The organism is Thauera butanivorans NBRC 103042 (assembly GCF_001591165.1).
Classification (GTDB): Bacteria; Pseudomonadota; Gammaproteobacteria; order Burkholderiales; family Rhodocyclaceae; genus Thauera; species Thauera butanivorans.
The window spans coordinates 1-56,409 of sequence record NZ_BCUG01000033.1; the positions used below are offsets into that span (position 1 = coordinate 1).

Annotated in this window: 55 protein-coding genes, 1 tRNA gene and 1 pseudogene (1 of these 57 only partly in view); 10 read left to right on the plus strand and 47 right to left on the minus strand. The window is 65.2% G+C overall.

The annotated features are described in order from the left end of the window. From TBU01S_RS13975 to TBU01S_RS13990, 4 genes are all read right to left on the minus strand, one after another. Positions 1–349, minus strand: a 349-nt coding sequence (locus TBU01S_RS13975; protein ID WP_217999625.1) for a hypothetical protein, incomplete at its 3' end; no start/stop codon positions are given. A 45-nt stretch (positions 350–394) separates the two neighbouring features. After that, positions 395–934: an STY4526/YPO1902 family pathogenicity island replication protein gene (locus TBU01S_RS13980; RefSeq protein WP_068637244.1), complete on the minus strand. Its 540-nt coding sequence runs from the start codon at positions 932–934 to the stop codon at positions 395–397. A 14-nt stretch (positions 935–948) separates the two neighbouring features. Beyond that, positions 949–2,601, minus strand: a complete 1,653-nt coding sequence (locus TBU01S_RS13985; RefSeq protein ID WP_157659150.1) for a ParB family protein — start codon at positions 2,599–2,601, stop codon at positions 949–951. 55 nt (positions 2,602–2,656) lie between these two features. After that, positions 2,657–3,511 (minus strand): ParA family protein, encoded by an 855-nt coding sequence (locus tag TBU01S_RS13990; protein ID WP_068637246.1) that lies wholly within the window; start codon positions 3,509–3,511, stop codon positions 2,657–2,659. Positions 3,512–3,733: 222 nt separating this feature from the next. Between TBU01S_RS13990 and TBU01S_RS13995 the strand changes: the two genes are divergently transcribed. Together TBU01S_RS13995 and TBU01S_RS23940 are read left to right on the plus strand one after the other, a co-directional pair. Further along, positions 3,734–4,069: a hypothetical protein gene (locus TBU01S_RS13995; protein ID WP_068637247.1), complete on the plus strand. Its 336-nt coding sequence runs from the start codon at positions 3,734–3,736 to the stop codon at positions 4,067–4,069. 72 nt (positions 4,070–4,141) lie between these two features. Next, positions 4,142–4,705 (plus strand): hypothetical protein, encoded by a 564-nt coding sequence (locus tag TBU01S_RS23940; protein WP_157659151.1) that lies wholly within the window; start codon positions 4,142–4,144, stop codon positions 4,703–4,705. A gap of 602 nt (positions 4,706–5,307) precedes the next feature. Here TBU01S_RS23940 and TBU01S_RS14000 read toward each other — a convergent pair. The 10 genes from TBU01S_RS14000 to TBU01S_RS14040 form a co-directional block, all read right to left on the minus strand. Continuing rightward, positions 5,308–5,751 (minus strand): DUF29 domain-containing protein, encoded by a 444-nt coding sequence (locus TBU01S_RS14000; RefSeq protein ID WP_068637248.1) that lies wholly within the window; start codon positions 5,749–5,751, stop codon positions 5,308–5,310. A 10-nt stretch (positions 5,752–5,761) separates the two neighbouring features. Then, positions 5,762–6,073: a hypothetical protein gene (locus TBU01S_RS23945; protein ID WP_157659152.1), complete on the minus strand. Its 312-nt coding sequence runs from the start codon at positions 6,071–6,073 to the stop codon at positions 5,762–5,764. 185 nt (positions 6,074–6,258) lie between these two features. Further along, the gene (locus TBU01S_RS14005; RefSeq protein WP_068637249.1) at positions 6,259–7,359 is read right to left on the minus strand and encodes a zonular occludens toxin domain-containing protein; all 1,101 of its coding nucleotides are present in this window, start codon (positions 7,357–7,359) and stop codon (positions 6,259–6,261) included. Positions 7,360–7,365: 6 nt separating this feature from the next. Then, positions 7,366–7,680: a hypothetical protein gene (locus TBU01S_RS14010; protein ID WP_068637250.1), complete on the minus strand. Its 315-nt coding sequence runs from the start codon at positions 7,678–7,680 to the stop codon at positions 7,366–7,368. Then, positions 7,677–9,098, minus strand: coding sequence for a hypothetical protein (locus TBU01S_RS23950; protein WP_157659153.1), 1,422 nt, complete (start codon positions 9,096–9,098; stop codon positions 7,677–7,679). Before TBU01S_RS23950 ends, TBU01S_RS14010 begins: the two co-directional genes overlap by 4 nt. A 51-nt stretch (positions 9,099–9,149) precedes the next feature. After that, complete coding sequence (locus tag TBU01S_RS24985; protein WP_281178452.1) at positions 9,150–9,284, minus strand: hypothetical protein; 135 nt, start codon at positions 9,282–9,284, stop codon at positions 9,150–9,152. A 432-nt stretch (positions 9,285–9,716) separates the two neighbouring features. Further along, positions 9,717–10,772: a phage/plasmid replication protein, II/X family gene (locus TBU01S_RS14025; RefSeq protein ID WP_068637253.1), complete on the minus strand. Its 1,056-nt coding sequence runs from the start codon at positions 10,770–10,772 to the stop codon at positions 9,717–9,719. Beyond that, positions 10,759–11,052 (minus strand): hypothetical protein, encoded by a 294-nt coding sequence (locus TBU01S_RS14030; RefSeq protein ID WP_068637254.1) that lies wholly within the window; start codon positions 11,050–11,052, stop codon positions 10,759–10,761. Before TBU01S_RS14030 ends, TBU01S_RS14025 begins: the two co-directional genes overlap by 14 nt. 145 nt (positions 11,053–11,197) lie before the next feature. Continuing rightward, entirely contained in the window at positions 11,198–11,377 is a 180-nt protein-coding gene (locus TBU01S_RS14035; protein ID WP_068637255.1) for a hypothetical protein, read from the minus strand. Beyond that, positions 11,377–11,682, minus strand: coding sequence for a single-stranded DNA-binding protein (locus TBU01S_RS14040; RefSeq protein ID WP_068637256.1), 306 nt, complete (start codon positions 11,680–11,682; stop codon positions 11,377–11,379). Before TBU01S_RS14040 ends, TBU01S_RS14035 begins: the two co-directional genes overlap by 1 nt. A 44-nt stretch (positions 11,683–11,726) precedes the next feature. Here TBU01S_RS14040 and TBU01S_RS23955 point away from each other — a divergent pair, with 44 nt between their 5' ends. After that, positions 11,727–12,299 (plus strand): helix-turn-helix domain-containing protein, encoded by a 573-nt coding sequence (locus TBU01S_RS23955; protein WP_157659154.1) that lies wholly within the window; start codon positions 11,727–11,729, stop codon positions 12,297–12,299. A 340-nt stretch (positions 12,300–12,639) separates the two neighbouring features. Here the strand turns inward: TBU01S_RS23955 and TBU01S_RS14045 are convergent, their stop codons facing one another. The 9 genes from TBU01S_RS14045 to TBU01S_RS14085 form a co-directional block, all read right to left on the minus strand. Then, positions 12,640–13,200: a flavin reductase family protein gene (locus tag TBU01S_RS14045; protein ID WP_245650925.1), complete on the minus strand. Its 561-nt coding sequence runs from the start codon at positions 13,198–13,200 to the stop codon at positions 12,640–12,642. Further along, positions 13,182–14,405: a class I SAM-dependent methyltransferase gene (locus tag TBU01S_RS14050; RefSeq protein ID WP_068637307.1), complete on the minus strand. Its 1,224-nt coding sequence runs from the start codon at positions 14,403–14,405 to the stop codon at positions 13,182–13,184. Before TBU01S_RS14050 ends, TBU01S_RS14045 begins: the two co-directional genes overlap by 19 nt. 224 nt (positions 14,406–14,629) lie before the next feature. Next, a tRNA-Leu gene (locus TBU01S_RS14055) sits at positions 14,630–14,714 on the minus strand. A gap of 107 nt (positions 14,715–14,821) precedes the next feature. Further along, positions 14,822–16,261, minus strand: a complete 1,440-nt coding sequence (locus TBU01S_RS14060; RefSeq protein WP_068637257.1) for a mannose-1-phosphate guanylyltransferase/mannose-6-phosphate isomerase — start codon at positions 16,259–16,261, stop codon at positions 14,822–14,824. Between the two features lie 52 nt (positions 16,262–16,313). Continuing rightward, the gene (rfbD, locus tag TBU01S_RS14065) at positions 16,314–17,201 is read right to left on the minus strand and encodes a dTDP-4-dehydrorhamnose reductase (protein ID WP_068637258.1); all 888 of its coding nucleotides are present in this window, start codon (positions 17,199–17,201) and stop codon (positions 16,314–16,316) included. Continuing rightward, positions 17,198–18,280, minus strand: coding sequence for a dTDP-glucose 4,6-dehydratase (gene rfbB / locus TBU01S_RS14070; RefSeq protein WP_068637259.1), 1,083 nt, complete (start codon positions 18,278–18,280; stop codon positions 17,198–17,200). The genes rfbD and rfbB overlap by 4 nt, the downstream gene beginning before the upstream one ends. Before the next feature lie 54 nt (positions 18,281–18,334). Beyond that, positions 18,335–19,549, minus strand: coding sequence for a lipocalin-like domain-containing protein (locus TBU01S_RS14075; protein WP_083953616.1), 1,215 nt, complete (start codon positions 19,547–19,549; stop codon positions 18,335–18,337). Positions 19,550–19,621: 72 nt separating this feature from the next. Next, positions 19,622–22,201 (minus strand): FtsX-like permease family protein, encoded by a 2,580-nt coding sequence (locus TBU01S_RS14080; RefSeq protein ID WP_245650926.1) that lies wholly within the window; start codon positions 22,199–22,201, stop codon positions 19,622–19,624. A gap of 79 nt (positions 22,202–22,280) precedes the next feature. Then, a complete protein-coding gene (locus TBU01S_RS14085; protein WP_068637260.1) occupies positions 22,281–22,958 on the minus strand; it encodes an ABC transporter ATP-binding protein in 678 nt (225 codons plus the stop codon). Positions 22,959–23,218: 260 nt separating this feature from the next. On the opposite strand from TBU01S_RS14085, the gene hpnC reads away from it, so the two are divergent. The 3 genes from hpnC to hpnE are packed head-to-tail and all read left to right on the plus strand — an operon-like array spanning position 23,219 to position 26,227. After that, positions 23,219–24,052, plus strand: coding sequence for a squalene synthase HpnC (hpnC, locus tag TBU01S_RS14090; protein ID WP_068637261.1), 834 nt, complete (start codon positions 23,219–23,221; stop codon positions 24,050–24,052). After that, a complete protein-coding gene (gene hpnD, locus TBU01S_RS14095; RefSeq protein ID WP_068637262.1) occupies positions 24,049–24,882 on the plus strand; it encodes a presqualene diphosphate synthase HpnD in 834 nt (277 codons plus the stop codon). Before hpnC ends, hpnD begins: the two co-directional genes overlap by 4 nt. A 4-nt stretch (positions 24,883–24,886) precedes the next feature. Further along, positions 24,887–26,227, plus strand: a complete 1,341-nt coding sequence (gene hpnE / locus TBU01S_RS14100) for a hydroxysqualene dehydroxylase HpnE (RefSeq protein WP_068637263.1) — start codon at positions 24,887–24,889, stop codon at positions 26,225–26,227. A gap of 74 nt (positions 26,228–26,301) precedes the next feature. On the opposite strand, the pseudogene TBU01S_RS14105 reads toward hpnE, so the two are convergent. The 19 genes and pseudogenes from TBU01S_RS14105 to rpsB all read right to left on the minus strand — a co-directional run. After that, positions 26,302–26,796: pseudogene (locus TBU01S_RS14105) on the minus strand (M14-type cytosolic carboxypeptidase); the annotation flags it as partial. 23 nt (positions 26,797–26,819) lie between these two features. Then, positions 26,820–27,605, minus strand: a complete 786-nt coding sequence (yaaA, locus tag TBU01S_RS14110) for a peroxide stress protein YaaA (protein ID WP_068637265.1) — start codon at positions 27,603–27,605, stop codon at positions 26,820–26,822. 51 nt (positions 27,606–27,656) lie between these two features. Continuing rightward, complete coding sequence (locus tag TBU01S_RS14115; protein ID WP_068637266.1) at positions 27,657–28,130, minus strand: hypothetical protein; 474 nt, start codon at positions 28,128–28,130, stop codon at positions 27,657–27,659. A gap of 110 nt (positions 28,131–28,240) precedes the next feature. Next, positions 28,241–29,059: a TrmH family RNA methyltransferase gene (locus TBU01S_RS14120; protein WP_083953617.1), complete on the minus strand. Its 819-nt coding sequence runs from the start codon at positions 29,057–29,059 to the stop codon at positions 28,241–28,243. Next, positions 29,059–29,655, minus strand: coding sequence for a ribonuclease HII (gene rnhB, locus TBU01S_RS14125; protein ID WP_088178885.1), 597 nt, complete (start codon positions 29,653–29,655; stop codon positions 29,059–29,061). Before rnhB ends, TBU01S_RS14120 begins: the two co-directional genes overlap by 1 nt. A 17-nt stretch (positions 29,656–29,672) precedes the next feature. After that, on the minus strand, positions 29,673–30,824 hold the full coding sequence (lpxB, locus tag TBU01S_RS14130) for a lipid-A-disaccharide synthase (RefSeq protein WP_068637269.1): 1,152 nt from the start codon (positions 30,822–30,824) through the stop codon (positions 29,673–29,675). Positions 30,825–30,829: 5 nt separating this feature from the next. Next, the gene (gene lpxA, locus TBU01S_RS14135; protein WP_068637270.1) at positions 30,830–31,600 is read right to left on the minus strand and encodes an acyl-ACP--UDP-N-acetylglucosamine O-acyltransferase; all 771 of its coding nucleotides are present in this window, start codon (positions 31,598–31,600) and stop codon (positions 30,830–30,832) included. Beyond that, a complete protein-coding gene (gene fabZ, locus TBU01S_RS14140; protein ID WP_068637312.1) occupies positions 31,597–32,031 on the minus strand; it encodes a 3-hydroxyacyl-ACP dehydratase FabZ in 435 nt (144 codons plus the stop codon). The genes lpxA and fabZ overlap by 4 nt, the downstream gene beginning before the upstream one ends. A 38-nt stretch (positions 32,032–32,069) precedes the next feature. Next, positions 32,070–33,074, minus strand: a complete 1,005-nt coding sequence (gene lpxD / locus TBU01S_RS14145; RefSeq protein ID WP_068637271.1) for a UDP-3-O-(3-hydroxymyristoyl)glucosamine N-acyltransferase — start codon at positions 33,072–33,074, stop codon at positions 32,070–32,072. 13 nt (positions 33,075–33,087) lie between these two features. Beyond that, positions 33,088–33,588, minus strand: coding sequence for an OmpH/Skp family outer membrane protein (locus TBU01S_RS14150; protein WP_068637272.1), 501 nt, complete (start codon positions 33,586–33,588; stop codon positions 33,088–33,090). Between the two features lie 35 nt (positions 33,589–33,623). Next, the gene (gene bamA, locus TBU01S_RS14155; protein ID WP_068637273.1) at positions 33,624–35,972 is read right to left on the minus strand and encodes an outer membrane protein assembly factor BamA; all 2,349 of its coding nucleotides are present in this window, start codon (positions 35,970–35,972) and stop codon (positions 33,624–33,626) included. 8 nt (positions 35,973–35,980) lie between these two features. Next, entirely contained in the window at positions 35,981–37,345 is a 1,365-nt protein-coding gene (rseP, locus tag TBU01S_RS14160; RefSeq protein WP_068637274.1) for an RIP metalloprotease RseP, read from the minus strand. Further along, positions 37,342–38,544: a 1-deoxy-D-xylulose-5-phosphate reductoisomerase gene (ispC, locus tag TBU01S_RS14165; protein WP_068637275.1), complete on the minus strand. Its 1,203-nt coding sequence runs from the start codon at positions 38,542–38,544 to the stop codon at positions 37,342–37,344. Before ispC ends, rseP begins: the two co-directional genes overlap by 4 nt. 38 nt (positions 38,545–38,582) lie before the next feature. Then, positions 38,583–39,407 carry a phosphatidate cytidylyltransferase gene (locus tag TBU01S_RS14170; protein WP_068637276.1) on the minus strand — a complete coding sequence of 275 codons (825 nt, stop codon included), beginning with the start codon at positions 39,405–39,407 and terminating at the stop codon, positions 38,583–38,585. Next, a complete protein-coding gene (gene uppS, locus TBU01S_RS14175; RefSeq protein ID WP_068637277.1) occupies positions 39,400–40,188 on the minus strand; it encodes a polyprenyl diphosphate synthase in 789 nt (262 codons plus the stop codon). The genes TBU01S_RS14170 and uppS overlap by 8 nt, the downstream gene beginning before the upstream one ends. Positions 40,189–40,234: 46 nt before the next feature. Continuing rightward, a complete protein-coding gene (frr, locus tag TBU01S_RS14180; RefSeq protein ID WP_068637315.1) occupies positions 40,235–40,792 on the minus strand; it encodes a ribosome recycling factor in 558 nt (185 codons plus the stop codon). A gap of 20 nt (positions 40,793–40,812) precedes the next feature. After that, on the minus strand, positions 40,813–41,526 hold the full coding sequence (pyrH, locus tag TBU01S_RS14185; RefSeq protein WP_068637278.1) for a UMP kinase: 714 nt from the start codon (positions 41,524–41,526) through the stop codon (positions 40,813–40,815). Positions 41,527–41,536: 10 nt separating this feature from the next. Next, positions 41,537–42,442: a translation elongation factor Ts gene (tsf, locus tag TBU01S_RS14190; RefSeq protein ID WP_068637279.1), complete on the minus strand. Its 906-nt coding sequence runs from the start codon at positions 42,440–42,442 to the stop codon at positions 41,537–41,539. 106 nt (positions 42,443–42,548) lie between these two features. Next, the gene (gene rpsB / locus TBU01S_RS14195) at positions 42,549–43,304 is read right to left on the minus strand and encodes a 30S ribosomal protein S2 (RefSeq protein ID WP_068637280.1); all 756 of its coding nucleotides are present in this window, start codon (positions 43,302–43,304) and stop codon (positions 42,549–42,551) included. A 297-nt stretch (positions 43,305–43,601) separates the two neighbouring features. Here rpsB and map point away from each other — a divergent pair, with 297 nt between their 5' ends. Together map and TBU01S_RS14205 are read left to right on the plus strand one after the other, a co-directional pair. Then, positions 43,602–44,423, plus strand: a complete 822-nt coding sequence (gene map / locus TBU01S_RS14200) for a type I methionyl aminopeptidase (RefSeq protein ID WP_068637281.1) — start codon at positions 43,602–43,604, stop codon at positions 44,421–44,423. Positions 44,424–44,453: 30 nt separating this feature from the next. After that, entirely contained in the window at positions 44,454–47,030 is a 2,577-nt protein-coding gene (locus TBU01S_RS14205; protein WP_068637282.1) for a [protein-PII] uridylyltransferase, read from the plus strand. Between the two features lie 37 nt (positions 47,031–47,067). Here TBU01S_RS14205 and TBU01S_RS14210 read toward each other — a convergent pair whose 3' ends face one another. Both TBU01S_RS14210 and TBU01S_RS14215 read right to left on the minus strand, forming a co-directional pair. After that, on the minus strand, positions 47,068–47,574 hold the full coding sequence (locus TBU01S_RS14210; protein ID WP_068637283.1) for a TIGR00645 family protein: 507 nt from the start codon (positions 47,572–47,574) through the stop codon (positions 47,068–47,070). A 32-nt stretch (positions 47,575–47,606) separates the two neighbouring features. Further along, complete coding sequence (locus TBU01S_RS14215; RefSeq protein WP_068637284.1) at positions 47,607–48,344, minus strand: S-methyl-5'-thioinosine phosphorylase; 738 nt, start codon at positions 48,342–48,344, stop codon at positions 47,607–47,609. A 115-nt stretch (positions 48,345–48,459) separates the two neighbouring features. On the opposite strand from TBU01S_RS14215, the gene typA reads away from it, so the two are divergent. Then, the gene (gene typA / locus TBU01S_RS14220) at positions 48,460–50,277 is read left to right on the plus strand and encodes a translational GTPase TypA (RefSeq protein ID WP_068637285.1); all 1,818 of its coding nucleotides are present in this window, start codon (positions 48,460–48,462) and stop codon (positions 50,275–50,277) included. A gap of 155 nt (positions 50,278–50,432) precedes the next feature. Next, complete coding sequence (locus TBU01S_RS14225) at positions 50,433–53,177, plus strand: cation-transporting P-type ATPase (protein WP_169802975.1); 2,745 nt, start codon at positions 50,433–50,435, stop codon at positions 53,175–53,177. A gap of 84 nt (positions 53,178–53,261) precedes the next feature. On the opposite strand, the gene galU is transcribed toward TBU01S_RS14225, so the two are convergent. From galU to TBU01S_RS14240, 3 genes are all read right to left on the minus strand, one after another. Continuing rightward, on the minus strand, positions 53,262–54,167 hold the full coding sequence (gene galU, locus TBU01S_RS14230; RefSeq protein ID WP_068637286.1) for a UTP--glucose-1-phosphate uridylyltransferase GalU: 906 nt from the start codon (positions 54,165–54,167) through the stop codon (positions 53,262–53,264). Positions 54,168–54,263: 96 nt separating this feature from the next. After that, a complete protein-coding gene (ligA, locus tag TBU01S_RS14235; protein WP_068637287.1) occupies positions 54,264–56,318 on the minus strand; it encodes an NAD-dependent DNA ligase LigA in 2,055 nt (684 codons plus the stop codon). Next, positions 56,318–56,409, minus strand: partial view of a cell division protein ZipA gene (locus TBU01S_RS14240; protein WP_068637288.1) — the 3' portion only. The gene runs 1,012 nt beyond the window's last position; 92 of the gene's 1,104 nt are visible here — the last part of the coding sequence; the start codon falls outside the window, past its right edge; the stop codon is at positions 56,318–56,320. Before TBU01S_RS14240 ends, ligA begins: the two co-directional genes overlap by 1 nt.

Below are 56,409 nucleotides of genomic sequence, written 5' to 3' on the forward strand. Positions count from 1 at the left end.
CATCAAGGTAGGCGCCGTAGCGTTGCCGCCCCTGTTCACGCAGGGCCTCGGCCACGACCTGCGCACGGACACGCATCTCGAGCCGCGCCGGCATGCCACTGCGACGCTCCTCGATGAGTCCTCGGGTACGCAAGGCCTTGCGTGCCGCTTCCTGCTCATACCGCGACAACCCGGTCTCGGCTGCCCAATCGGCTTGAGTCAAGCAGAGCCAGCCATCGGCACCGACACCTTCCTGCTCACGGGTGAGCGTGATCATCCAGGTCAACAACAGCGCCGCATTCACACTGCCGGCGAGGGGCAGAAAGCTGCGGTGGATCACGATCGGTTCGTCGAAGGACTCGAGCAGCATGGCCGAGTCCACGACGGCGAATGCGGGTCGTTCATGGTGATCTCCTTATCGGTCATGGACCGCTGCGTAGAGCGAGGCCAGTGACAGTTCGGGGAAGGCGTCGCCCAGCACGCGGTAGCGAGCGATGAGCGGCATCCGGGGATTGATGGCCTGCCAGTGGTTTCGAACCTGTTGGGCCGTAACGGGCTTGAGCGCCTGGGGGCGTCCGCGCTCGGTGATGCCGGCGTGTCGGCGCAGCTCCCTGAATTCACGTTCGCTGAGACCAAAAAGCTCGGTCATCAGGAACTGCTGCGCTCCACGGCGGATGAACCACAACTGGTCGGCCTCATCCTCACTGCGGTTGCGCAGCCGTGACATGCAGCCCCGGAGCTGGCGGGTGTCGATCGAGATCTTCACGATCTCGCGCCCCTGGTCAGTGATACCCAGCAGGTCGCGCACCGTCATCGTGCGCAACTGGTCGAGTTCTGCGGCGTCCAACGGGCCCAGCAGCCCGGTGAGATCGCCACGGTCCACGCGATCGATCAGGTAAGTCAGCACCGTCATCGTGAGTGTATGGGCCGTGATGGGAACGGTGGCGTGATGCATGGTTGATCTCCTCATCACTGCACAACGCTGCGGCGCAGCTCACGCACCAGGCGCTCATGAGCGTCGATCACATGATCCGGGCACCTCAGCAGCCATTGCCCCAGCTCGAGCAGTCCAGGCGGATTGCCAAGCGTCGTCTCGATGTGCCATTGCAAGGCGGTGTCGTCGTGGCCGTTCTCCATCCGCTGCAGCTGGCGCCAGAGCGAATCCTTGGGCATCAGATGGCTGAGGGCACCATCGATCTGGCCGGAATACATGGCGGCGATCCACCAGCCACCATGTCGGAGCGGCTCGACTTCACCATCCCCGAAGCCGTCGATGAACATGCCGTCGGGCGGCACTTCCATGAAGTAGCCATGGGGCAGGGCGCGGCATTGCCGGAACAGGTCCGCAACCCCGCAGGCGCGGACGAAGGTGATGATGGCTGCCTCGGCCGGTTCATCGTCCGGCGTTGGCCCGGCCTCAGCCGTGTGCGGGGATGAGGACGGAACAGTAGCTGCCGGCGTGACCGTGGAGGGTTCGACTGCGCCAGTTCCCGTGCGGATCGCTTCATGAGCCGTGCCAACTCCGTGCGAGTCGCACGGTGGTGATGCAGCAGCAGTTGTGTTCGTGGAAACTGGGGCAGAGGAGGGGGGCAGAATGCGTGTTGTCGTTGCTGCCGGCGCTGCCGGTGGAAGCGCATCGGCAGGCGCATCGAGATGGCGCCGAAGCTCTTCCAGGGATGCCTTCGGATGGCGCTTGATCGCATCGCACATCGTCCGAACTTCGGCTGCCGTCTGCCCGAGGTGCGCTGCAACCGCATGCTGAAGTACGGCGACGAGGAGCTCGGGATCGAGCGGATTGATCCGGCGTACGCCTTCGATGAGATCATCCGTGAATGCCTCTTCCGCCAGGACATGGGCCTGAGTCTTCAAAACCATGGCGCGCAGCAGAGGCCACTCGGCCTCTTGTCGGTGCAGCTTTAGGTACAGTTCGAGTTGATTGAAGGCAGGCTGCAGTTCTTGAGCCGCGTTTTTGGTTAGCCTGACCGTTGCCGCCCCCAGATCAGCAAGTTGCTCGACGGCAAATCCAAAGGCCGACAGTAGTCCGATGGATACCTTGAGGCCCCGTTTGGCCAACTCATCATGCAATTTGCGCAACGAAAGCGTTTCACCGGCCTCAGCCTCGATCTCACGCTTCAGCGCCCAGATACCATTGGCTCGATCCCAGAAGCTGAGCCCGCCACGCAACTCGTTCTCTGCCATGTGCGCGACCATCGTGGACAGTTCGCTGTTCCAGGGGCGATAGATGCCCAGCAGGTACTCGAAGCGGGCATCGCCGGTTTCCGACCAGAGCTCCTGCTGTGCCTTCAGACGGGTGTTCCCGCCAGCCGCTACCATGTGCCGGCTGTTGCCCGGACGACGGGTGACCACGATCGGCGCCAGGACACTGGCCACCCGAATCGATTCCTTGATGTCGCTGTAGCGTTCGTTCTCGTGCTGGCGCGGGTTCCGGTCGTAGGGCATCACATCGGTGATGCGCAACTGGATCAGGCCTTCGAGTTCGGTCGCCAGGGTGTGGGACTTGTCCGGCGGATTCGGGACATTCAGGCTGGCGCGCATATGGGCCTGGAGTTCGGCTTCGCTCATGGTTTTGGGCGAGGGGCCGCGGCCGCGCTGTTCCTTCATCAGATTTGCGTGCGCCAGGTCAGCCACGCGTGCATCACCCGGCAAACGTTTGGGCCTACTCATTGCTCTCGATCCCATCGGTGGTGGCGCCGGCATAGACGCCTTCCAGGTTGGGCAGAAGCTCCCAGACCAGTTGATGCATCGTCTCGAATGCCTGTATCGAGCGCATGCGATGCACGGGGGTGCGGTGAGTGGCTGCCTCCTTGTAGATGACCGCTGCGGGAATCACGGCGCTGGCCACGCGGACGTTGCCGCCGAACTCCAAATAGCCCTGGCGGATCTCGGCCATCACCAGCTTGGCGTCGTTGGTTCGGTCTGCGCGATTGATGACTGCGGTGACAGGGCCGGGCCGAATCCCGAGCACGGCCGCCTCGGAGAGCTTGCCGAGCAGCTCGAGCGTGCCGGTGCGAAACTCACGCGCGGAAGGCGTTTCCGGGAGGACAGGCGTGACCAGTTGATCGGCTGCAAGCGCGGCGGTGAACAGCAACGGCCCTTGAGCACCTGGAGTGTCGATAACCACGACGTCGTAGTTTTCGTCGATGTAGGGTGCCCGCAAGGCGCGCCGCAGGATCATCGGCATATCCATCCGGTTCTGCAGGAAGCGCTCCAGATCGGATGAACTGCCATCGCCGGCGAGCTGCCGGCGCGGTGCGTCGCAGAGCACGATGTCCAGGCGCTCCCACGCGGTGTGAGAAATGCACGCGTCCGTGATCGCGCCGCGGTGGATGACCTCGGTAAGGCCCAGCGGAGCCTGGTAGTCGAGATCGTAGAACTTGGACAGGCTGGCCTGGATGTCCGCGTCGACAAGCAGGACACGGAGGCCCATGTCGGCGATGAGCGCGCCGATATTCGCTGACAGCGTCGTCTTGCCGACGCCGCCCTTGGTACCGATGACTCCGAAAATGACCACAGGACACCTCTTGTCTGGATAGTGGGTGTGCCTGGGGCTTGTCCGCCAAACAAGGGTTGTCCAATGACACAATCCATCGAAGTACCTTGGACGTGTCCGGTTGGCTTAAAGCCGCGATAATTTGCATTATGTAAAGTTCAAAAGGCCCTTCGTCGGATCAAAGCGGCAATCCTGGCGCTTTTCCGCCCTTCCACAGCCTTGCAGGTAGCATAGAGTCTCAACATGCCCGCCGCCAAGCCCCGCCCCGGTTCCCTGCGACAAGGCCAAGTCATCGACCTGGCCGAGTTGCTGGGTTCCGACTGGGACGGGTTCAGCCTGGCGGACTGCGGCCTGCAGCATCCAGCCTGGCGCCGGCCGTTTTCGTGCGGCGAGCTCAAGGCGATGTTCTGGCGGTCGCAGCAAGTTTCCATCCTTGAACGTCAGATCGAGCAACTGCGCGCCGAGATCGAGCGTGCCCAGGCGGCCGAGGATGCGGCCGAGGCTCGCGCGGACTGGTATCGCAGGCAATTGAACCTTGAAAGCCGGTTCGGCCTGATGCTTGTAAGGATGACGGCCTAAGCTGCACGCCGGCCCTGCGGAGTGTGACCGACGTCATACATGACAGGCGACAGAAGCGCCTATCATAGAGGCATGAAATCCGATCACATCATCGCCGCTTTGATCACCGCCGGGCTGTTTTCCATCATTGGCTATGTGCTCTTCCAGGAAAACCCGGCGCCTACACTACCACCCTCAGCAACGGCGCCGGACACCCCCGCCCCGGCTCTTGATATCCCGCCGCCGCCCAGGTATCAGGCGCCAGCACACCGCGCAGAGGCCTACTACACTGCACCAGATCAGCAACAGCACTCGAATGGGCTATATCGGTGCATCGTGGCCGGTCGAACCATTTACCAGGACCAGCCTTGCCAAGACGGACAGCAAACGACACTCTCCGGCACGATGTCTGTTGTGCCACGCTATCCCGTACAGCAAGCCCAACGTGCCCTTAATGCCCTTAACCCCGAACCGAGCAGCCCACGCGTGGCGATGGTCGGATCGAGCGCCAACGAACACCCGAACTGCAAAGAGCTTCGGAAACGCATCCGACAGATCGACGCGCAAGCCCGACAACGATCCACCCAGCGCTTGACCGATGATCGCCGCAGAACGCGTGAACGCATGTCCGAGCTGAAATGCAGTTCGATGGACTAGTACTTAATCATTTGATTGCCTTTAGTCGATCAATCGAAGACACAAAAATAGCTCAAACTGCAACCCGTTGCACAAAGTCCGGGTGTTACATACGGACCCGGACTAAAACCACGCTCGAAGAGCGAGCCAGATCAGAAGCGGCCTGAAGGCCGCCCGCCACGCCCTGCGCGAGGCAAGCCCCTGATCACTGCGTGATCACGCCCTTGTCCGCTTCGCGGATCGCCTGCGGCGACCTCTTGCCGTCAAGCCGTTACGGTCTCGTCGTGGCGCGGGCGCCCGCGCCGGTGACGGCAAGGTGGTTCCCTGAGTTCTACACCGCGCGATCCAGGCGACAGAGGCCGGTCCGGGCCCGGAAACACCGACCAGGGGGCGGAATCGCCTTACAGACTGATTTAGTGTGGAGGAAATGAGAATCCGCCCGTCCGGCTCGACGGCGTACCGCGCGTAGCGGTCGGGTCTGTTCTGCAGAGCAGAGGTGTGCTTTGGCCGTGCTGGGCGCTTCCGCGCAGGACGGCATGACGCGGCATCGAACTTCTACACCTTGTCCGTGCCGATGGATTCGGCCAGCGATGGATCCTCGAGCTGGTGGATTCTGCCGGCGATTACTCGGGTTTCCAACCCTGCGAGAGCACTTCCGCAGTCGTCCAGGGGCATTCCTCTGGTAGATCGACCTGGAGGCCCGTTTCGCGCTCGAACTGCCCTTGCCCGTCGATCCAGGCACGACGCCACCACCGCGCATCATCAAGCGAGGCTTTCAGACTCGGAGTGTCATCCATGCAGTCGGCCAGGGCGACACGCTGCGCCTTGATCGTTTTCTCCCAGCTCGAACCGCGCCGCTCGGGCTGATGCTTCCACTTGAGCAAGTGCGCCAGCAAAAGCGCCATCCGGTTCGCAAATTCCCTCTTTTCGCTCTTGCCCACGTCTTCAATCTCGTCCGCGATATGCTCGATGTCCAACAAGTCGAACCGACCCGCACGCAGCAGCCGCGCTTGTTCGTTCGCCCACGCCACAACGTCCTGCTCGTAACTCACTGGATTGACCATCATCCACCTCAATTCATTTTCCGTCACTGTTACGCAATTTATTTTCCATGGCCATCTTCAACAGCCGATCAGAAAGGTGACGCGCGACAGCAACATAACCATTAGCAACAGCATACCGCAATTGCTCAATCATTCCCGTCACGGTGACGGGAATATCTCTAGCCTCTTCATCAGCGCCCCATACGGCAGTGCGCTGGCGTTCGCGTAGTTCCCGCATGCGCTCTGCACTGGAACGCGCTTTGCCCGTGCTGGGACGCCCCCTGCCCCTCTTAGGAGCCTCGATCGGCAATTCGAGCGTTGCCACGTCATCAAGCTGTTTTGCCATGACCATCCCCTTATTTGATGGCTCTATTTTACGTCACCGTGACGAATATTTGTGATTGTATTTATTGTCACGGTGACAGTAAAAAATAGCCGTGATTTATCGTCACGGTGACGACAAAGGCGCCTGCTATGGCCGCAGCGTAGTCAGTCGGCGGCGGATGAAACAATCCTCCTTCGTCGGATTTTTCATCCGCCGCCGACCTCGCGATTCTGCTGTTGCGAGAGGCGCCCGATGGCTTCCATCGGCCAGGACGTGACCAGTAACTCAAAGCCATCCTTCCGAATCCAGAGCATTTCGCGGCTGTATTCGAACTTGTAGCCCAGCTTCATCAACTGCTGCACCGACAGCCGTTCCTGCTGGCGCAAACTGCTGTCATACCACTCGACCACCCCTTCCATCTTGCTGCCCATCATGATCCAGCCCGACAGGCGCGGACGCCACTTGATCGAGATTTCCTGAACGTAGTCAAGCGGCACCGGCGCCGGCTCGGCATCAGGCGCCCGGCCTGGCGGAACTGGCGGCACATAGACATGCACCGGCCCTTCATCGATGACGTGCGCCGGCTCACGCTTCTCTTGCTTCATGAACTCGCCGCCCCACAGCGCGTTATACAAGAACCAGCATGCCGCCACGACCGCCACCGCAAATACTGGGAGCCCCAGCCGGAACTGCCACGTGTTCCAGAGCACCGCCCGCGAATCCTTGTAGTTCTCCGTGTTGATGTCATCGCTGGTATGGCTGGCGTAGCTGCCGAAAAACTTCTCGTCATACTTTCCCACGCCCTTGCTGACGAGCTCGAACTTTTCCGGTGTAACGGCTTTGTAAAGGCGATAGCTATAGTTCCCATCACGGCCAAGACCATCGAGCTTCGAGAACACGACCTTCTGCCCGCAGCGGCGCCGCCACATCGCATGCACGTCCCGCAGGTCCTGGCCCATGCCGCATATGTCCTGGCCGCGATGTCGGTGCTCAGTGATGAATTGCGTTATCTCCGGGCCGAGCTTCTGTTTGTTGGACGGCCAGAAGTTTTGCATTTCATCGATAAACACCAGGGCGTTATCACGGCTGTGCTTCCAGACGTCAGGCACTTGCTCGCGCGTGAGCGTCACGAGCAGTTCGCGGCAGCGCCCTTCGGTGATGCCGGCCAGATCGGCGAGCTTGGCATGGTCCAAACCCTCAACATAGGCATCGACCGGCCGGCCCTTTGCCAAGGCGCCGATCAGATGCTTCGTGACAGCCTCATAGCTTTTGCCCGAGCCGGGCAGGCCTTCGTGAAAGAAGAACATGGTCGATCACCACTGGAACAGCGTCACAGCCTTGCGGATCATCCGCACACCGAAGCCCGCAGCCAAGAAGCTTAGGCCGGTCGGGATTTGAAGGATGCCAACGAAGAAGAGGATGTCCGGGTGCATTTGACTCAGCAAATTGCCCAGACTGTATTGCGTTACGAAGCTGGGAACAGGAATGGCCTCTATGGCTGAAGCGACAATTCCGAGCACCACATCAGCCACCGCGATAAAGGCATCCTGAAGAAAATCCCATATCGCATCGATTGCCTTTTTGACAAGCTCGAAAAGCCAATTCGTAAGATCCGTCAGCCAGTTCATAAAAAAGCCCACCTAAACGCCGCAAACGACGCGGCAGCGAGCACCGCATAGCCCGCGATTTGCAACCACATCAGCGCCCACGACTGACAAAAATGATCGATTGTGATCGTGCCAACCATCGGAAGCGTGGTGCGCCACACCGGGCAGGAGCCCGACGCCGACACCGTGAAGAAGCCGTCTGCCGCTTGAACGAACGGCGCATCCGACACCTTTTGCCGGAAATCCGTCAGAACGGTTCCCCACGTTTTATCCTTCTTTGAATACAACTCGCCTATCTCACCAGGGGCGCCAGGGCCGCAATCATCACCCTCGCACTCCCCTTCCCCTTCCCCATCGCCGTCACCGTCACCCGATCCGACACCGTTTCCATCGCCACCCGGATTATTGCCGCCACCGCCGCCGCTTCCGCCATCACCGCCGTTACCACCAGTACCAGAGCCCCCATTACCGCCACCCGTTCCGCCGCCATGATTTCCGCCTGGATTGTTCGGATCGTCTGGATCAGGTATCGGGTCAGGATCGTCCGGGTCCGGATCGCCAGGATCAGGATCGCCAGGATCAGGATCGCCACCACCATCACCAGCCGGATAGCATCCCGGCACGCCATTCACTTCGCCCAAATTATAGCCTTCCGGACACGGTATCGGCGGCAGCATATTGTCATTCGAACAAAATGCCCCAGTCAGCACACCAGTGAATTCACAGTACCCAGGATAAGGCGGACCGCTTTCCCATGAGCGCGTTTCGCACGAGTCTTCAATAATAGAAAGATTTGCCGCACGGCATCCATCGTGACATGCCCATGTAGGGATAACCGGATTGATCCAGTCATCCACATTTTCAGTAGTGAGTGCATAACCAACCCCTGCCACGACCGTCACCGCATCCCCTTGATCGCATGTTGGATTTTCCATGCAAAGGCCGAATTCATCGCGCGTTTCATTCGGCTCACACGGCGGCGCATTCACGCACATGTACACATCCGGATTAATGGAGACGCGTTGCCTTGTTCCACCGCCCGGACACTTATTGATAATCTCAATCGAAATAGGATCATAGTCCCAATTATTCGGCCCCGTCCCAGAAACCATAACCGCTCGACATGAGTTATCCACCAAATCCGGATACAAATAATGGTTCGGATTAACGGCTCTCGATTTAACCCACGAAAACCCATCAAGGCACGCGCTCATTCTGTCGAATTGATCTGGGCCATAATGCCGAGGCGTAACGCTATCACTATAAAATCTATACATCCGAACAGGCGGATAATCATCAGCGCACACAAGCATAGGCACTGCCGATAGCAGAAAGCCGACCAGGAACCACAACGCCGCGCGGAATTGCATCATGCCGAGAACCCCAGCCAAAACGCGATGCCGCAGATCAAGCCGAGCAGCGCGAAGAATAATAGCCATGCCATTGCCTACCCCTGAAAGCATCAGGGGGCTTTCGCCCCCTGTCCGGTATCAGCCGAAGAATGTTGCGATCTTCTTGACCGCCCACTTGGCCACACTCGGCACGATCATGATTGCACCCATCGCGATCATGGCCGCAACCACATCACCCGTATCGACTGCCGAAGTCAGCGAAGAGAAGTCCATTTGTGTTACCTCCAGAAATTAACGAGACGGCCGATTAGAAATCCCACGACTCCGCAGGTCATGACCAGCGAAAACGCAAACCCGAACGATTCGGCCAGTTGATCGTTCGAAGGGATTTGGAAAGGCGCGCTTTGATCGCCAGAGACAAGCACAAGCGCGCAGGTTGAAAAATCAGAAGGCTGTGGATCAACCACATAAACCGTTCCATCTGACGCGACCTCTACACAAAGCATCCTGCCCTCTTGTATTCAATTTTTGCCCTAATCAGGCATGCCACTCCTACAGCACAAAACAAGAGCGATATCCACAGCCACAGGGAATAGGGATGCCAGACGACAACAAACGTCGTGATGAGATGGAGAAGCAAGAAAAATCTGCCCCGCCGGTACCATTTCCGCCACGTCACGCAACCGCCGCATTCCGGACAGAACATCACGCCACCTTCCGCAGTTCATCCCACGAGCCCACCGCCTGCGCCAGCACGATCCGCACCGGCCGCAGCGGGATGATCTTCGCGGTATGCATGTCGCCATCGGAAATGCCGGCCGCGCGCAAATACTTCAGATGCAAATAGAATGTGCGCGGCGCCATATAACCCTTGACGGTTTCAAAACCGAACTGCCGGATATTCAGCAACGTGGTGAATGCCGCTTCCGCCCTGCCCCGCGTGATGTCGTTCGCATCGCGCACCATCTTGATGACCGTATCCCGTTCCATGTCCTTCACCTCCACGCCATCCACCAGGGGACCGAAGAAGTCCCGATACAGCCCCTGCAGCTTGTCTTCGTCCAAGTCCCACCACTTCCCGCCCGCCTCTTCCAGCCGCCGAAACCAGCGGCTAGGCCGGGTGTGTTCCAGGCGCAGCAGCCGATCGGCAAGGTTCAACTGCTCTTCAGAAACGGCGACCTTGCCCTTTCTGGACAGCATTCGAAGTTGAGGACCCTTGTGGTATGCCTTGCCCTTTGCCAAGTCAGATTTGGGGTTCCATGAGACGGTGTCGCCGCCATTCTTGGCGCTGGACGCACGACGCCGGCCCCCATCGGTGACCATGAGCATTTGCAGCGCTTGCTTGACGGTGTCGTAGTCGGGCAGGAGGTAATTGCCGGTGATGTCGATCCGGCGGCACTGCCAGGCCATGTATCCAGGCAGGATGGCTTGCAGTGACTTGCGAGCGACGCGGATGACGGTTTCGGCGCACTGAACGATGTCGAGCGAGCCGAAGACGTTCAGGCCGTCGTTTGAAAGGCTCGCGGGCGATCCGGCCACGACCAGGTATTCATCCCGGCCATCGGACTGGATTTGCCAGACGAGGCCGATGGTGTCCGAGCGCAGCTTATCGACGTCGAGGGTGTTCTTTTCCCACATGAGGACGCCATCACTGTCGAAGCACTGCATCCGGCCACGGCAGGCCATGACGCGGTCCCAAAGGGCTTGGCCCATGGACGGATGCAGCTTGATGCGCAGAGTAAGCCAGTCAATGAGCAACATCGGTCCCGCCCTTGTGCCAGCGCTTGGAGGCGGCTTCGTAGCCGGTCCGCATGGCGACCCCTACCTGGTCACGCACCAGGCGCTGACGACGCTCCAGCACGTCCGCAGGCACGTTTGCGCTGCCGACCGACTGCGCGATGAACTGGGCTTCGCAAAGTGCGACCTGATCACGCCAATACTGCGCGTTGCGGTGGTCGAGGTCGGCGACGAACCAGTAATTCGCCCGCACCAGGCGGGTGAAGGCGCAGTCAGTGGCGGCGAGGTAGGGATGCAGGTGCATCAGGCCGTCCGGTGGAAGGTGCCGATGCAGTTCAACTCACTGCGGAATGCCTTGCGACTACGGCCGCAGCGAATTGCCCGAACCGCCGAACGGATGCGGCAGGCCCGAATGACTTGAATCATTTCCGTCACTGTTACGGAAAACATCAGTCCGCCCTCTTCATCAGGTCACGAAGAAACGAATCCGTGTCCCATGTCAGCCGAAGCGCAAGACGCACCGCCTCTGCCCTGTCGGCCGCGTCCATATCCAATGTGACGACCAAATAGGACAATTGCGTAGCCTTATGCACAATCTCGTCAGCAAGCTTTTGAAGATCGCCGTTCATCACGCGGCCCTCGCAGCAGCAGGCGTGGCAGCAACCGGGCGAAGCTTGGCGCGGCACGAGACCTGCCCCCAGCGATCGGGATAGAACGACTCGGGCGCCAGAACGTAGGCGCCTTTCGGATACGGCGCCTGGTCATCCTCCAAGCTCAGACGAATGAGCATCGGATGCGGATGCGGGCGACCATCGGCAGACAGGAAGTAGCCCCAAGCCTCTTGTTCCCGAATGCTGTATTGCTTGCCAGTACGACCGGAAACGCCTTGCTTGAGATGGACGGTTTCGTCCGAGATTTCGACCTTGATAGACATCGTGCTTACCTCTTCGACTTGCGCCGCGACTGCTCGCGGGCGTATTGCTGGCGATCGAGGGCTTCGGCGAGACCGGAAAACTTGGCGCGGACCCTGGCACGCTCAATGGCGACCATGGCCTGAAGCTCCACTTTGCGTTCCTGGTGCGACTTCATCTTCTGCCCCCATGTGGTGCCGGCAGGAATCGCTCATTGGATCGGTGCCGGAATAATGTTCAAAAAGAACATTTACAGAAGATATTCAACTTGAACATTGATTGTCAAGATGAACAGACACTAAACTTGATAAAAATCACAGGAGCCAAGGAAATGGACCTGAAAGCCAAGTGCGAAGCGGTAATGCGCGAAAGAGGATGGACGAACGAAGACCTAGCGAACGCTATAGGGATGACGCCTTCGAACCTATCAAGCGCAAAAGCAGGCCGGCGCGCGATGCCGGCCGCATCACTCATCAGGCTAGAACGCCTGAGAGGAACCGATGATCACTCGATCATCGAACAGCTACTCAAGACAGCGGCATGCGTTGCACTTGCCGTCATCGTATCCTTTACGACCCCCTCGCCCGCCGAAGCTGCGCCAGCGCTGAAGATGCCGAATATGCATTTTGCATTATGTTAAGTTTAAGAGCAGGCTCCGTGGGATCAAAGCTGTTTTCCTGGCTCTTCACATTCCTTCGACGCGTTTCCAGATAGCCTAGAGTGCCGGCCCATGCCATGTTATGCAGGAAGACCAAGCGCCGCCGCTGTCCTCAGTCGTGCAAGCGCCTGAACATTCTGCTCTGGCTACCGTGCCGGCGCCGCTCCAGCAGCACACGAATGCTTGTACAAGTGCGTCGCGGACAGTCGGACGATCGCCCGTGCGAGGAAGACCAGCATGTCGTGCCCGCCATCCGATTTCGCCACGTCAGCAACATGCGGCAACACCCGCGCCGAGTCATCAGCGCGTGGCAAAGTGTAGTCTAAACACCATCAGGCAGCTTCGACCGCATCGCCTCCTTACGGTCGAAGCGTTCGCCGTCGGCGACGAAGGTGCCGTCGCCAACGGCATGCAGCATGCGCTGGTCGGATTTCTGGTGATCGACATACGCGGCCAGGCCGTCGAGTACGACGATGCCGTGCGGGGCGATGATCTCGGCGACCCGGCATTCGATGTTGGCGAGGCATTGCGCGATCAGCGGGGCTTGCACGTGCTTGCCTTTGGAGGGCGTGAGACCAAAGCGCGTGAATTTGTCGGTATCCGCGCCCGAGCAGGTGCCGATGCCGATCACGGTGTCGAGCATGTCGGCGGGCGGGATGGCGATGACGCATTCGCGCGTTTTCTCCAGCGCGGTGAACGAGTGGTTCCATGCACCGGTGCAGATCGCAAAGCGCGGCGTGAAATCCAGAACCATCGTCCACGAGATGGTCATGATGTTGCTCTTGCCTCCATGGCGTGTCGTGACGAGCACGACCGGGCCGGGTTCGAGCAGCGTGAAGATCCTTGCGGCGACAAGGGGTTTCATCATGCTGGACTCCTCCACATATGCTCACGACTCCAGCGCTGGGCCGAAAAACCCTTCACGGCGCGCTTGGCAGCCAGCAGTTGATGAACGGAGATCCAGCCGTACTCGAAGGCTTGAGCGCTACCGGCCATGTAGATCCGCCACACGCGATAGGTCCGGTCTCCAACAAGCCGGATGGCGCTATCGCGGTGTGCATCGAGACGCTCGACCCAATGCAGCAGCGTTCGTGCGTAATGGGGTCGCAAGCCTTCGACGTCGAAAACCTCCAGTTGTTGATCCTCCATCGCCACGGCTGCCTGGGCCATGGTCGGCAGTTCTCCATCGGGAAACACATAGCGGTCGATGAAATCGCCCGCGCCGTCCCTGACTGCCTCATCCCCTGTGCGGGTGGTGATGCCGTGGTTCAACACCAGGCCGCCATCCGTCAGCAGCCGACTGATGGCGCCGAAATATACGGGCAGATTGCGTATGCCTACATGTTCGAACATGCCCACCGAGGCGATCTTGTCGAATACACCCTGGCCCGGGATGTGGCGATAGTCCTGCAGGTGAACGTCGATTACCCCTTCCAGGCCCAGTTCGCGGATGCGCTGCCGTGCGTAGTTGAATTGCTGTTCGCTCAATGTCACGCCGGTGGCCTTCACCCCGTAATGACGATGAGCCCACAGCAGCAACGCTCCCCAGCCGCAGCCGATGTCGAGGAAGCGCTCTCCCGGCTCGAGCTGGAGCTTGCGGCAGATGAGGTCGAGCTTGGCTTGCTGTGCCTGCTCCAGGGTCTCCGAGCCGCTCGGAAAATAGGCGCAGGAATAGACCATCTCGGGGTCGAGCCACAGCCGATAGAAATCGTTCGAGACATCGTAGTGATGCGCGATGGCCCGCCTGTCACTGGCCGGATTATGTCGCCAGAGGCGCCACCCCGTGACCCGGTTCAGCAGACGCCGATGGGCACTCCCGGCATGCGCGAGTTCGAACGCCAGCCGGACGATGTCCAGCGCACTTCCTTCGACATCGATCTCGCCATGGATATAGGCTCGCGCAAGCGTGCCGAGATCGGGGGACAACAGCTTGAGCGCCGCTTCGGGACGCGGAAGACGCAAGATGACCGCGGCCGGACCACTGCCCAGCGTTTCAGTACGGCCATTTCCCAATTGCAGGCCCAGCGCCAGGCCGCGATCGGCGAGGAGTCGGCGCAATGTCTCGACAAGGGGCGAAGAAGAATCCATGCACGCCTCCTGAAGCCTGACCAACATCGATCATGTTGGAAATCCAGGTGCAAGAGAGCCGCGTAGCGTACCCTGCAGGTTGAGGCAGCATTCACCGACATGCTGTGGCGCAGGCATCCGCGACATCGCAACGCAGGCACACTGGCGTCTCTGCTGCTGATTCTTGCAAAACAGATACGGTTTTGCAAAACGAGACGGCTCGGGAGAAGTACGCTGAAACCCGATGGTGCGGGGGAAGAGACTCGAACTCTCACGCCTTGCGGCGCTGGAACCTAAATCCAGTGCGTCTACCAATTCCGCCACCCCCGCATCGGCAGCGAAGCGGGCCGCATTATACATGGTCTCTTCGCGGAACCTGGCTGCGGTTCGGCCTGCGCGGACTGCCACGGCTCGAAGCGACCCTCCCCCTTCCGGCCTCAGCTCGAGCTGCGCCCGTAGGTATCCTCGAAGCGCACGATGTCGTCTTCGCCGAGATAGCTCCCGGACTGCACCTCGATGATCTCCAGCGGCACCTTGCCCGGATTCGCCAGCCGGTGCGTATGCCCCAGCGGAATGTAGGTCGATTCGTTTTCCGCCAGCAGGAAGGTGCGCTCGCCGTTGGTGACTTCGGCCGTGCCCTTGACCACGATCCAGTGTTCGGCGCGATGGTGGTGCATCTGCAGACTGAGCTTGGCGCCCGGGTTGACGACGATGCGCTTGACCTGGAAACGCTCCCCTTCGTCGATGGAGTCGTACCAACCCCAGGGCCGATAGACCTTGCGGTGACTTTGCGTCAGGCTGCGGCCTTCGGCCTTCAGGCGGGCGACGACCTTCTTCACGTCCTGAGTGCGATCCTTGTGCGCCACCATCACCGCATCGGGCGTTTCGACGACGATCATGTCCTCGCAGCCGACCGCAGCCACCAGCCGATCATTGGCATGCACCAGGGTATTGCGGCAATCTTCGAACAGCACTTCGCCACGGCCGGCATTGCCCGCCTCGTCCTTGCCGGATATCGCCCACAGCGCATCCCAGGCACCGACATCGGACCAGCCTGCCGACATCGGCACCACCGCACCCTTGCCCAGTTCCGGTGCGCTTGCCAGATGCTCCATGACGGCATAGTCGATCGAGTCGCTCGGGCAGCGTTCGAATGCGCCCTGCTCCAGACGGATGAAATCGGCATCCTGTTTGTGGCCTTCGTAAGCGCTCCTGCAGGCTTCGGCGATATCGGGCCTGAAGCGCTCGATGGCGCGCAACCAGGCCGAGGCCTTCATCATGAAGATGCCGCTGTTCCAGAAATATTCGCCGCTTTCGAGATAGCGCCGGGCGGTGTCGAGATCCGGCTTCTCGACGAACTCGGCCAGCTCGCGCCCCCCGCCGATTGCCATGCCAGCGCGGATGTAGCCGTAGCCCGTCTCGGCGCGATCGGGCACGATGCCGAAGGTCACGAGCATCCCGTCGCCGGCCAGGCTGCTGCCCTGGTCGATGGCCTGCTGGAACGCGCCGAGGTCGGTGATGACGTGATCGGCCGGCATCACCAGCAGCACCGGGTCGCCCTCCTCCAGTGCTGCGAGCGCCGCCAGGGTCAGCGCCGGCGCGGTGTTGCGGCCGAAGGGCTCGAGCACGATCTGGGGCGAACGCACACCGATCTGGCGCAGTTGCTCGGCAATGATGAAGCGATATTCCTCGTTGGTGACGACGAGCGGACGCCGATCGACCTCGCCGCCGGCAAAACCGTCCAGGCGGACCGCGGTTTCCTGCAGCAGCGAGCGCTCGCTGGTCAGCGGCAGCAACTGCTTGGGGTGATTCTCGCGCGAGGCCGGCCACAGCCGGGTGCCCGAACCGCCGGAAAGGATGACGCTCTTGATGATCATGTCGATAGGGTTCCAGTCGATTGTCCGAAGCTGATTGGCTGAACGGCCGCCTTCAGCCGAGTTCGTCCAGCATGCGCGCCACGCCGTCGCGCCAGTCGGGCAGGTGCAGATCGAAGCGCTCGCGCAGGCGCCGGGTGTCAAGGCGCGAATTCAGCGGGCGCGCCGCAGGCGTCGGATAGTTCGAGGCCGGTATCGGCACGATCTCACGCACCGCCAGTGTCCTGCCGCCAGAGCGGGTGCGGTCGATGACGAAGCTGGCGTAGCCGCGCCAGCTCGTCTGCCCGCCTGCGGCCAGGTGGTAAGTGCCACCGTGGCCGCGGTCGCCCATCGTGCGGCGGATGGCATGGGCGCTGACATCGGCGATCAGGTCTGCACCGGTCGGCGCGCCGATCTGGTCGTCGATGACGGTCAGGCGTTCGCGCTCGGCAGCCAGGCGGAGGATGGTGCGGGCAAAGTTGCCGCCACGCGCGGCATGGACCCAGGAGGTACGGAAAATCAGATGATCGCAGCCGCTGGCGCGAATCGCTTCCTCGCCCTCGAGCTTGGTCGCGCCATAGATGGACAGCGGCGCCGGCGTGTCGTCTTCGCACCAGGGGCGCTCGCCGCTGCCATCGAAGACGTAATCGGTCGAATAGTGCACCAGCAGTGCGCCGAGCTCGGCAGCCTGCCCGGCAAGCACGCCGACCGCGTCCGCGTTGATGCGGCGCGCACGCTCCGCGTCGCTTTCCGCCTGATCGACGGCCGTGTAGGCTGCGGCATTGACGACGAGATCCGGCGCCAGGCGCTGCACGGTATCGGCCAGCGCATCGAGTCGTTCCAAGTCGCCGCACAAGCCGTCGCTGCCACGGCGATCGAGCGCGATCAGCTCGCCCAATGGCGCCAGCGCACGCTGCAGCTCCCAGCCCACCTGGCCGTTCTTGCCCAGCAGCAGGATCTTCATGCCTTCTGCCCCCGCGTGGCGTAGTTGGCCGCCACCCAGTCGCGGTAGGCACCGCTCTGCACGTCCGCGACCCATTGCGGATTGTCGAGATACCACTGCACCGTCTTGCGGATGCCGCTGTCGAAGGTCTCGGCTGGCCGCCAGCCCAGTTCGCGCTCGATCTTGCGGGCATCGATGGCGTAGCGCCGATCGTGCCCCGGGCGGTCGGTGACATGGGTGATGAGCCGTGCATGGCTGCCGTCAGCCGAGGGGCGCAACTCGTCGAGCAGTCCGCAGACGCTGCGGACGATGTCGATATTGGTCTTTTCGTTCCAGCCGCCGATGTTGTAGGTCGCGCCCGGCGTGCCGCGCGCCAGCACTTCGCGGATCGCGGCGCAGTGATCGGTGACGTACAGCCAGTCGCGCACGTTGAGGCCGTCGCCATACACCGGCAGCGGCTTGCCCGCCAGGGCATTGACGATCATCAGCGGAATCAGTTTCTCCGGAAACTGGCGCGGACCGTAGTTGTTCGAGCAGTTGGTGGTCAGCACCGGCAGGCCGTAAGTGTGGTGCCAGGCGCGCACCAGATGGTCGCTGGCCGCCTTGCTGGCCGAATACGGGCTGTTGGGTTCGTAGGCCTTGGTTTCGGCGAAAGCCGGGTCGTCGGCGCCCAGCGAGCCATAGACTTCGTCTGTGCTGACGTGCAGGAAGCGGAAGGCCGCCCGCTCCCCCGCGTCGAGCGCCGAATGATGGGCACGCGCCGCCTCGAGCAGCGTGAACGTGCCTTCGACATTGGTACGCACGAAATCGCCAGGGCCATGAATGGAGCGGTCGACGTGGCTCTCGGCGGCGAAATGCACGATCGCGCGGGGCCGGTAGGTTGCCAGCAGGCGGTCGACCAATGCGCGGTCGCAGATGTCGCCCTGCACGAAAACATGGCGCGGATCGTCCCGCAGGCTCGCCAGCGTTTCGAGGTTGCCGGCATAGGTCAGCAGGTCCAGGTTCAGGATGGCTTCGCCATCGCTGCGGCCATCGCCGGCAAGCCAGTCGAGGACGAAGTTGGCGCCGATGAAGCCCGCGCCGCCGGTCACGAGAATCAAGATCAAGCTCCGCTTGGGTCGAATGGCAGGATTATCGCATCATCGAAGCGGCGGCTACATGTCCAGGCGTTCGGCATAGCCGGTCATTTCGAGGTAGCCCTGACCGATTTCACGTTCGCTGCCGTCCTCCGCCTGCTCGGACAGGCGTACTGCGCCTTCCCAATACACGGCGCCGGTCGATGCACTGCTGTCGAGCTCCTGGTCGTCCATTAGCGGACGCAGGCCGAGCGTGCGTCCGTCGGCCAGGTGCAGGCGCCATTCCACCGGGTAGCGCGTGCCGGTGCGAGCAGACGTCCAGTGCCTCACCGGCTCGAAGCGTACTTCGTCGGGAGCGAAGGTCCGCGCCCGGCCAAGCGCATCGGCCAGCGTCCCCGCGGCCCACATCGCGCCGCCTTCGCCATCGCGCATCTGGAACAGCATCAGCGAACCGCCGTCATGCAGGTTGATGCCGATCCAATCCCAGCCGCGCGCGCCCTGCGGCAGGATCTCCGAGGACCATTCGTGATCCAGCCAGGCATGGCCGTCCACGTCCAGAATCTCGCTGCCCAGGCGCAGCCTGCCCGACACGCCGAGCTGCGGCCGGCTGTAGTAATGGCTGGCGTTGAGCGGATCGGGCGCCTTCTGGCTGAAACCCTGGCGGCCATTCGGCAAAGGCGGACGGCGGGCGTCGAAGCGCAGTTCGAAACCGAATTCCTCCGTTTCGATGCGGCTGTGGTAGCGATCGCCACTGCTCCCGTCCGTCTCGCCACCCTCCCCAGTTTCCATCGACAGCGACCAGCCATCGATCTCGACGTCCGTCCGGCCGGTCGCGGCGCCTGCCAGGCCGGGCCAGGCCCGTGCCGAACGTTCGGCATGGAGCAGGCGGCCATTCGCCGGATCGGCCACCGCGGCATGGGCGAGGATGAGTTGGCGCGGCGCGAAACGGCTGGGGTTGTCCTCGCCGATCAGGGTGCGCACCCGGAAGAAGGTGAGCTGGAAGCCACGCTCCGCGCCTGCGTCATCACGCAGCCAGCCGGTGATGTACCACCATTCGGTACGGTAGTCCGGGTGGGCGCCGAAATCATCGGGGAAGATCAGCGGCCTGCCCGGCACCACGGCTGGGTAGCCATCGGCAGCCGACGCAGATCCTGAACCCTGTGCATGAATCTCCGGTGGCAGACACGACAGCAAGGCGATGACAGCGGCGAACGCACACAGCGAGCGTCGGGCGATATCCGCTCCGAAGTGCCTCCAGATTCCGCTCCACTGCCCGGCACGTCGTATCACCATCGACACTTGTCCTCTCCTGCATCCGCCTTCGCACGCATCATCCAACCGCTCCGCCTGCCTGCACCGCCGCATTCACCAGTCGGCCTTCACCGCCTGCACCGCGGACCCTCGCATCGCTCGCGCCCCGGCGAGCCGTGCAACCAGTGCAGCCAGCGACACCAGCACGGCGGCAAACAGAACCAGCGCAGCCCAAGGCACGGCCAGGTCCATGCTCCAATGGAAACTCTGCCGGTTGACCACCTCGATGAGGATCCATGCCATCGCCCCGCCCGCCAGCAAACCGCAGGCCACGCCAAACCCGGCGGTCAGCGCCCCTTCGGCTGCGATCAGGCGCCCGATCTCCCCGCGCGTGAAACCCAGATGGCGCAGCATGCCGAACTCGCCTTCGCGCGTGCCGGCCAGCGCGGCGAAGGTGGTGGCGATGCCGAACAGGCCGATCATCACCGTCACGGCTTCCATCAGATAGGTGATCAGGAAAGTCCGGTCGAAGATCTGCAGCGTGGTCGCACGGATTTCGCCCGGCAGTGCGATGATCAGGCGTCCGGGGCCGAAGCGGGCGTTCAGCGCATCGGCCACCGCGCCCGCATCGGTGCCCTCCTCGAGCCGGATCGCGGCGTCGTTGACGCGATCGTCGCCGGTCAGGGCGCGATAGTCCGCCAGTTCGATCAGCGCCGCACCGTACTGGCGCGAATAATCCCGCCAGACGCCGGCAACGACGAAACTCTGCTGGCGGCCGGCCAGCGGCAGCGTCAGGCGGTCGCCGACGCCCAGCCCCAGGCGATCGACGGCGGCTTCGGAAATCCACGCTGGCGGCAAGCTACTCTGCCCCGGCTTGCTGCCGTCCGGGCGTCCGGTCGAACCGGCGACCAGCGGCAAGCCCCAGTTGCCGTCGACCGGACGCGCCAGCAGGCTGAACACCGGCTCCTCGTCCGACAGCCGCAAATTCAGCAGCCGCGTCGTATCCACCGAAGCCACGCCCGGCACTGCGGCAATGCGCGCCAATGCGTCGTCATCCAGATAGCCGCTGGCCGCCGAGCTCGAAGCCCGCACATACAGGTCGGCCGGCAGCACCTGGGCCAGCCAGTCATCCACCGACACCCGGAAGGAGCTGACCATGATCGCCATCGCCGATGCCAGCGCCACGCTGGCGACCACGCCGGCAGCGGCCACCACGGCCTGGCCGGGCGTGGCCGACAGGCGGGCATGGGCCAGGCGCCAGATCACCGAGCGCGTCCGCCCCAGCAAGGGCAGCAGGCTCTGCGCCAGCGCAGGCAGGGACAGCACTGCCGCCATCAGGCTCAGTGCCACCGCAGCATAGCCGCCGAGCGGAATGCCGCCGGCCGGCGGCAGCATGCAGGCGAGCCCGGCGCCTGCCGCCAGCAGCAGCGCCAGCGGCAGGCGTCCCTGCATATGCGGCAAGCCGGCATACTGCGCTTCGCCGGCCCTCAGCGCCCGGGCCGGCGCAACCTGCGACGCTGCCCGGGCCGGCAGCCAGCTACCGAGCACACCGGCCACACCGCCCAGCAGCAGATATCCTGCGGCAAGCATGGCATCGAACTGCAACTCGGGTCGGCTACCGCGAAAAAAGCCTGCGCCCAGATCACCGCCGACCAGCCTGAAGGCCAGCGCAGCAAGCGCATGGCCGAGCGCCACGCCGATCACGCCGCCCACCAGCCCGAGCACCGCCCCTTCGGCCAGCAGCCCGCGCAGCAATTGGCGCCTTTCCATGCCGAGCGCACGCAGCAGGGCGAATTCCCGCCGTCGCCGCGCCACCGACAGCACCTGGGTGGAAAACACCAGGAACGCACCGGTCAGCAGCGCAATGGCCGCCAGCATCGTGAGATTGACCCGATAGGCGCGCGACAGCGCACTCGCCTCGCCGGCCGCGGCTTCCGGAACCTGCAGTGCCAGTCCAGGCGGCAGCAGCGGCGACAGCGCCAGACCTGCGGCTTCGGGACTCAGGCCCGGAGCGAGCTTGAGGTCGATGCGGCTCAACACACCGATGCGCCCGAACATCTGCTGCGCGCCGCCGATGTCCATCACCGCCAGTTCGGCGCCGCTCAAGGGCAGTTCGCCGGCCAGACGCAGCTCGATCCCGCTGACACCGGACTGGACGGTCAACACGCCATCCCGCAGCGCGGGCCCGGCCATCTCCCCGTTGCCCAGGCGCGACGGCAGCTCCAGGCGGGCACGGGCATCCACGCTCACGAAGATGTTGCGCGGCTGCAGCCCGGCAAGACGGCCGTCGCCGTCCACCAGCGCCGGGTCGGCCCGCGGCCGCAGCAAGGCCTGCATGCGGGCGACGCGGAACATGTCGACGCCAAGAATCTCCAGCGTATCCTCCCGCCCCGGCAGCCGTGCCTCGATGCGCAGCACCGGGCTGGCTTCGGCGATCTCCGGACGCTTGGCGAGCATCGGATAGATGGCCTCGTCGAAGCCCTCGCGCGGCCCCACCAGTTGCAGGTCGGCTTCGCCCGCCAGCGTGCGCAGGCCGCGGCCGAATTCGTCGATGGCCGCGCCATGGATCAGTTGCACCGCCAGACCCAGCGCCACGCCGAGCGCGATCGCCAGCAGCGACAGCGCAGTGGCCAGGCGATGGCGCAGCAGGCTGGCGAGGAAGAGCCGGCGCGAGGTCGCGCCCACCAGGCTCACTGGACTACCCTCCTGTCGCTGTGCGACATCCTCCCCACGGGAGGATGAGCGCCCCCTTCGGGCGGCCGGGCGGCGGCGCTCACACGCGCTCCGTGACGTCCGCCAGCCCCTGCGGCCCCAATTCCAGCACCCGGTCGGCACGCTTCGCGGCCAGGCGGGAATGCGTCACCAGCACGCCGGCGGCGGCGCCGGCCCGGATCTGCCCAAGCAGCAGATCGAGCACTTCGCCGGCCCGCGCCGGGTCGAGGTTGCCGGTCGGCTCGTCGGCCAGCACCAGCTTAGGAGCATGGATCAGCGCCCGCGCAATCGCCACGCGCTGCATCTCGCCGCCCGACAGGGTGTGCGGCGCGTCGTCGGCCCGCCCTTCCAGGCCCACGCGCGCCAGCATGGCGCGGGCGCGCTGATCGGCTTGGCGCTCGTCGACCTTCAGCAGCCACAGCGGCAGCGCCACATTCTGCGCCAACGATAGATGCGGCAGGATGTGAAAAGCCTGGAAGACGAAGCCGTAGGCCTCTCGCCGCAGGCGGGCCATCGCATCGTCGTCCAGCCCGCCGATGCGTTGCCCGCCCAGTTCGACGTGTCCGCCGTCGAACGGCTCCAGCCCCGCCAGGCAATTGAGCAGCGTCGATTTCCCCGCCCCGGATTCACCGACGATCGCCACGCATTCGCCACCCGCGACCTGCAGCTCCAGCCCATCGAACAGAAGGCGTGGCGGGGTACCGGGAAGCGTCTTGCGCAAGGCGTGGGCAGTCAGCATGAGATCGGTCAGGCAGGAGTGGAAGGAGAGGTAAAGAAGGGGCAGCAAAGCCCGATTGTGTCATCGCAGCGTTGAAATTGCTGCGAAGCCTGCCAAAAATGGACAGCCGGACTGCGCCGAGCCTGGGCAAGACCACCATGCCGCCAGCTGCCGCCACCCCTGCTCGATCCGGGACAGGGGCGAATCACGTATATACTCCGCCCGCCGCGCCGCGCAGGGCCGCCTGCCCACAACGTGGCATCGCATCTTCATCGCCAGGCATGCCGGTCGACCACTACGAGAATTTTCCTGTCGCTTCGCTTCTGCTGCCGCCGCGCCTGCGCGAGCCGGTCGAGGCCATCTACGCCTTCGCCCGCAGCGCCGACGACGTGGCCGACGAAGGCGATGCGCCGGCCGTCGCCAGACTGGCCCGGCTGCACGACTATCGTCTGGCGCTCGAAGCCTGTGCGCGCGGCGAGGTCGTGCGCGACGAGAGCCTGGCGCCGATGTTCGCCCGCCTGGGACGTGCGATCGCCGCACATGCACTGCCGGTGCAGCCTTTTCGCGACCTGCTCGGCGCCTTTGCCCAGGACGTCGGCAAGACGCGCTACCGCGACTTCGCCGAGCTGCGCGACTACTGCCGGCGCTCGGCCGACCCGGTCGGCCGCCTGCTGCTGCACCTGTACGCTGCCGCCACGCCGGAGAATCTCCGCCGCTCGGACGCCGTCTGCACCAGTCTGCAGTTGATCAACTTCTGCCAGGACGTGGGCGTCGACTGGCGGAAGCAGCGCATCTACCTGCCGCAGGACGACATGGCGCGCTTCGAGATCACCGAGGGCGACATCGACGCCGGCCGCTGCGATGCCCGCTGGCAGGCGCTGATGGCTTTCGAAGTGCAGCGCGCCCGTGCCATGATGCTCGACGGCGCACCGCTGGCGCTGGCCCTGCCCGGCCGCATCGGCTGGGAGTTGCGCCTGATCGTGCTCGGTGGCCTGCGCATCCTCGAACGCATCGAAGCAGCCGGCTACGACGTCTTCCGCCGCCGGCCGGTACTCGTCCGGCCCGACTGGCTGCGCCTCGGCTGGCGCGCCCTGAACTACCGGAACACCGCATGAATCCGCACGACTACTGCCAGGACAAGGCCGCCAAGAGCGGATCGAGCTTCTACTACAGCTTCATGTTCCTGCCGCCCGACAAGCGCCAGGCGATCACCGCGCTGTATGCCTTCTGCCGCGAGGTCGACGACGTCGTCGACGAATGCCACGACCTGTCGCTGGCCCAGACCAAGCTCGAATGGTGGCGCAAGGAGGTCGCGCGCACCTGGGCCGGCAACCCGACCCATCCTGTCGGCCATGCGCTGAAGGACGTGCTGCCGCGTTTCGCCTTGCCGCAGGAGCAGTTGCTGGAGATCATCGACGGCATGGCGATGGATCTGTCGCAGACGCGCTACCTCGACTTCAAGGGCCTGCAGCTCTACTGTTACCGGGTCGCCAGCGTGGTCGGCCTGCTGGCGGCCGAGATCTTCGGCTACCAGGACCGCCAGACGCTGAAGTACGCCCACGACCTCGGCATCGCCTTCCAGCTCACCAACATCATCCGCGACGTCGGCGAGGACGCCCGCCGCGGCCGCATCTACCTGCCGATCGAGGACCTGCAGCGCTTCGACGTGCCGGCCAAGGACATCCTGGAGGCGCGCCATTCAGACGCCTTCCGCGAACTGATGGCCTTCCAGGCCGAACGTGCGGAAGGCTTCTACGACCAGGCCTTCGCGCAGTTGCCGGACATCGACCGCAAGATGCAGCGCCCCGGCCTGGTGATGGCGGCGATCTACCGCACGCTGCTGCGCGAGATCGCCGCCGACGGCTTCCAGGTGCTGGACCGCCGCACCTCGCTGACGCCGCTGCGCAAGGTCTGGCTGGCCGGCACCACCTGGTTCAAGGGCTGAGCTGATGAGCGTGCCGACCGTCGCGGTGATCGGCGCTGGCTACGCAGGCCTCGCCTGCGCAGTCGAACTGGCGCGCGCCGGCGTGCATGTCACGGTGTTCGAGCGCTCGCACACGCTGGGCGGACGGGCGCGGGTGGTGGCCAAGGACGGCCGGCGGGTCGACAACGGCCAGCACATCCTGATCGGCGCTTACACCGAACTCACCCGCCTGCTGCGCACCACCGGCTGCTCGCCCAAGCAGCTCGCCCACCTGCCGCTGACCCTGCACGTGCCGGGCAGGATGAAGCTGAAGGCGGCGGCGCTGCCCGCGCCTTTTCACCTGGCCGCCGGCCTGCTGCGTGCCGAAGGCCTGAACTGGGCCGACCGGCTGGCGATGCTGCGCCTGATGCGCTGGCTCAAGAAGCAGGGTTTCCGCCTGCCGCCGGAGATGACGGTCCGCAGCCTGTTGCGCGAGACGCGGCAGACGCCGGTACTGGCTGAACTGGTATGGGAACCCTTGTGTGTCGCTGCGCTGAACACGCCGGCCGCCGAAGCTTCGGCCCAGGTCTTCGCCAACGTGCTGCGCGACAGCCTGGCCGCCTCGGCCAGCGACAGCGAACTGCTGATCCCGCGCGTCGACCTGTCCGAACTGTTCCCGGTGCCGGCGGCCCGCTACCTCGCCACCCGGCGCGGCAAGCTGCGCACCGGCAACGCGATCGAGGCGATCCAGCCGGTCGACGGCGGCTTCCGCCTCGAAGGCGACCCCGGCAGCCGTCCCTGGCCGCATGTTGTGCTTGCCACTGCGCCCTATCACGCCGGCGCCCTGCTCGCCTCCACCGGCCAGTGCGAGCGCCTCGCCGCGCAGATCGACGCCCTGCCTCACGAACCGATCGTTACAGTCTATCTGGCGCTCGGGAAAGGGCAGAAGCTGTCCGAACCGATGATCGGCCTCGACAGCGGCACCACCGCCACGCTGACGGCCAGCCCGGCACAATGGGCTTTCGACCGTGGCCAGTTGGGTGGGCCGGAAGGCCTGATCGCCTGCGTCATCAGCGCCCACGGGCCGCACGAGGCGCTGCCCCGCGACGAACTGATCCTGGCAACCCACGCCCAGCTCGAACGCCAGCTGGGCCGCAGGCTGCCCGCGCCCGAGTGGTCGCAGGTCATCGTCGAAAAGCGCGCCACCATCGCCTGCCGGCCCGGCATTTTCCGCCCCGGCATGCGCACGCCGCTGCGCGGCCTGTGGCTGGCCGGGGACTATCTCGACTCCCCCTACCCCGCCACGCTCGAATCCGCCGTGCGCTCGGGCACGGCCTGCGCCGCCGCCATCCTGGCCGAACTGGGAATGAAGGCGACCTGGCTGTAACACCCCGGAGCCAGGGACCCGGTCGCGCTCCGTCGCGGCACTGACCCGTCAACCGGGGCTTTCATCGTCCCTGGAAAGACCTCCGGACTGGCGGCGGGATCGGGCTCGCGCCACTCGCGATTGAGATTGCGCCCCGCCGCATTGGTGCGCAGATTGCCGCGTACCGCACCGTCGGGGTTCATGTTGGGCACGGTGCAGAAGCGTGCCTGCTCGCGCAGGCGGCGGGCGACGGCGACGAGGTCGGTATCGCGGCCATCGACGGTCGCACCGAGCTTGCTCGCGCTGGCGAAAGGCGAGGTCTCGTAGCGGGTGCCGGAGACGCGGAACCAGTTGCGGCGATCGTAGGACGCCACGCAGCGGTAGCCCGGCCAGCCGTCCGGGTAGGCGGCCTGCGAAGCATTCTCGAACACCATGCGCACTGCCCTGCCCGCGGCACCCGTCAGGCGGAAATGGAACCACTGGCGGAATTCGGCGGCATTGTCGGCGCGCAGGTGCAGCCGGATGTTCTGCGGGTCGTCGGCGCAGACCACCTCGATCGCGCCGGAATCGAAGCATGAACTGATGCGCATGGAGGCCACTTCAGCCATCGCGCTCAGGCCTCGCGGCGGCGGAATACCAGCCGGTCGTCGTCCGAGGCTTCGGCCGCGAAGGCATAGCCTTCGGCAGCGAAGCCCTTCACCCCGTCGATGTCGTCGATGCGGTGCTGGATCAGGTAGCGGCTCATCAGGCCACGCGCGCGCTTGGCGTAGAAGCTGACGATCTTGTAGCGGCCTCCCTTCCAGTCCTCGAAAGCGGCGCCGACCAGCCTGCCCTTGAGTTTCGCCGGCTTGACCGATTTGAAATACTCGTCGGAGGCCAGGTTGAAAAGGATCGGCTCGCGTCCGGCCTCGGCCTCGACGGCGAGCAGGCGGTTAAGTTCGTCGGTGATGCGATCGCCCCAGAAGGCGTACAGATTCCTGCCGCGGGCGTTCTCCAGCCGGGTGCCCATTTCCAGCCGGTAAGGCTGCATCAGGTCGAGCGGGCGCAGCACGCCGTACAGGCCGGACAGGATGCGCAGATGGTCCTGTGCCCAGTCGAGCTCCTGCGGCGTCAGGCTGCATGCGTCCAGCCCCTCGTACACGTCGCCATTGAAGGCGAATACCGCCTGCTTGGCATTGTCCGGCGAGAACGGCGTTGACCATTGTTCGTAGCGCGCGGCATTGAGGCTGGCGAGCGCGTCCGACAGCGACATCAGCTCCGCGATCTGCGCCGGCGAGCGCTCGCGCAGGATGGCGATGAGTTCGGCGGATCGATCGAGGAAATCCGGCTGGGTGAAGCGCGGCGTGGCAGGCGGCGTCTCGTAGTCGAGTGCCTTGGCGGGGGAAATGACGAAGATCATGGGCGGAGGACGGCCGGCAGGAAGAAGCGCCCAATGTTAGCAAACGGGGCGCTACATCACCGCGCGCAGTTGGCTGGCGAGCTCGTCGACGCGTTTGAGACCGGTACGGTTTTCGGCGATGGACGCACGCCATTCCCCGAACAAGGCCTCGAGCTCCGCGCGCTGCTGCGAGCTTTCGATGCGCTTGATCAGGTTCAGCTTGTTGTAATGGCCGTGATAGGCGCGCAAGGTGTTGATCATGAAGTTGCGCGCCTTCTGCAGGTCTTGTGCCGACGGATCGTCTGCCGGAGTGCCTGCGGACGGCGGCACGATCCCGGGCTCCACGGGTGCTGCGGCAATGAAGCCGGCGCCGCACAGCTGGGCAAGGGAGTTCTCGAAATCGGGGTCGCCCGCCAGGGCGTGCAGTTCGGCCCTGGAGCGCTGCCCGTCGATCAGGATCAGCAACCGCCTCGCACGCTGGCCGATGGCCCCGCTGCGATTGGCGATTTCGCCCACCCCTTTCGGGGTTTTGAAGTGGATCGTCACTCCTCGTCTCCTCGGCAAATGCGGCTTTCCGCCGTCTGTGGCCCTGCGTGCCGCGACGCGTGTCGCGGACCGGCACCGGCCGATAGCATCATGTGCCGGGGAAAAAGCTGTCAATCGCCGCCTTGAGAGGAATGTGACGCACTTAACGCGCGCCGCTGCCGTGCCTGCTCGAACAAGCAGATCGCCACTGCCGCGGCGACGTTGAGCGATTCGATCCCGTCTGCGAGCGGAATCACGACGCGCTCGGCGGCAAGGGCGAGCAAGGCCGGCGAAAGGCCCTGGCCTTCGGCACCGAACAGCCAAGCGGCCGGACGGCCGAGGTCGATGTCGTACAGGCTGCGCGCATCGGGCGCCAGCGCGGTGGCCAGCACGGTACCGGGAAACCCCTCCAAGGCCTGCAATGCGTCGACGCGTTCGCGGATGCGCAGGCCGAAATGCGCGCCCATGCCGGCGCGCAGCACCCGTGGCGACCAGGCGCTTGCACAGCCTTCGGTGAGCAGCACCTCGCGCACGCCGGCCGCAGCCGCAGTGCGCAGGATGGTGCCGAGATTGCCGGGGTCCTGCACCGAATCGAGCACGACGACGTCGCTTGCAAGTGGCTCAGGTGCCGGTTCGGCCGGCAGGTCGATGATGGCGACGAGGCCCGAGGGCGTATCGACCGGGCTGATGTGGGCGAACAAGGCGTCGGACAACCGGTAGCGCGGCACCTCGGCCGGGCAGCGCGAGAGCAGATCCTGGATCTCGGCGCCGGCGAGGCCGCTCTCGGCCACGACGACGCCTTTCAGCGGCCACTGGCGCTGCAGCGCGGCATCCAGCAGGTGTGCGCCGTCGAGCAGCGTCTCGCCATGCTTGCGCCGTTCACGCGTCGAGCTTGACAGCGCATGCAGGCGCTTGACCAGCGGATTGTCGCGCGACGCGATCGCTTTCATCACTCGGCGGCGTCGAGCAGGCGCCGTACGGGCGCGAAGCTGCGGCGGTAGAAATCGGCGACGCCATGCTGTTGCAACGCCTGCAGGTGGGCGGCAGTGGGATAACCCTTGTGCGCGGCGAGCCCGTATTGCGGCCATGACGCGTCGAGTTCACGCATGCCGGCGTCACGGACGGTCTTGGCAAGGATGGAAGCAGCCGAGATCGAAGGTTCGGTGGCATCGCCCTTGACGATGGCGCGCGCCGGATAGGGCAGCCGCGGGCAGCGGTTGCCGTCGATCAGCACTTCGGCCGGCGCCACGCTCAGCCCCGCGACCGCGCGCTGCATCGCCAGCATGCTTGCGTGCAGGATGTTGAGGCGGTCGATCTCCTCGACGCTGGCTTCGGCGACCGCCCAGGCCAGCGCGCGCTCGCGGATCAGCACCGCCAGGCGCTCGCGCGCACGCTCGCCGAGCTTCTTGGAATCCGCCAGGCCGTCGATCGGGCGTGCCGGATCGAGAATCACCGCCGCGGCAACGACCGGTCCGCACAGGGGGCCGCGCCCGGCCTCGTCCACACCGCATACCAGCGCCTGTCCCGGACACGCCGCAGCAGGCATGAAAAAAAGGTCTGCGCTCACGTCGTCCTGCCGTTCAGGTAAGGCAGGATGGCTTCCGCTGCCTTTTGCGCCGTGTCCTGCCGCAGGGTCAGATGCAGTTCGGTGAAGCGCAGTTCGAGCGCCGCGCAGCGGTCGGCGTCGTCGAGCCAGGCTTTCAACGCAACGGCGAGTTTTTCCGGCGTCGCATCGTCCTGCAGCAGTTCGGGGACCAGGCCTTCGTTGCACAGGATGTTCGGCAGCCCGACCCACGGCAGATAGGCCATGCGCTTCATCAGGCGGTATTGCCAGTCGCCGATGCGATAGGTGATCACCATCGGCCGCTTCAGCAGCGCGGCTTCGAGGCTGGCCGTGCCGCTCGCCACCAGCACGGCATCGGCGGCAGTCATGGCCTCGACCGCATGGCCGAACAGCATGCGAATGGGCAGCTCCATCGCCTGGTTGCGGTGCAGCGCTTCTTCGAAGATCAATCGGGTCTCGCGCGTCGCCAGCGGCACCAGGAAACCCAGGCCGGGGTCGCGTTCGAGCATACGGATCGCCGTGGCGATGTAGATGTCGGCCAGGTTGCGCACTTCGGACTGGCGGCTGCCCGGCAGCATCGCCACGATCCTGCTGTCCGGATTCAAACCCAGCAGCGCACGCGCCGCGGCGCGGTCCGGGCACAGCGGAAACACGTCCGCCAGCGGATGGCCGACGTAGCTGACCGGCACGCCAGCCTGCTCGTACAGCGCCGGCTCGAACGGAAACAGGCACAGCATGCGGCTGACCGAGCGCGCGATGCGCTTGATGCGCCCGCCGCGCCAGGCCCAGATCGACGGGCTGACGAAATGGATCGCCGGAATGCCCGCATCCTTGGCCTTGCCTTCCAGCCACAGGTTGAAGTCGGGCGCATCGACGCCGATGAAGGCCGCCGGCCGCTCCTTGCGGATCTGCGCCAGCAGGCTGCGGCGGATACCCGACAGCTCGCGGTAGCGCTTCAGCGCATCGACATAACCGTGCACCGCCAGCAGTTCGCAGGGCCAGCGCGCGTCGAAGCCTTCCGCCTGCATCTTCGGCCCGCCGATGCCGAAAAACTCGGCATCGGGCAGGTGCCGGCGAATGGCCCGGATCAGATGGCTGGCAAGCAGGTCGCCGGATGCTTCTCCGGCGACCATCGCGATGCGGACGGTCATGGTGCTCAGCGGACGATGCCGCGGCCGGAGTCGGCGATGAATTCGGACAGCAGGCCGGCCTCGGCATGCTCGGCCGCGATCTCGGCGACGCGCTGACGCGCTTCGTCCAGCGTCAGGCCGCTACGATACAGTGCCCGGTAGGCACGTTTGATCGCGGCGATGCCTTCGCTGCCGTAGCCGCGGCGCTTGAGGCCTTCGCTGTTGATGCCGTGTGGCTTGGCAGGGTTGCCGGCGACAGTGACAAAAGGCGGCAGATCCTGCAGCAGCACCGTGCCGACGCCGCAGAAGCTGTGCGCGCCAACGCGGCAGAACTGGTGCACGCCGGTGAAGCCGCCGAGGATCGCCCAGTCGCCGACATGGACGTGGCCGGCCAGGGTCGCGTTGTTGGCGAAGATGGTGTGATCGCCAACCTGGCAGTCGTGCGCCACATGGACGTAGGCCATGATCCAGTTGTCGTCGCCGACACGGGTGACGCCCCCGTCCTGGCTGGTGCCGAGGTTGAACGAGCAGTACTCGCGGATGGTGTTGCGGTCGCCGATCTCGAGCCGGGTGGGCTCGTCGTCGTATTTCTTGTCCTGCGGCTTGGCGCCGAGCGAGCAGAACTGGAAGATTTCGTTGTCGCAGCCGATGCGGGTATGGCCCTCGATGACGACGTGCGGCCCGATCCGGCTGCCGTCGCCGATCTCGACGTGCTCGCCGATGATCGAATAGGCTCCGATCGAGACCTTCTCACCGAGCCTGGCGCCCGGATGGACGATGGCGGTCGGATGGATCATAGGGTCTTCAGTGCGCACATCAGATCGGCTTCGGTCGCCACTTCGCCATTGACGCGGGCGACTCCCTTGTACTTGTAGATGTTGCGCTTGTTCTGGGTGATCTCGACCTCGAAGATCAACTGGTCGCCCGGCACCACCGGGCGCTTGAAGCGCACGTTGTCGATGCCGGCGAAATACACCACCGAGTTCTCGTCCGGCTTGACGCCCATGCTCTTGAACGACAGCACGGCCGCCGCCTGGGCCATCGCCTCGACGATCAGCACGCCGGGCATCACCGGGTGGTGCGGGAAATGACCGGGAAAGAAAGGCTCGTTCATCGTCACGTTCTTCAGCGCGATGATGCGCTTGCCCTCCTCCATCTCGAGCACGCGGTCGATCAGCAGAAAGGGATAGCGGTGCGGCAGGTATTCGACGATTTCGTTGATGTTCATCATGAGGATTGTCCCGGGGCCGGCCGTCGCGGCCGCCTTCATTGGTTTTCGAGTGAGCGGACGCGTCCGGCCAGCGCATCGAGGTGGCGCAGGTGGGAAAAATTGCGCACCCAGTCGGCGTGCGGCTGTACCGGCAGGCTGGCGGTATAGACGCCCGGCCGGGTGATGGACTTGCTGACCAGCGTGCCGGCGGAAACGACGACGTCGTCGCAGATCGTCAGATGGCCGATGATGCCTGCCTGGCCACCGATCATGCAGCGCGCACCGATGGTGGTGCTGCCGGCGATGCCGACGCAGCCCGCGATCGCGGTGTTCTCGCCGATGCGCACGTTGTGTGCGATCTGGATCTGGTTGTCGAGCTTGCAGCCGTCGCCGATCACGGTGTCGTCGAGCGCGCCACGGTCGATCGTGGTGTTGGCGCCGATCTCGACTTCGTTGCCGACGACGACCCGGCCGATCTGCGGGATCTTGACCCAGCGCCCATCCTTTTCACGGGCGAAGCCGAAGCCGTCGCTGCCGACGACCACGCCGGAATGCAGAATGCAGTTCTCCCCGACCACGCAGCCATGCTGGATCGTGACCCGCGCGGCAAGCCGCGTACCGCGGCCGATGCGTGCGCCGCGGCCGATGTGGCAGCCCGCGCCGACGACGACGCCCTCGCCGATCTCGACATCCTCCTCGATCGACGCGCCCGGCCCGATCTCGGCCGACGACGGTACGCTGGAAGCGAGCGCGGCAAGCGCATGGACGCCGGGGCGCACCACCGGGAGCGGATTGAAGAGCTGGGCGACGCGCGCGAAGTACAGATAGGGGTCGGCAACGACGATGGCGCTGCGGCCGTTCAGCAAGGCCTTCGCGTCCGGCGCGACGATGACCGCCGACGCGGCACTTTCGCGCAGCTTCGGCAGGTACTTGCGGTTGGCGACGAAGGCGAGATCGCCCTCTCCCGCCTGGTCGAGCGTGGCCACCCGGTGGACGGCCACGCCGGCGTCGCCGGACACTTCCCCTCCGAGCCGCGCAACCAGTTCGTCGAGACGGAACATGCGGGCGGGAGGCTTACTTGGCGTCGGACAGGGCCTTGATGACCTTGTCGGTGATGTCGATGCGCGGGTTCGCGTACACCGCTTCCTGGAAGATGATGTCGAAGTTTTCCTTCTCGGCGATGTCCTTGACCGAGCGGTTGGCCTTGTCGAGCACCGAAGCCAGTTCCTCGTTGCGGCGCTGGTTCAGATCTTCGCGGAACTCGCGCTGCTTGCGCTGGAAGTCGCGGTTGAGATCGTTCAGCGCCCGCTCCTTGTTGCGGCGGTCGTTCTCGGCCATGGTCGTGCCATTGCGCTCGAGCTCGTCCTGCATGGCCTTCAGGTCGCGGGCCATGCGCTGGAGTTCCTGGTCGCGCTTCTCGAACTCCTTCTCGAGGCGCTGCTGGGCCCGCACCGCGGGCGCCGCCTCGCGCATCACGCGGTCGGAGTTGACGAAACCGATCTTGGTGTCGGCCACGGCGGCCTGCGACAAGCCGATCAGTGCGGCGCCCACCAGGGACAGGGTGCTAACTTTCACTTATGCCTCCGAATGAAACTTGTTTGGCGCAGCGCTCAGAACACGCTGCCGAGCTGGAATTGGAAACGCTGGATCTCGTCGTCCTTCTCTTTCTTGAGCGGGTGGCCGAAGCTGAACTTCAGCGGTCCGATCGGGGAGCTCCACGAGAACGCAAGGCCGGTACTGTAACGCAGGTCGTCGAAGCCCAGCTTCTGCTCCTTGCCGGTATCGGGATCCTCGCCCCAGACATAGCCGGCATCGAAGAAGGCGGAGATGCGGAACGAGCGGTCGGTGCCCGAACCCGGCATCGGGAAGAAGAACTCGGCGTTGGTCACCAGCTTGCGGGTACCGCCGGTCGAGGTGATGTCGCCATCGGTATCCCTGAACTTCGGCCCCAGCGTGCCCTGATCGAAGCCGCGCACCGAGCCGATGCCGCCGACGTAGTAGTTCTTGTAGAAAGGCACTTCCTTGCCACCGAAACCCTTGGCATAGCCGAGGTCGGCATTGAGCATCAGCGCGTAATCGCGCCCGATCGGGAACCAGTGCTGGTACTGGTAGCCCAGCTTGCCGTAGCGCAGGTCGCCCACCGGCACGGTGACTTCGCCATACACACGCTGGTACACACCCTTGCGCGGATAGATGAAGCTGTCGCGGCTGTCGCGCGACCAGCCGACGGACAGCAGCAGGCTGCTGACGCTGACTTCGCCGACGCCGTCGGCCGCCCCGGAGCCGCTGCAGCCGAAATCCTTGCAGAAGTCCTTGTACAGGCGCGGGCTGTCCGAATAAGTGGTGATCTTGGTGTGGTCCGCCGTCAGGCCGAAGTTGATCTGGTCGTCCTCGGCGATCGGCCAGCCCAGGCGCAGGCCTGCGCCGGTCGACACCGTCTTGTACGGCGACAAGGTGTTGTAATCGGTCGGATCGTAGGTACGGTGGTACAGATCCCAGCCGAGGCTGACGCCATCCACGGTGTAATACGGGTTGGTGAAGGACAGCGACAGCGTGCGGCTCGACTTGCTGGTGTTCAGACCCAGGCTCAGCGCGTTGCCGCTGCCGAACAGGTTCTGCTGCGAAATCGAGGCCGACAGCACGATGCTTTCGGAGCTGGAGAAACCCGCCCCCAGCATCAGGTTGCCGGTCGGGCGTTCCTTGACCGCGAAATTGACGTCCACCTGGTCGGTCGTGCCCGGTACCGGCGGCGTCTCGACGTTGACCTCGTCGAAGTAGCCGAGCCGGTCGATGCGCGTCTTCGAGCGGTTGATCGCCGCGGCGTCGTACCAGCCACCTTCCATCTGGCGCATCTCGCGGCGAATCACTTCGTCGCGCGTCTTGGTGTTGCCGCCGACGTTGATACGGCGCACGTACACGCGGCGGCCCGGGTCGACGAAGATCGTGAACGCGACTTCGCGCTTCTCCTTGTCGACCTCGGGTGCGGCATTGACGTTGGCGAAGGCATAGCCTTCGTTGCCCAGCCGGTCGGTGATCGCCTTGGTTGTTTCGGTGAGGCGCTCGCGCGAGAAGGTCTCGCCCGGCTTCAGCGTGGTCAGCGCAAGGTATTCGGCTTCGGGAATGACGAGATCGCCGGTGTAGCGCACGCCGGTCACCTTGTACTGCTCGCCCTCGGTGATGTTCACCGTGATGTAAATGTCCTTCTTGTCGGGCGTGATCGACACCTGGGTGGAATCGATGTTGAAGTCGAGATAGCCCTGGTTCAGGTAGAAGGAGCGCAGGGTCTCGAGGTCGGCCGACAGCTTCTGGCGCGAATACTGGTCGTTCTTGGTGTACCAGGTCAGCCAGCCCGGCGTGGTCAGCTGCATCTGCTCGAGCAGGTCGTCCTCGTCGAAAGCCTGGGTGCCGATGATGCTGATCTGGCGGATCTTGGCGACGTCGCCTTCGTCCACGCTGAAGTTGATGCCGACGCGGTTGCGTTCGAGCGGGGTCACCGTGGTCGTGACCTGGGCCGAATACTTGCCGCGCGACAGGTACTGGCGCTTCAGTTCCTGTTCCGCGCGTTCGAGCAGCGAACGGTCGAAGATGCGCGACTCGGCCAGCCCCACTTCGCGCAGGCCGGCTTTCAGCGCATCCTTGTCGAATTCCTTGACGCCGACGAAATCGATCTGCGCGATCGCCGGGCGCTCATCGACGGCGACGACGATGACGTCGCCTTCGGTCTCGATGCGGACGTCGCTGAAGAAGCCGGTGGCGAACAGTGCGCGGATGGCTTCGGCGGCCTGGGCCTCGTCGAAGCGCTCACCGACGCGCACGGGCAGGTAATTGAAGACCGTACCGGCTTCGGTACGCTGGATGCCCTCGACCCGGATGTCCTTGACCACGAAAGGTTCGAATGCGAACGCCGGCGCAGCGGCGAATAGGGCCATGATGAGCCCGGGCAGGAGCTTGCGATTCATGCAGGAGTTCAGCCGGAAATGAGTCGGTTGATGTCGTTGTAGAAGGCGAAGGCCATGAGCATCGCCAGGAGAACGAGACCGATCTGCTGACCGATCTCCATGATGCGTTCCGGAATCGGACCGCCCTTGATGATTTCGACCGTATAGTACAACAAGTGTCCGCCATCAAGCACCGGGATCGGCAGCAGGTTCAGCACCCCGAGGCTGATGCTGATCAGCGCCACGAACTTGAGGTAGTGGTCGAGTCCGAGCTGTGCGGTCTGGCCCGCGTAGTCGGCGATCGTGACCGGACCGGAAAGGTTCTTCCAGGACACTTCGCCGGTGAACATGCGGCCGATCATCTTCAGGCTCAGCACGCTGGTTTCCCAGGTCTGGTGCACCGCCTTGACCAGCCCTTCACCAATCCCGTAGCGCACTTCGGCAAACATCGACAGCCCGCCCTGCAGGGGCTCGGCCACGCCTACGCCGATCCGCCCGATGCGCGCTCCGCCCTCGACCAGTTCGTCCGGCACGATGTCCAGCACGAATCGCCCGCCGTCACGCTGCACGTCGAAGCGCAGGCTGCGCCCGGCCGCGTCCCTCACCTTGGCGACCAGCTCGCCCCAGGAAGCGATCGGCTCGCCATCGATGGCGAGGACTTCGTCGCCGCTTCGCATGCCGGCACCCGCCGCTGCACCGTCCTCGGCAACCCGCCCGATGACCGCGGGAATCAGCGGACGCCAAGGCTGCAGGCCGAGGCGAACGATCAGATCCTGCTGGCCGTCGTCGATCGGGACGCCTCTGAGATCCAGCCTGCGGACGGCTTCCCTGTCGTCCAGCGTACGCACATGGAGCAAGACCTCGCGGCTGTCGAGTGCATGGCGCAGCAGAACCCAGCGCAAGTCCTGCCACGAGCGGACGGCTTCGTCGTCCACCGCGAGCACGAGGTCGCCGTCCTGCACGCCGGCAGCCTGGGCGATGGCCGGCGTGTCCGACAAGGCCAGGCGCGGCTGCAGCTCGTTGCTGCCGGTGACGAACAATCCCCAATACAGCGCCACCGCCAGCAGCAGATTCGCCAGCGGTCCGGCGGCGACGATCGCGAAGCGGCGCCAGACGCTCTGGCGATTGAAGGCCCGGTGCAGCTCCTCCGGCGCGACAGGGCCTTCGCGTTCGTCGAGCATCTTGACGTAGCCGCCCAGCGGAAAGGCCGCGAGCGCCCATTCGGTGCCGTCGCGACCGGCCTTGCGCGACAGCAGCGGCTTGCCGAAACCGATCGAGAAGCGCAGCACCTTGACGCCGCACCAGCGGGCGACGAGGTAGTGGCCCAGTTCGTGCACCAGGATCAGCAGGCCCAGCGCGAGCGCAAAAGGCAAAAGGTAATCGAACAGGTTCATCTGGCTGCCGCAAGCTTGTGAATTTCCAGCCGTGCCCGCTCCCTCGCCTGCGCGTCGGCAGCCAGCACGGCATCCAGCGAATCGACAGCGAAGTCGCCGGCGCGTTCCAGGCAGGGCTCGATGACGCGGGCGATGTCGAGAAAACCGATGCGGTGGCCGAGGAAAGCATCGACCGCTTCCTCGTTGGCGGCATTGAGCATCGCCGGCGCGGCGCCGCCGGCCCGCAGCGCCTCGAATGCCAGCGCCAGACAGGGGAAGCGGGCCAGATCCGGGCGCTCGAAATCGAGCCGGGCCACTTCGAACAGATCGAGTGCACGCACGCCGGCATCGATACGCTCGGGCCAGGCCATGGCATGGGCGATCGGCGTGCGCATGTCGGGGTTGCCCAGTTGGGCGATCACCGAACCGTCGATGTACTCCACCATCGAATGGATCACGCTCTGGCGGTGGACGACGACCTCGATGATGTCGGCAGACGCGCCGAACAGCCAGTGCGCCTCGATGACTTCGAGGCCCTTGTTCATCATCGTTGCCGAATCCACCGAAATCTTGCGCCCCATCACCCAGTTGGGATGGGCACAGGCCTGCTCGGGGGTGACGCCGGCCAGCGTCTCCAGCGGGCTTGCCCGGAAAGGCCCACCCGAGGCGGTCAGCAGCACCCTGCGTACGCCGGAGCGTTGCGGGTCGCGCGCATAGCTGGCGGGCAAGGCCTGGAAAACGGCGTTATGCTCGCTGTCGATCGGCAGCAGGACGGCACCGCTCCCGGCCACCGCATCCATGAACAGCCGCCCGGACAGCACCAGCGCCTCCTTGTTGGCCAGCAGCACCTTCTTGCCCGCACGCGCAGCGGCAAGCGCAGGACGCAGCCCGGCGGCGCCGACGATCGCCGCCATGACCATGTCGGCTTCGGCCGCTGCGGCGATGTCGACCAGCGCTTCGCTGCCGCACAGCACCTCGGTGCGGCTGCCCGCCGCACGCAGCGCGGTCCGCAGGCGCGCCGCGGCCTCGCCATCGACCAGCACGGCGAATTGCGGCGCAAAGCGCAGCACCTGTTCGAACAGCTTGTCGTCCTGGCGGTGCGCGCTCAGAGCGAAGACCGAGAATCGATCCGGGTGGCGGGCAACGACGTCGAGCGTGCTCTGGCCGATGGAACCGGTCGCACCCAGGACGGTGATGCGCTGGACGGCGTGTTGGGACATGGTGTGATCTGGAATGGGACGGAGTGGTGCCTGGCCGCTCAGCGCGCGAGCAGCACGGCGCCGAGGGCGACCATCGGCAGCGTCGAGGTGAGGCTGTCGATGCGATCGAGGATGCCGCCATGGCCGGGGAGAATGCTGCCGCTGTCCTTCAGGCCGGCCTGGCGCTTGAGCAGCGATTCGTACAGGTCGCCGACGATGCTGACCGCCGTCCACAGCACCAGGCCGGTCACGGTGGCAGTCACGCCGCCGGGAAAGCCGGCCCGCTGCGATGCCAGCACGATGAAACCGAAGCACAGCACGGCAAGGACCGCACCCGCCGCACCTTCCCAGGTCTTGCCCGGGCTGATCGACGGTGCGAGCTTGTGCCGCCCGAAAGCGCGGCCGGAGAAGTAGGCCGCGATGTCCGCGACCCACACCACCGCCATCGCCGCCAGCAGGGTCCAGGGGCCGATCGCCCTCAGTTGGGCGAGCGCGAGCGCCGTGGGCACCAGCACGACGAAACCGGTCAGCGCGGCCAGCACGGAGTCCGACAAAGGCCATTTGCGCACCAGCCACAGCGGCGCCAGCACCAGCCAGAACGCCGCGCTGATGACGTAGAGCGGCGTCAGCCCAAGCTCGTATCCGGTCGGGAAAGGCGAGCTCAGGCCGGCCAGATGGCCGAACAACAGGCAGATCGCGCCGAAGGCCAGCGCCGTCGCGACCCGCAGCGTCCGCGCGAACCCGGCCAGCGCCCCCCACTCCCAGGTCGCAGCGCTGCACAGCAGCGCGCAGAACACCAGCCAGCCCGCCGGCGGAAGGAGGAAGACGGCCGCGAGCAGGCCGACGAGCAGCGCGATCGCGGTGATGATTCGCGCCTTAAGCATGAGGTCTCTCGCTCTGCGGAAGGCCACGGGCGACGAGTTGCTCGCTGGTCCGGCCGAAACGGCGTTCGCGCCCCTGGTAGGAAGCAATGGCCTCGTCGAGCGCAGCCGCATCGAAATCCGGCCACAGCGCGTCGGTGAAATACAGTTCGGTATAGGCGAGCTGCCAGAGCATGAAATTGCTGATGCGCTTCTCCCCGCCGGTGCGGATGAAGAGATCGGGCTCCGGTGCGAAACTCATCGACAAGGCGCCCGTCAGCTCTTCCTCGCTGAAGCCGTCACGGCGTTCGGGATGCGTGCGCATCAGTTGCGATACCGCATTGGCGATATCCCAGCGGCCACCATAGTTCGCCGCCACGCACAGAGTGAGCCTGGTATTGCCGGCGGTCTTCTCCTCGGATTCGCGGATGACCCGCACCAGCTCCGGATCGAAGCGGGACATGTCGCCGATGACCCGCAGGCGAATGCCGTTGTGGTCGAGGCGCGCCACTTCCTTGTGCAGCGCACGCATGAAGAGCTGCATCAGGAAGGAGACTTCGTCCGCCGGCCGGCGCCAGTTCTCGGAACTGAAGGCGAACAGGGTCAGGTATTCGACCCCGCGCTCGACGCAGGCCTTGACCACCGTGCGCACGGCTTCGAGCCCCCGGGCATGCCCGGCGACACGCGGCATGAAACGCTTGCGCGCCCAGCGCCCGTTGCCGTCCATGATGATCGCGATGTGCCGCGGCACCGCAGGCACCTCGGGAATGTCCCGCGTGGAGCTCGCGAATCGTCCGTCCGTCATTGTCCGCCTCCTGTCCTGCCCATGAGGGAAGAGCCGATCCGGCGGATCAGATCTGCATCAGTTCCTGTTCTTTTGCGGCAAGCAGCTTGTCGACCTCGGCAACGTACTTGTCGGTCAGCTTCTGGACGTCCTCCTCGGCACGGCGCTCGTCGTCCTCGGAGATTTCCTTGTCCTTGACCGCATCCTTGAGCTGCTGATTGGCGTCGCGGCGCAGGTTGCGGATCGCGATCTTGGCGCCCTCGCCTTCCTGCCTGACGATCTTGGTCAGGTCGCGGCGGCGCTCTTCGGTCAACGCGGGCATCGGTACGCGCAGCATCTCGCCCATGTTCGCCGGGTTCAGGCCGAGGTCGCTGTCGCGGATGGCGCGTTCGACCTTGGGCAGCATCGGTTTTTCCCAGGTCTGCACGCCGATCGTGCGGGCATCGATCAGGGTGATGTTGGCCACCTGGTTCACCGGCACCATCGAACCGTAGTACTCGACCATGACGTGGTCGAGCAGGCCGACGTGGGCGCGGCCGGTACGGATCTTGGCCAGATCGGTCTTGAGCGCCTCGACCGATTTCTGCATCTTCTGTTCAGCGGTCTTCTTCAGTTCGGAAATCATCAGCGCACTCTCCAAGGGCGTCAGGAATGAACCAGCGTGCCTTCGTCCTCGCCCATGACGACGCGCCTGAGCGCACCCGGCTTGAAGATCGAAAACACGTTGATGGGCAGCTTCTGGTCGCGGCACAGCGCGAACGCGGTCGCATCGAGCACCGCCAGGTTGCGGCCGATCGCCTCGTCGAAGCTGATGCGATGGTAGCGCTGGGCATCCGGATCCTTCTTCGGATCGGCGGTATAGACGCCATCCACCTTGGTCGCCTTCAGCACGATCTGGGCACCGATCTCGGAACCGCGCAGCGCCGCCGCGGTGTCGGTGGTGAAGAAGGGGTTGCCGGTACCGGCGGCGAAGATCACCACGCGCCCCTCTTCCAGATGGCGGATCGCACGCCCGCGGATGTAGGGTTCGACGACCTGGTCGATGCGCAGCGCCGACTGCACGCGCGCCTCGACGTCCATGCGGCGCATGGCGTCGGCGAGCGCCATCGCGTTCATCACCGTGGCCAGCATGCCCATGTAGTCGGCAGTGGCGCGGTCCATGCCGGATGCCGCACCCTTCATGCCACGGAAGATGTTGCCGCCGCCGATCACCACACCCACCTGGACGCCCAGGCGCGAGATCTCGGCGATCTCGGAGACGATGCGGGTCACCACGTCCTCGTTGATGCCATAGGCGTCGTCCCCCATCAGGGCTTCGCCGGACAGTTTCAGCAGGATGCGCTTGTAGGCGGCGGACATGTGCTTCTCCTTACTGCTTGGCGGCAGCAGCTGCAGCAGCCTGCTGCTCGGCCACTTCGGCGGCGAAATCGGTCACTTTCTTCTCGATGCCTTCGCCGACGATGTACAGCATGAAGCCGGCGACCGAAGCGCCCCTGGCCTTCAGCAGCTGTTCGATGGTCTGCTTGCCGTCCTCGGCCTTGACGAAGACCTGGGCCAGCAGCGTGACTTCCTTCAGGAACTTCTGCACCGTACCGTCGGCGATCTTCTCCAGCATCGCCTCCGGCTTGTTGTCGGCACGCGCCTTTTCGATGGCGATGCGGCGCTCGGCATCGATCAGTTCCTGCGCGACGCCCGAAGCATCCAGCGCCTTCGGCTTGGACGCGGCGATGTGCATCGCGATGTCGCGGCCCAGTTGCTCGTCGCCACCGACCAGATCCAGCAGCACGCCGATCTTGGCGCCGCCGTGGATGTAGCTGAACAGCTGGCCCTTGGCCTCGACGCGGGCAAAGCGGCGGATCGACATGTTCTCGCCGATCTTGCCGACCAGCGCGGTGCGAACGGATTCGACCGTGCCGTCGGCCAGCGGCAGCGCCGACAGCGCAGCAACGTCGGCCGGGTTCTTGTCGGCGACCAGCTTGGCGCAGTTCTGCACCAGCGCCAGGAAATCGTCGTTCTTGGCGACGAAGTCGGTTTCGCAGTTGACTTCGATGATGGCACCCAGCTTGCCGTCGGCGGAGATCTCGATGCCGACCACGCCTTCGGCCGCCACGCGGGTCGCCGCCTTGCTGGCCTTGTTGCCGAGCTTGACGCGCAGGATCTCTTCGGCCTTGCCCATATCGCCGGCCGCTTCGGTCAGCGCCTTCTTGCATTCCATCATCGGCGCGTCCGTCTTCTCGCGCAGTTCCTTGACCATGCTCGCGGTGATTTCCGCCATGCTAACTCCTCGAATTTCGGCTATCGCCCGCACCGGCCCCAGCCAATGCGGAACGGGTATTCACGATGACAAAAAAGGGCCCCTCGAGGCCCTCGCAAGCCGCAGATCAGGCCTGCTCTTGCGTGTTCTCTTCCTCGACCTCGACGAACTCGTCGCCACCGGCATCGACGATTTCCTGCAGCACCTGGCTGCGCCCCTGCAGCACGGCATCGGCCACGCCACGGGCGTACAGGCGGATCGCGCGCGAGGAGTCGTCGTTGCCCGGGATCACGTAATCCACGCCTTCGGGCGAGTGGTTGGTATCGACCACGGCAACGACCGGGATGCCCAGCTTCTGGGCTTCGGTGATGGCGATCTTGTGGTAGCCGACGTCGATGACGAACAGCGCGTCGGGCAGGCCGCCCATGTCCTTGATGCCGCCGATCGACTTCTGCAGCTTCTCCATTTCGCGGCGCACGGTCAGCGCTTCGCGCTTCGACAGGCGCTCGATGGAACCGTCTTCGACCATGGCCTCGACTTCCTTCAGGCGCTTGATCGACTGCTTGACGGTCTTGAAGTTGGTCAGCATGCCGCCGAGCCAGCGCTCATCGACGAAAGGCATGCCGGCACGGCGGGCTTCCTCGGCGATGATCTCGCGCGCCTGGCGCTTGGTGCTGACGAACAGGATGTTGCCGCGATTGGCGGCCAGCTTGCGCACGAAGTCCATCGCTTCGTTGTACTTCACCATCGTCTTCTCGAGGTTGACGATGTGGATCTTGTTGCGCTGGCCGAAGATGTACGAGGCCATGCGCGGATTCCAGAAACGGGTCTGGTGACCAAAATGGACGCCCGCTTCGAGCATCTGACGCATCGTGACTGACATGTGAAACTCCAGATTTGAAAGGGTTGGACCTCCGCCCCGGGAGTGCTCCGTCACGCGCACCGGCCATCACCGTGGCCCGCACGCGCCCTTTGCACCTTGCCGGCTTCGCACCTTCGGTACGCGCGCCGGACCCCATTCCACAGGACGTGTGGATTTTTGCCTGCCCATGCAGACAAGCCTGCAATCTTAGCATGCCAGCGTTACCCTGCTCAAGGGCGCGCGTGCCTCGTGTTTGCCCGCCCCAGCCCGCTTGCGATACCTTTAGACCCTTTCCAGCCCCAGCAGACAGAAACCGACATGAGCATCGTCCTCAAAACCCCGGAAGAAATCGAAAAGATGCGCGTGGCCTGCCGCCTCGCCGCCGAGGTTCTCGACTACATCGCCCCCTTCGTCAAGCCGGGAGTCACGACCGGCGAACTCGACCGCCTGTGCCACGATTACATGGTCGATGTGCAGCAGACGATTCCGGCACCGCTGAACTACGCCCCGCCGGGCTACACGCCTTTCCCCAAGTCGATCTGCACCTCGATCAACCACCAGGTCTGCCACGGCATCCCGGGCGACAAGGCACTGAAGAAGGGCGACAGCCTCAACATCGACATCACCGTGATCAAGGACGGCTTCCATGGCGACACCAGCCGCATGTTCCTGGTCGGCGGCGAGGCCGCGGCCAGCATCGCTTCGCGCCGGCTGGCCCAGATCACCTATGAATGCATGTGGCTGGGCATCGCCGCGGTGAAGCCGGGCGGCCATCTGGGCGACATCGGCGCCGTGATTCAGAAGCATGCCGAGGGCAACGGCTACTCGGTGGTGCGCGAATTCTGCGGCCACGGCATCGGCCGCAAGTTCCACGAGGAGCCGCAGGTGCTGCACTACGGCAAGGCTGGCACCGGGCCGGAGCTCCTGCCGGGCATGATCTTCACCGTCGAGCCGATGATCAACGCCGGCAAGGCCGCCATTTCCGAACTGCCCGACGGCTGGACCATCGTCACCAAGGATCGCAGCCTGTCGGCGCAGTGGGAGCACACCGTGCTGGTCACCGAGACCGGCGTCGAAGTCCTGACCCTGTCCGAGCACTGCCCGCCCCCGCCGGCCGTCGTCGCCTCGCGTTTCGCCTGAATCCGCTTTTCGCGCAAGGCCCGAGCCACCATGCAAGACGCTCTCAACGCCCGCCTTCAAGCCCTGATCGCGGAAGCCCGGCAGCGGCTGGCCGATGGTTCGGCCGCGTTGCGCGCCGCGTACGATGCCCATCCGCGCACCTCGACGGTGCTGGAGGGGCGCACACGGCTGGTCGACGCCGAGGTCGCCGGCCTCTGGCAGGCTTGCGGCATGCCGGCCAACGCGGCCCTGGTGGCGGTCGGCGGCTACGGGCGCGGCGAGCTGTTTCCCGCCTCGGACGTCGATCTGCTGGTCCTCCTGCCGGGCACGGCGGACGTGGAGACCCGCATCCGGCTGAGCGCGATGGTCGGCGCGCTGTGGGACATCGGGCTCGAAATCGGCCACGCCGCGCGCACGGTGGATGAATGCATCGAAGCCGCGGACGACGACATCACCGTGCAGACCAGCCTGCTCGAGGCCCGCTTCCTCGCGGGCAACGCGTTGCTGTTCACCGAGTTGGAAGAGCGCTATCGCGCCGCGCTGGACGTACCCACCTTCTACAAGGCCAAGCTGCTCGAACAGGAGCAGCGCTACGCGCGCTTCGACGACAGCCCCTATTCGCTCGAACCGAACTGCAAGGACAGTCCCGGCGGGCTGCGCGACCTGCAGATGCTCGGCTGGATCGCACAAGCTGCCGGGCTGGGCCGCAACTGGCGCGACCTGGCCCGTCGCCGCCTGATCACCGGCAGCGAAGCCAGCGAGCTGCGCAGCGTGGAACGCTTCCTGCAGCACCTGCGGATCCGCCTTCACTACCTGGCCGGGCGTGCCGAAGACCGCCTGCTGTTCGACCACCAGGAAAAGCTGGCGCGCATCATGGGCATCGGCGCCAGCGCCAACCGGCGCGCTTCCGAAGTGCTGATGCAGCGCTACTACGTCAATGCCAAGATGGTGACGCAGCTCAACACCATCCTGCTGCAGAACTACGGCACGGTGATCTTCCCCGGCCGCGGCGCGGCCATTGTCATCAACCCACGCTTCCAGGCCGTGCGCGAACTGCTCGACATCCGCCACGAGGACATCTTCGAGCGCCAGCCGTCGGCACTGCTGGAATGCTTCCTGCTGCTGCAGCAGCGCTCGGAACTCAAGGGCATGACCGCGCGAACGCTGCGGGCGCTGTGGATCAACCGCAACCGCATCAACGCCGCCTTCCGCGCCGACCCCGCGCACCACGCCCTGTTTCTGCAGATCCTGCAGCAGAAGCGCGGCATCGTGCACGCCTTCCGGCGCCTGAACGAATACGGCATCCTGTCGCGCTACCTGCCGGCCTGGCGGCGGATCGTCGGCCAGATGCAGCACGACCTGTTCCATGCCTACACCGTCGACCAGCACATCCTGACGGTGCTGCGCAACATCCGGCGCTTCACGATGGGCGAGCACGCGCACGAATATCCGCTGATGACGCGCCTGATCCAGGTCTTCGACCGCCATTGGCTGCTCTACATCGCGGCGCTGTTCCACGACATCGCCAAGGGCCGCGGCGGCGATCACTCCAGGCTGGGCATGATCGATGCACGTGACTTCTGCGTGCTGCACGGCCTGGACGACGAAGACACCGAACTCGTCGTCTGGCTGGTCGGGCAGCACCTGATCATGTCCCACTTCGCCCAGAAGGAAGACATCTCCGACCCCGAGGTGATCCAGCGCTTCACCGACATCGTCGGCAGCGAACGCCGCCTCGTCGCGCTCTATCTGCTCACCCATGCCGACATCCGCGGCACCGGCCCCAAGGTCTGGAACGGCTGGAAAGGCAGGCTGCTCGAGGATCTCTTCTTCGCCGCCCAGCGCCTGCTGCGCGGCGCCACCCCGCAGCAGGCGCTGGGCATGGACGACCGCCTCGAGGATGCGCGCCGGCTGCTGCGCTATCACGGCCTGCGTCCCGGCGTCGAGGAGCGGCTGTGGTCCGAGCTGGACGCGGTGTATTTCATGCGCCATTCGGCCGAGGAGATCGCCTGGCACACGCGCGTGCTGTACTTTCGCCCGGACTCCGATGAACCCGTCGTCAAGGCACGGGTGACCGAGGACGAGGACGGCGTGCAGGTGATGGTGTTCACCCCCGACCAGCGGGAGCTCTTCGTCCGCCTGACCGGCTTCTTCAGCCGCCTCGGCTTCACCATCCTCGACGCCAAGGTGCATACCACCCGCCACGGCCATGCGCTCGACAGCTTCATCCTGCAGGATCCGGGCGGCGAAGCCCGCTACCGCGACGTGATCACGCTGATCGAGCACGAGCTCACCGCCTACCTGGCCCGCCCGGATGCGCTCGACCGCCCGTCGCGCGGCCGCATGTCGCGCCACGTCAAGCACTTCCCGATCACGCCGCAGGTCAGCATCCGCGCCGACGAGGCGGGCCGGCACTACATCCTGTCGCTGACCGCGGCCGACCGGCCGGGACTGCTGTTCGACGTCGCCGAAATACTCGCCAACCACGGCATCCGCCTGCTCACGGCGAAGATCGCCACGCTCGGCGAACGCGTCGAGGATACTTTCCTGCTCAGCGGCGCCACGCTTGCCCAGGACGCCCAGCTGCTGCGCATCGAGCGCGAACTGCTGCAGCGCCTGCAGGTCTGAGGCGCGCCACCGAGGGCCGGGCCGGAGAGCCTGGCCCTCAGTGAGCCTTGCCGCCGAGGCGGTCCATCAGCGCGTAGAGCACACCGGAACACAGGAAAGTGATGTGGATGCCGACCATCCAGGCCAGATGGCGGTCGCTGAGGTTGTCCACGTTCATGAAGGCCTTCAGCAGCTCGATACCCGAGATCGCCACGATCGAGCCGATCAGCTTGATCTTGAGGTCGGAGAAACCGATGTGCCCCATCCACTCCGGGCGATCCTGGTGGCTGTGCAGGTCGTCCATCTTGGAGACGAAGTTCTCGTAGCCGCTGAACATGATGATGATCAGCAGGTTCATGATCAGCGCGATGTCGACCAGCGACAGCACGCCGATGATCAGTTCGCCGCCGGTCGCGGTCATGATGTGGGCGAACAGGCCCCACACTTCCTTGCCGAACTTGACCAGCAGCACCACCATCGCCAGCACCAGGCCGAAATAGACCGGCGCCATCAGCCAGCGGCTGGAGAACAGCAGGTGCTCGAAGTTGTTTTCCAGCCGTTTCATGTCTTGCGGTTCCTGATTCATCGCTTTCCGTTTCATACCTGGCAGATCATTTCGAGGATGGCGCGCACCCGGGCCATCGCCGTCTGCAGCGTGGCCTCGATGTCGTCGAAGACGATCCCGCGCGCGCTGTCCGAGCGCCCCGCGGCGTGATTGACCACGACGTTGAGCGCCGCATACGGCAGCTCCAGTTCGCGCGCCAGCGCAGCCTCCGGCATGCCGGTCATGCCGACGACGTCGGCGCCGTCGCGCTCCAGCCGGTCGATTTCCGCCGCCGTTTCCAGCCGCGGCCCCTGGGTGGCGGCATAGACGCCGCCGTCCACCGCGCGCTCGCCGGCGGCTGCCGTCGCCGCCAGCAGCCGCCGGCGCAGCACCGCGTCGTAGGGGTGGGTGAAATCGACGTGCTTGACCGGCATCTCGCCGCCTTCGAAGAAGCTGCTGTCGCGCCCCCAGGTGTAGTCGATGATCTGGTCCGGCACGACCAGGGTGCCCGGGCCGAGATCGGCACGGATGCCGCCCACCGAGGCCACCGAGATGATGCCCTTGACTTTCGCCTGCTTCAGCGCCCAGATGTTGGCGCGGTAATTGACCCGGTGCGGCGGAATCGTATGGCCGTAGCCGTGGCGGGCGAGGAACACCACCGGCTCCGAACACAGGCTGCCGTAGGTCAGCGCGCCGGACGGCTCGCCGTAGGGGGTGCGCACGACCTCGCGCCGCACGATGGCGAGGGAGGAAAGCTGGGTCAGGCCGCTGCCGCCGATGATCGCGAGCATCCGCTTGCTCCGCTGAAAAAATGGGCGCGGATTTTAGCACGCAGCTTCGACAAAGGATGCTGCGCTGCCGCAACGCATGTTAGAATCCTCGCCCTTTCAAAGACTTCCCGCCTCCATGTCCCGCGCCATCCGCAACATCGCCATCATCGCCCACGTCGACCACGGCAAGACCACCCTCGTCGACCAATTGCTGCGCCAGTCCGGCACCTTCCGCGAAAACCAGCAGGTCGCCGAACGCGTCATGGACTCGGGAGACATCGAGAAGGAACGCGGCATCACCATCCTCGCCAAGAACTGTGCGATCCAGTACGGCGACACCCACATCAACATCGTCGACACCCCGGGCCACGCCGACTTCGGCGGCGAGGTCGAGCGCGTGCTGTCGATGGTCGACAGCGTGCTGCTGCTGGTCGATGCCCAGGAAGGCCCGATGCCGCAGACCCGCTTCGTCACCCGCAAGGCACTGGCGCTGGGGCTGAAGCCGATCGTCGTCATCAACAAGATCGACCGCCCGGGCGCCCGCCCGGACTGGGTCATCAACCACACCTTCGACCTGTTCGACAAGTTGGGCGCCACCGAGGAACAGCTCGACTTCCCGGTCATCTACGCCTCCGGCCTCAACGGCTTCGCGGTCGAGAGCCTCGACGACGAGCGCAAGGACATGCGTCCGCTGTTCGAAGCCATCCTCAAGTACGTGCCGCCGCCCGAGATCGACGTCGACGGCCCGCTGCGGCTGCAGATCTGCTCGCTCGACTACTCCACCTACATGGGCCAGCTCGGCATCGGCCGCATCCAGCGCGGCCGCATCCGCCCGAACCAGGAACTGGTCGTGATGTACGGCGACGAGAACCGCGGCAAGGGCAAGGTCAGCCAGGTGCTGACCTTCAAGGGCCTGGAGCGCTCGGCCGCCGAGGTCGCCGAAGCCGGCGACATCGTGCTGGTGGCCGGCATCGACCAGGTCAACATCGGCGTCACGCTGTGCGACCCCGACAAGCTCGACCCGCTGCCGCCGATCGCCGTCGACGAGCCGACGCTGACGATGAACTTCATGGTCAACACCTCGCCGCTGGCCGGCCGCGAAGGCAAGTACGTCACCAGCCGCCAGATCCGCGAACGTCTGGAAAAGGAACTGCTGAAGAACGTCGCGCTGCGCGTCAACTACACCCAGGACGCCGACGTCTTCGAAGTGTCGGGCCGCGGCGAACTGCACCTGACCATCCTGCTCGAAAACATGCGCCGCGAAGGCTACGAGATGGCCGTCGGCCGCCCGCGCGTGGTGTTCAAGGAAATCGACGGCCAGAAGTGCGAGCCCTACGAGCTGCTGACCGTCGACGTCGAGGAAGAGCACCAGGGCGGCGTCATGGAAGAACTCGGCCGCCGCCGTGGCGAGCTGCAGGACATGCAGCCGGACGGCAAGGGCCGCGTGCGCCTCGAATACCGCATCCCGGCCCGCGGCCTGATCGGCTTCCAGGGCGAGTTCCTGACCCTGACCCGCGGCACCGGCCTGGCCAGCCACGTCTTCGACGACTACGGCCCGATGGCCGGCCAGATGGCCGAACGCCGCAACGGCGTGCTGATCTCGCAGAACAACGGCGACGCCGTGGCCTATGCGCTGTGGAACCTGCAGGACCGCGGCCGCATGTTCGTCAGCCCGGGCGACGCGCTGTACGAAGGCATGATCATCGGCGTGCATTCGCGCGACAACGACCTCGTCGTCAACCCGATCAAGGGCAAGCAGCTCACCAACGTGCGCGCCTCGGGCAAGGACGAGGCGGTCAACCTGACGCCGCCGATCCAGCTCACGCTCGAATCGGCGATCGAGTTCATCGCCGACGACGAACTGGTCGAGATCACGCCGAAGTCGATCCGCCTGCGCAAGCGCCACCTGCAGGAGCACGAGCGCAAGCGCGCAGCGAAAGCCGCCGACGTCTGAGCCGCCGCTGCCGCCACGCATGAACGCCCTTCCCGATCGCCGTGAAGGGCGTTTTCCTTTTGCGGCATGAACTACGACGATCCTGCCGTTGTCTGGAAGAGTCGAGCATCGCTTGTCAGAATATGCAACAAGCGACCGGACATCGAGACCGACCCATGACGAAAGACTCACGCCCCGTTCACGCCGGCGATCCTTTTCCTTCCTCGTCCCAGCCGCCCACCCGCTGGCACACCCTGAGCCGCTCCCAGATCGAGGAAATGCTGCAGACCGGAACGCGCGGACTGACCGAGGCCGAAGCCGCCAGGCGCCTGGGCGTCTACGGCCCGAACCGCCTGGCACCGCCCAAACGGCGCGGCCCGCTGCTGCGTCTGCTGATGCAGTTCCACAACATCCTGCTGTACGTGATGATGGGCGCCGCCCTGATCACCGCGCTGCTCGGCCACTGGGTCGACACCGGTGTGCTGATGGCGGCGGTGATCATCAACGCCATCATCGGCTTCATCCAGGAAGGCAAGGCCGAATCCGCGCTCGACGCCATCCGCGGCATGCTCTCGCCCCACGCGATGGTCGTGCGCGACGGCGTCCGGCGGGAAATCGACGCCGGCGAACTGGTGCCCGGCGACCTTGTCGTGCTGGCCTCCGGCGACCGCGTGCCGGCCGATCTGCGCCTCGCCTCGGTCAAGGAGCTGCGAGTCGAGGAAGCCGCGCTGACCGGCGAATCCCTGCCGGTGGAGAAGACCACCGCCACCGTCGCCGCCGATGCGCCGCTGGGCGACCGCCACGGCATGGCCTACTCCGGCACCCTGGTGGTGTACGGCCAGGCCAGCGGCATCGTGGTCAGGACCGGCGCAGCCACCGAGCTCGGCAAGATCAACCAGATGCTGGCCGACATCCGCAGTCTGACGACGCCGCTGCTGCGCCAGGTCGATCGCTTCGGCCACGCCCTGGCGCTGACCATTCTGGCGCTGTCGGCCGCGACCTTCGTGCTCGGCACGCTGTGGCGCGGACACGCGCCGGCGGACATGTTCATGATGGTGGTGGCACTGGCCGCTTCCGCGATTCCCGAAGGCCTGCCGGCGATCATGACCGTCACGCTGGCCCTCGGCGTGCAGCGCATGGCGCGGCGCAACGCGATCATCCGCCGCCTGCCGGCGGTCGAGACGCTGGGCTCGGTCACGGTGATCTGCTCGGACAAGACCGGCACGCTGACGCGCAACGAAATGACGGTGCAGAAAGTGGTCTGCGCCGGCCACGTGTTCGACGTCGGCGGCGTCGGCTACGCACCGGTGGGCGACCTGAGCGTGGACGGCCGCATCATCGACCCCGAGCACTATCCCGCGCTGGCGATGGCGATCCGTGCCGGCGTGCTGTGCAACGACGCCCGCCTGTGCGAGGAAGACGATCTGTGGCGAATCGAAGGCGACCCCACCGAAGGTGCGCTGCTGGTGCTCGGCGGCAAGACCGGCTTCTCGCAGCACCTCGGCGACGAAGCCTGGCCCCGCCTCGATTCGATCCCCTTCGAATCCCAGCACCGCTTCATGGCCACCTGGCATCGCGACAGCGACGACATGCCGTGGATCTTCACCAAGGGCGCGCCGGAGCGCATCTTCGACATGTGCAGCGCGCAGTGGGGCGCCGACGGCGAGGAGCCGCTGGACATCGACACCTGGCGGCGCATGGCGACCAACGTCGCCGCGCAGGGGCTGCGGCTGCTGGCACTGGCCTGCAAGCGCGCCGCGCCGCAGGGCGAGTCACTCGATTTCGCCGACGTGGACGCCGGCTTCGTGCTGCTGGCCCTGGTCGGCATCATCGACCCGCCGCGCGAGGAAGCCATCCGCGCGGTGGGCGACTGCCACCATGCCGGCATCCGCGTCAAGATGATCACCGGCGACCATGCCGAAACGGCGCGCGCGATCGGTGCCCAGCTTTCCATCGGCGTCGGCAAACCGGCGCTGACCGGCGCCGAGGTGGCGGTGATGGACGATGCCACGCTGCGCGAGGTGGCGATGGAAGTGGATGTCTTCGCCCGCGCCAGCCCCGAGCACAAGCTGCGCCTGGTGCAGGCCTTGCAGGAGCACGGCCAGGTGGTGGCGATGACCGGCGACGGCGTCAATGACGCCCCGGCCCTGAAGCGCGCCGACGTCGGCGTGGCGATGGGCATGAAAGGCACCGAGGCCGCCAAGGAAGCCAGCGACATGGTGCTGGCCGACGACAACTTCGCCACCATCGCCACCGCGGTGCGCGAAGGCCGGGCGGTCTACGACAACCTCAAGAAGTTCATCCTGTTCATGCTGCCGACCAACGGCGGCGAGGCGCTGGTGGTGATCGCCGCGATCCTGTTCGAGCTGATCCTGCCGCTGACGGCGGCCCAGGTGCTGTGGATCAACATGGTGACGTCGAGCACGCTCGGCCTGGCGCTGGCTTTCGAGCCGGCCGAGCGCGGCATCATGAACCGTCCGCCGCGGCCGCCCGGCGAAGCCCTGCTGTCGGGCTTCTTCGTCTGGCGCGTGCTGATGGTGTCGGTGCTGATGATGACCGGCGCGCTCGGCCTGTTCCTGTACGAGCTGGACAAGGGCACCAGCATCGAGACCGCACGCACGATGGCGGTGAACGCAGTGGTCGCGGCGGAAATGTTCTATCTGGTCAACAGCCGCTTCATCCTCGCGCCCGCCCGCCTGAGCGGCAACCGCTACGTACTGCTGGCGATCGCCGCCTGCATTCCGCTGCAACTGGCCTTCACCCATCTGCCGCTGATGCAGGGTATCTTCGGTTCGGACGACCTGACGCTGCTGGAGTGGGCCAAGGTGCTGGGCGCCGGCCTGCTGGTGTTCTGCGTCGCGGAAGCGGAGAAGTTCATCATCCGCCGCACCCCGCTGGCCGCACGGCTGCATCACGCCTGAAACGCGACGCGGGGTGGAGGGAGGCCGCTTGCCGGCTTCCCTCCACCCCGCGCATTCCTTGCCAGTGCTTTCTCTCGGTGCCGCCTACTTGGCGGTTTTCGCACTCTTTTGCTGCGCGCCGAAGCGTTCGCCGAGATAGTCGGCGAATTCGGCACCCGTTTCCGGGTGGCGCAGGCCGAATTCGATGGTCGCTTTCAGGTAGCCCAGCTTGGAGCCGCAGTCGTAGCGCACGCCGTCGAACTGGTAGGCCAGCACGGCCTCTTCCTTCAGCAGCGAGGCGATGGCGTCGGTGAGCTGATACTCGCCGCCGGCGCCGGGCTTCAGGGCGCGAATGTGCTCGAAGATGCGCGGCGTCAGGATGTAGCGGCCGACCACCGCCTGCGTGGTGGGCGCTTCCTCGGGCTTGGGTTTTTCGACGATGCCGGTCATGCGCTGCACCTTGCCCGACTCGTTCTCGGTGCTGACGATGCCGTAGCTGCGCGTTTCCGAGCGCGGCACGTTCATCGTGCCCAGTACCGAACAGCGGTGGTAGCTGAAGACGTCGACCATCTGCTTGAGCACCGGCGTGCCGTCCTTGTTGTCGAGCAGGTCGTCGGCGAGGATCACCGCGAAAGCTTCGTCATTGACGATGTTGTCGGCGCACAGCACCGCATGGCCCAGGCCCAGCGCTTCGGACTGGCGGGTGTAGATGCAGTTGACGCCCTTGGGCACCGTCTTGCGCACGATCTCGAGCAGTTCCTTCTTGCCGCGGGATTCCAGCTCGGTCTCGAGTTCGTAGGCCTTGTCGAAGTGATCCTCGATCGAACGCTTGGTGCGGCCGGTGATGAAGATCATGTCGGTGATGCCCGCTGCCACCGCTTCTTCGACCGCGTACTGGATCAGGGGCTTGTCGACGATCGGCAGCATCTCCTTCGGGCTGGCCTTGGTCGCCGGCAGGAAGCGCGTGCCCATGCCGGCGACCGGAAATATTGCCTTGGTGATCTTCTTCATGCCTGCTTCACTCCCTGTTCGATCGTTCGACAAAGCCGTCCATGCCTCGGCTGGCCGGCGCGCCCGGCATCATGCGCGAAGCCGCAGCCGCCTGCATCAGGCATTTGTATCCGTTTTGCGCAGCAGTTCACGCAAGCCTTCCTCGTCGAGGATGTCCACGCCCAGCTCCTGCGCCTTGACCAGCTTGGAGCCGGCTTCGGCGCCGGCGATCAGCCAGGTGGTCTTCTTCGACACCGAGCCCGCGACCTTGCCGCCCCGCGCCTCGATCAGCGCCTTGGCCTCGTCGCGCGTCAACGTGGGCAGGGTGCCGGTGATCACGAAGGTCTGCCCTGCCAGCCCGCCCTGGGGCATCCGTAGTTGCTCGCTCTCCGGCCAATGCACGCCGGCGGCACGCAACTGCTCGATGACTTCGCGGTTGTGGGGTTCGCCGAAGAACTCGACGATGGAGCGGGCGACGATCGGACCGATGTCCGGCACCTGCTGCAAGGCCTCGGCGTCGGCCTCCATCAGCGCATCGAGCTTGCCGAAATGGCGTGCGAGATCGCGCGCGGTAGCTTCGCCGACGTTGCGGATGCCGAGCGCGAAGATGAAGCGCGCCAGCGTCGTCGACCGGCTCTTCTCGATCGCGGCGAGCAGGTTCTGCGCCGACTTCTCGCCCATGCGCTCCAGATTCGCCAGCGCGAGGATGCCGAGCCGGTAGATGTCGACCGGCGTCTTGACGATGGTGGCATCGACCAGTTGCTCGACCAGCTTGTCGCCCAGCCCCTCGATGTCCATCGCCCGCCGCCCGGCGAAATGCAGCAGCGCCTGCTTGCGCTGGGCCGGGCAGAACAGGCCGCCGGTGCAGCGCGCCACGACTTCGTCCTCGCCGCGCACCACATGCGAGCCGCACACCGGACAGGCGGGGAAACGTTCGAGCAGGTCGAAACGCGGCAGCTCGCCCTGGCGCCGCTCGACGACCGGCGCGACCACTTCGGGAATGACGTCGCCGGCGCGGCGCACGATCACCCAGTCGCCGATGCGCACGTCCTTGCGGTCGATCTCGTCCTGGTTGTGCAGCGTGGCATTGGTGACGGTGACGCCGCCGACGAACACCGGTTCCAGCCGCGCCACCGGCGTCAGCGCGCCGGTGCGGCCGACCTGCACTTCGATGCCGCGCAGCAGCGTCACCGCCTCCTGCGCCGGGTACTTGTGCGCCACCGCCCAGCGCGGCTCGCGCGTGACGAAGCCGAGCTGTCGCTGCAGCTCGAGCGAATTGACCTTGTACACCACGCCGTCGATGTCGAAGGGCAGCGTCTCGCGCAGGCCGGCGATGCGCGCGTGGAAGGCCGCCAGCCCGGCCGCGCCCTGCACCACTGCGCGGTGCCCGCACACCGGCAGGCCGAAGGCGGCGATGGCGTCGAGCACTTCGGCATGGGTCGCCGGCAGCGCCCAGCCTTCGGTTTCGCCCAGGCCATAGGCGAAGAAGGACAGCGGCCGGCGCGCGGCAATCGCCGGATCGAGCTGGCGGATGCTGCCGGCCGCGGCGTTGCGCGGATTGACGAAGGTCTTTTCGCCGGCTTCGGCCTGGCGCAGGTTCAGTGCCTCGAAGTCGTCGCGGCGCATATAGACTTCGCCGCGGATCTCCAGCACCGCGGGCGCCTGGCCGTGCAGGCGAAGCGGCACCGCGCGCATCGTGCGGACGTTGCTGCTGACGTCCTCGCCGGTCTCGCCGTCGCCGCGGGTGGCGGCCTGCACCAGCATGCCATGCTCGTAGCGCAGGCTGACGGCGAGGCCGTCGAACTTCAGTTCGGCGACGTACTCGACCTCGGCATCGCCCTCGCCCAGCCCGAGCTCGCGCCGCACGCGGGCATCGAAAGTATGGGCACCGCTGGCCTCGGTGTCGGTCTCGGTGCGGATCGACAGCATCGGCACCCGATGGCGTACCGGCGGGAACTGTTCGAGCGGCCTGCCGCCGACGCGCCGGGTCGGCGAATCGGCGGTGTGGAGCTCGGGATGCGCCTCTTCCAGCGCCTGCAGTTCACGGAACAGGCGGTCGTATTCGGCGTCCGGCACCGTCGGCGCATCGAGGACGTAGTAGGCGTGGTCGTGGCGAGCGATCTCGTCGCGCAGCGCTTGCGCGCGCTGCGCCGCAGAAACGGGCGAATCCATCACAGCGCGAACAGGCGTCTTGCCAGCGGACCGCCCGCGGGGATGCCGCTTTCGGCCATGCGATCCTGGAACTGGCGGATCTGGCTGCGGA

Coding starts and splice junctions, on each gene's coding strand:
- TBU01S_RS13980 (WP_068637244.1), bottom strand. CDS start 934: ATGCATCACGCCACCGTTCCCATCACGGCCCATACACTCACGATGACG.
- TBU01S_RS13985 (WP_157659150.1), bottom strand. CDS start 2,601: ATGAAGGAACAGCGCGGCCGCGGCCCCTCGCCCAAAACCATGAGCGAA.
- TBU01S_RS13995 (WP_068637247.1), top strand. CDS start 3,734: ATGCCCGCCGCCAAGCCCCGCCCCGGTTCCCTGCGACAAGGCCAAGTC.
- TBU01S_RS23940 (WP_157659151.1), top strand. CDS start 4,142: ATGAAATCCGATCACATCATCGCCGCTTTGATCACCGCCGGGCTGTTT.
- TBU01S_RS14000 (WP_068637248.1), bottom strand. CDS start 5,751: ATGATGGTCAATCCAGTGAGTTACGAGCAGGACGTTGTGGCGTGGGCG.
- TBU01S_RS23945 (WP_157659152.1), bottom strand. CDS start 6,073: ATGGCAAAACAGCTTGATGACGTGGCAACGCTCGAATTGCCGATCGAG.
- TBU01S_RS14005 (WP_068637249.1), bottom strand. CDS start 7,359: ATGTTCTTCTTTCACGAAGGCCTGCCCGGCTCGGGCAAAAGCTATGAG.
- TBU01S_RS14010 (WP_068637250.1), bottom strand. CDS start 7,680: ATGAACTGGCTGACGGATCTTACGAATTGGCTTTTCGAGCTTGTCAAA.
- TBU01S_RS23950 (WP_157659153.1), bottom strand. CDS start 9,098: ATGGCTATTATTCTTCGCGCTGCTCGGCTTGATCTGCGGCATCGCGTT.
- TBU01S_RS24985 (WP_281178452.1), bottom strand. CDS start 9,284: ATGGACTTCTCTTCGCTGACTTCGGCAGTCGATACGGGTGATGTGGTT.
- TBU01S_RS14025 (WP_068637253.1), bottom strand. CDS start 10,772: ATGTTGCTCATTGACTGGCTTACTCTGCGCATCAAGCTGCATCCGTCC.
- TBU01S_RS14030 (WP_068637254.1), bottom strand. CDS start 11,052: ATGCACCTGCATCCCTACCTCGCCGCCACTGACTGCGCCTTCACCCGC.
- TBU01S_RS14035 (WP_068637255.1), bottom strand. CDS start 11,377: ATGAACGGCGATCTTCAAAAGCTTGCTGACGAGATTGTGCATAAGGCT.
- TBU01S_RS14040 (WP_068637256.1), bottom strand. CDS start 11,682: ATGTCTATCAAGGTCGAAATCTCGGACGAAACCGTCCATCTCAAGCAA.
- TBU01S_RS14050 (WP_068637307.1), bottom strand. CDS start 14,405: ATGGATTCTTCTTCGCCCCTTGTCGAGACATTGCGCCGACTCCTCGCC.
- TBU01S_RS14060 (WP_068637257.1), bottom strand. CDS start 16,261: ATGATCATCAAGAGCGTCATCCTTTCCGGCGGTTCGGGCACCCGGCTG.
- rfbD (WP_068637258.1), bottom strand. CDS start 17,201: ATGAAGATCCTGCTGCTGGGCAAGAACGGCCAGGTGGGCTGGGAGCTG.
- TBU01S_RS14075 (WP_083953616.1), bottom strand. CDS start 19,549: ATGGTGATACGACGTGCCGGGCAGTGGAGCGGAATCTGGAGGCACTTC.
- TBU01S_RS14085 (WP_068637260.1), bottom strand. CDS start 22,958: ATGCTGACTGCCCACGCCTTGCGCAAGACGCTTCCCGGTACCCCGCCA.
- hpnC (WP_068637261.1), top strand. CDS start 23,219: ATGCCGGTCGACCACTACGAGAATTTTCCTGTCGCTTCGCTTCTGCTG.
- hpnD (WP_068637262.1), top strand. CDS start 24,049: ATGAATCCGCACGACTACTGCCAGGACAAGGCCGCCAAGAGCGGATCG.
- hpnE (WP_068637263.1), top strand. CDS start 24,887: ATGAGCGTGCCGACCGTCGCGGTGATCGGCGCTGGCTACGCAGGCCTC.
- yaaA (WP_068637265.1), bottom strand. CDS start 27,605: ATGATCTTCGTCATTTCCCCCGCCAAGGCACTCGACTACGAGACGCCG.
- TBU01S_RS14120 (WP_083953617.1), bottom strand. CDS start 29,059: ATGAAAGCGATCGCGTCGCGCGACAATCCGCTGGTCAAGCGCCTGCAT.
- rnhB (WP_088178885.1), bottom strand. CDS start 29,655: ATGCCTGCTGCGGCGTGTCCGGGACAGGCGCTGGTATGCGGTGTGGAC.
- lpxB (WP_068637269.1), bottom strand. CDS start 30,824: ATGACCGTCCGCATCGCGATGGTCGCCGGAGAAGCATCCGGCGACCTG.
- lpxA (WP_068637270.1), bottom strand. CDS start 31,600: ATGATCCATCCGACCGCCATCGTCCATCCGGGCGCCAGGCTCGGTGAG.
- fabZ (WP_068637312.1), bottom strand. CDS start 32,031: ATGAACATCAACGAAATCGTCGAATACCTGCCGCACCGCTATCCCTTT.
- lpxD (WP_068637271.1), bottom strand. CDS start 33,074: ATGTTCCGTCTCGACGAACTGGTTGCGCGGCTCGGAGGGGAAGTGTCC.
- bamA (WP_068637273.1), bottom strand. CDS start 35,972: ATGAATCGCAAGCTCCTGCCCGGGCTCATCATGGCCCTATTCGCCGCT.
- rseP (WP_068637274.1), bottom strand. CDS start 37,345: ATGAACCTGTTCGATTACCTTTTGCCTTTTGCGCTCGCGCTGGGCCTG.
- ispC (WP_068637275.1), bottom strand. CDS start 38,544: ATGTCCCAACACGCCGTCCAGCGCATCACCGTCCTGGGTGCGACCGGT.
- TBU01S_RS14170 (WP_068637276.1), bottom strand. CDS start 39,407: ATGCTTAAGGCGCGAATCATCACCGCGATCGCGCTGCTCGTCGGCCTG.
- uppS (WP_068637277.1), bottom strand. CDS start 40,188: ATGACGGACGGACGATTCGCGAGCTCCACGCGGGACATTCCCGAGGTG.
- frr (WP_068637315.1), bottom strand. CDS start 40,792: ATGATTTCCGAACTGAAGAAGACCGCTGAACAGAAGATGCAGAAATCG.
- pyrH (WP_068637278.1), bottom strand. CDS start 41,526: ATGTCCGCCGCCTACAAGCGCATCCTGCTGAAACTGTCCGGCGAAGCC.
- tsf (WP_068637279.1), bottom strand. CDS start 42,442: ATGGCGGAAATCACCGCGAGCATGGTCAAGGAACTGCGCGAGAAGACG.
- rpsB (WP_068637280.1), bottom strand. CDS start 43,304: ATGTCAGTCACGATGCGTCAGATGCTCGAAGCGGGCGTCCATTTTGGT.
- map (WP_068637281.1), top strand. CDS start 43,602: ATGAGCATCGTCCTCAAAACCCCGGAAGAAATCGAAAAGATGCGCGTG.
- TBU01S_RS14205 (WP_068637282.1), top strand. CDS start 44,454: ATGCAAGACGCTCTCAACGCCCGCCTTCAAGCCCTGATCGCGGAAGCC.
- TBU01S_RS14210 (WP_068637283.1), bottom strand. CDS start 47,574: ATGAAACGGCTGGAAAACAACTTCGAGCACCTGCTGTTCTCCAGCCGC.
- TBU01S_RS14215 (WP_068637284.1), bottom strand. CDS start 48,344: ATGCTCGCGATCATCGGCGGCAGCGGCCTGACCCAGCTTTCCTCCCTC.
- typA (WP_068637285.1), top strand. CDS start 48,460: ATGTCCCGCGCCATCCGCAACATCGCCATCATCGCCCACGTCGACCAC.
- TBU01S_RS14225 (WP_169802975.1), top strand. CDS start 50,433: ATGACGAAAGACTCACGCCCCGTTCACGCCGGCGATCCTTTTCCTTCC.
- galU (WP_068637286.1), bottom strand. CDS start 54,167: ATGAAGAAGATCACCAAGGCAATATTTCCGGTCGCCGGCATGGGCACG.
- ligA (WP_068637287.1), bottom strand. CDS start 56,318: ATGGATTCGCCCGTTTCTGCGGCGCAGCGCGCGCAAGCGCTGCGCGAC.